Annotated in this window: 51 protein-coding genes and 1 pseudogene; 14 read left to right on the forward strand and 38 right to left on the reverse strand. The window is 71.7% G+C overall.

Going from position 1 to position 57,085, the window contains the following annotated elements:
* On the reverse strand, positions 1–218 hold a 218-nt coding region (locus AB0J66_RS13835), incomplete at its 3' end, for a hypothetical protein (RefSeq protein WP_364659634.1).
* Between the two features lie 9 nt (positions 219–227).
* On the reverse strand, positions 228–1,058 hold the full coding sequence (locus tag AB0J66_RS13840) for a DUF4397 domain-containing protein (RefSeq protein ID WP_364659636.1): 831 nt from the start codon (positions 1,056–1,058) through the stop codon (positions 228–230).
* A gap of 109 nt (positions 1,059–1,167) precedes the next feature.
* On the opposite strand from AB0J66_RS13840, the gene AB0J66_RS13845 reads away from it, so the two are divergent.
* The 4 genes from AB0J66_RS13845 (at position 1,168) to AB0J66_RS13860 (ending at position 9,520) form a co-directional block, all read left to right on the forward strand.
* Positions 1,168–5,703: an ATP-dependent helicase gene (locus tag AB0J66_RS13845; RefSeq protein WP_364660239.1), complete on the forward strand. Its 4,536-nt coding sequence runs from the start codon at positions 1,168–1,170 to the stop codon at positions 5,701–5,703.
* A 105-nt stretch (positions 5,704–5,808) separates the two neighbouring features.
* Positions 5,809–7,113, forward strand: a complete 1,305-nt coding sequence (locus AB0J66_RS13850) for a hypothetical protein (RefSeq protein WP_364659638.1) — start codon at positions 5,809–5,811, stop codon at positions 7,111–7,113.
* Between the two features lie 126 nt (positions 7,114–7,239).
* Positions 7,240–8,478, forward strand: a complete 1,239-nt coding sequence (locus tag AB0J66_RS13855; RefSeq protein WP_364659640.1) for a hypothetical protein — start codon at positions 7,240–7,242, stop codon at positions 8,476–8,478.
* 10 nt (positions 8,479–8,488) lie between these two features.
* Positions 8,489–9,520, forward strand: coding sequence for a hypothetical protein (locus AB0J66_RS13860; RefSeq protein ID WP_364659642.1), 1,032 nt, complete (start codon positions 8,489–8,491; stop codon positions 9,518–9,520).
* Positions 9,521–9,559: 39 nt separating this feature from the next.
* Here AB0J66_RS13860 and AB0J66_RS13865 read toward each other — a convergent pair whose 3' ends face one another.
* The gene (locus tag AB0J66_RS13865; protein WP_364659644.1) at positions 9,560–10,486 is read right to left on the reverse strand and encodes a TIGR03560 family F420-dependent LLM class oxidoreductase; all 927 of its coding nucleotides are present in this window, start codon (positions 10,484–10,486) and stop codon (positions 9,560–9,562) included.
* A gap of 58 nt (positions 10,487–10,544) precedes the next feature.
* Here AB0J66_RS13865 and AB0J66_RS13870 point away from each other — a divergent pair, with 58 nt between their 5' ends.
* Positions 10,545–11,333, forward strand: coding sequence for an SAM-dependent chlorinase/fluorinase (locus AB0J66_RS13870; protein WP_364659646.1), 789 nt, complete (start codon positions 10,545–10,547; stop codon positions 11,331–11,333).
* Positions 11,334–11,448: 115 nt separating this feature from the next.
* Positions 11,449–12,243, forward strand: coding sequence for a DNA-formamidopyrimidine glycosylase family protein (locus AB0J66_RS13875; protein ID WP_364659648.1), 795 nt, complete (start codon positions 11,449–11,451; stop codon positions 12,241–12,243).
* Here the strand turns inward: AB0J66_RS13875 and AB0J66_RS13880 are convergent.
* The 6 genes from AB0J66_RS13880 to rimO all read right to left on the reverse strand — a co-directional run bounded on the left by AB0J66_RS13880 (position 12,200) and on the right by rimO (position 17,241).
* Positions 12,200–12,979 (reverse strand): hypothetical protein, encoded by a 780-nt coding sequence (locus AB0J66_RS13880; RefSeq protein WP_364659650.1) that lies wholly within the window; start codon positions 12,977–12,979, stop codon positions 12,200–12,202. The two genes, AB0J66_RS13875 and AB0J66_RS13880, sit on opposite strands and share 44 nt — an antisense overlap.
* A gap of 25 nt (positions 12,980–13,004) precedes the next feature.
* The gene (locus tag AB0J66_RS13885) at positions 13,005–13,865 is read right to left on the reverse strand and encodes a PspA/IM30 family protein (protein ID WP_364659652.1); all 861 of its coding nucleotides are present in this window, start codon (positions 13,863–13,865) and stop codon (positions 13,005–13,007) included.
* 276 nt (positions 13,866–14,141) lie between these two features.
* Positions 14,142–14,513: a helix-turn-helix transcriptional regulator gene (locus AB0J66_RS13890; protein ID WP_097318554.1), complete on the reverse strand. Its 372-nt coding sequence runs from the start codon at positions 14,511–14,513 to the stop codon at positions 14,142–14,144.
* A 158-nt stretch (positions 14,514–14,671) separates the two neighbouring features.
* The gene (locus AB0J66_RS13895; protein ID WP_364659654.1) at positions 14,672–15,166 is read right to left on the reverse strand and encodes a CinA family protein; all 495 of its coding nucleotides are present in this window, start codon (positions 15,164–15,166) and stop codon (positions 14,672–14,674) included.
* A 9-nt stretch (positions 15,167–15,175) separates the two neighbouring features.
* Positions 15,176–15,775 carry a CDP-diacylglycerol--glycerol-3-phosphate 3-phosphatidyltransferase gene (gene pgsA, locus AB0J66_RS13900; protein WP_364659656.1) on the reverse strand — a complete coding sequence of 200 codons (600 nt, stop codon included), beginning with the start codon at positions 15,773–15,775 and terminating at the stop codon, positions 15,176–15,178.
* The gene (rimO, locus tag AB0J66_RS13905) at positions 15,772–17,241 is read right to left on the reverse strand and encodes a 30S ribosomal protein S12 methylthiotransferase RimO (protein WP_364659658.1); all 1,470 of its coding nucleotides are present in this window, start codon (positions 17,239–17,241) and stop codon (positions 15,772–15,774) included. Before rimO ends, pgsA begins: the two co-directional genes overlap by 4 nt.
* A gap of 210 nt (positions 17,242–17,451) precedes the next feature.
* Between rimO and AB0J66_RS13910 the strand changes: the two are divergent.
* A pseudogene (locus tag AB0J66_RS13910) lies at positions 17,452–18,222 on the forward strand (glycosyltransferase 87 family protein); the annotation flags it as partial.
* 272 nt (positions 18,223–18,494) lie between these two features.
* Here the strand turns inward: AB0J66_RS13910 and AB0J66_RS13915 are convergent.
* On the reverse strand, positions 18,495–21,038 hold the full coding sequence (locus AB0J66_RS13915; protein WP_364659660.1) for a DNA translocase FtsK 4TM domain-containing protein: 2,544 nt from the start codon (positions 21,036–21,038) through the stop codon (positions 18,495–18,497).
* 68 nt (positions 21,039–21,106) lie between these two features.
* On the opposite strand from AB0J66_RS13915, the gene AB0J66_RS13920 reads away from it, so the two are divergent.
* Complete coding sequence (locus AB0J66_RS13920) at positions 21,107–21,523, forward strand: YbjN domain-containing protein (RefSeq protein ID WP_364659662.1); 417 nt, start codon at positions 21,107–21,109, stop codon at positions 21,521–21,523.
* A gap of 79 nt (positions 21,524–21,602) precedes the next feature.
* Here AB0J66_RS13920 and AB0J66_RS13925 read toward each other — a convergent pair whose 3' ends face one another.
* The 5 genes from AB0J66_RS13925 to AB0J66_RS13945 form a co-directional block, all read right to left on the reverse strand.
* Positions 21,603–23,108, reverse strand: a complete 1,506-nt coding sequence (locus AB0J66_RS13925) for a S1 family peptidase (protein ID WP_364659664.1) — start codon at positions 23,106–23,108, stop codon at positions 21,603–21,605.
* A gap of 89 nt (positions 23,109–23,197) precedes the next feature.
* On the reverse strand, positions 23,198–24,886 hold the full coding sequence (locus tag AB0J66_RS13930; RefSeq protein WP_364659666.1) for a ribonuclease J: 1,689 nt from the start codon (positions 24,884–24,886) through the stop codon (positions 23,198–23,200).
* Positions 24,887–24,917: 31 nt separating this feature from the next.
* Positions 24,918–25,811 carry a 4-hydroxy-tetrahydrodipicolinate synthase gene (gene dapA, locus AB0J66_RS13935; RefSeq protein WP_364659668.1) on the reverse strand — a complete coding sequence of 298 codons (894 nt, stop codon included), beginning with the start codon at positions 25,809–25,811 and terminating at the stop codon, positions 24,918–24,920.
* A 25-nt stretch (positions 25,812–25,836) separates the two neighbouring features.
* Complete coding sequence (locus AB0J66_RS13940; RefSeq protein ID WP_364659670.1) at positions 25,837–26,361, reverse strand: DUF2752 domain-containing protein; 525 nt, start codon at positions 26,359–26,361, stop codon at positions 25,837–25,839.
* Complete coding sequence (locus AB0J66_RS13945) at positions 26,358–27,587, reverse strand: crosslink repair DNA glycosylase YcaQ family protein (RefSeq protein ID WP_364659672.1); 1,230 nt, start codon at positions 27,585–27,587, stop codon at positions 26,358–26,360. Before AB0J66_RS13945 ends, AB0J66_RS13940 begins: the two co-directional genes overlap by 4 nt.
* A gap of 56 nt (positions 27,588–27,643) precedes the next feature.
* On the opposite strand from AB0J66_RS13945, the gene AB0J66_RS13950 reads away from it, so the two are divergent.
* Both AB0J66_RS13950 and AB0J66_RS13955 read left to right on the forward strand, forming a co-directional pair.
* Positions 27,644–28,207 (forward strand): GNAT family N-acetyltransferase, encoded by a 564-nt coding sequence (locus AB0J66_RS13950; RefSeq protein ID WP_364659674.1) that lies wholly within the window; start codon positions 27,644–27,646, stop codon positions 28,205–28,207.
* Between the two features lie 4 nt (positions 28,208–28,211).
* Positions 28,212–28,619 carry a DUF393 domain-containing protein gene (locus tag AB0J66_RS13955; RefSeq protein ID WP_364659676.1) on the forward strand — a complete coding sequence of 136 codons (408 nt, stop codon included), beginning with the start codon at positions 28,212–28,214 and terminating at the stop codon, positions 28,617–28,619.
* A 142-nt stretch (positions 28,620–28,761) separates the two neighbouring features.
* Here AB0J66_RS13955 and AB0J66_RS13960 read toward each other — a convergent pair whose 3' ends face one another.
* Genes AB0J66_RS13960 through AB0J66_RS13985 form a run of 6 tightly spaced genes read right to left on the reverse strand, consistent with a single transcriptional unit; the run spans position 28,762 to position 34,146 of the window.
* Positions 28,762–29,619: an MFS transporter permease gene (locus tag AB0J66_RS13960; protein WP_364659678.1), complete on the reverse strand. Its 858-nt coding sequence runs from the start codon at positions 29,617–29,619 to the stop codon at positions 28,762–28,764.
* Positions 29,604–30,041 (reverse strand): hypothetical protein, encoded by a 438-nt coding sequence (locus AB0J66_RS13965; RefSeq protein ID WP_364659679.1) that lies wholly within the window; start codon positions 30,039–30,041, stop codon positions 29,604–29,606. The genes AB0J66_RS13960 and AB0J66_RS13965 overlap by 16 nt, the downstream gene beginning before the upstream one ends.
* Before the next feature lie 14 nt (positions 30,042–30,055).
* The gene (locus tag AB0J66_RS13970; protein WP_364659681.1) at positions 30,056–30,883 is read right to left on the reverse strand and encodes a carbohydrate ABC transporter permease; all 828 of its coding nucleotides are present in this window, start codon (positions 30,881–30,883) and stop codon (positions 30,056–30,058) included.
* A complete protein-coding gene (locus tag AB0J66_RS13975; protein WP_364659683.1) occupies positions 30,880–31,890 on the reverse strand; it encodes a sugar ABC transporter permease in 1,011 nt (336 codons plus the stop codon). The genes AB0J66_RS13970 and AB0J66_RS13975 overlap by 4 nt, the downstream gene beginning before the upstream one ends.
* A gap of 2 nt (positions 31,891–31,892) precedes the next feature.
* On the reverse strand, positions 31,893–33,128 hold the full coding sequence (locus AB0J66_RS13980; protein WP_364659685.1) for an extracellular solute-binding protein: 1,236 nt from the start codon (positions 33,126–33,128) through the stop codon (positions 31,893–31,895).
* Positions 33,129–33,180: 52 nt separating this feature from the next.
* Complete coding sequence (locus tag AB0J66_RS13985; protein WP_364659687.1) at positions 33,181–34,146, reverse strand: substrate-binding domain-containing protein; 966 nt, start codon at positions 34,144–34,146, stop codon at positions 33,181–33,183.
* A gap of 126 nt (positions 34,147–34,272) precedes the next feature.
* On the opposite strand from AB0J66_RS13985, the gene AB0J66_RS13990 reads away from it, so the two are divergent.
* On the forward strand, positions 34,273–36,195 hold the full coding sequence (locus AB0J66_RS13990) for a glycogen debranching N-terminal domain-containing protein (RefSeq protein WP_364659689.1): 1,923 nt from the start codon (positions 34,273–34,275) through the stop codon (positions 36,193–36,195).
* Here the strand turns inward: AB0J66_RS13990 and dapB are convergent.
* From dapB to rimP, 16 genes are all read right to left on the reverse strand, one after another.
* Positions 36,175–36,918, reverse strand: coding sequence for a 4-hydroxy-tetrahydrodipicolinate reductase (dapB, locus tag AB0J66_RS13995; protein WP_364659691.1), 744 nt, complete (start codon positions 36,916–36,918; stop codon positions 36,175–36,177). The genes AB0J66_RS13990 and dapB overlap by 21 nt on opposite strands.
* The gene (locus AB0J66_RS14000) at positions 36,915–37,802 is read right to left on the reverse strand and encodes a phosphatase PAP2 family protein (protein WP_364660241.1); all 888 of its coding nucleotides are present in this window, start codon (positions 37,800–37,802) and stop codon (positions 36,915–36,917) included. Before AB0J66_RS14000 ends, dapB begins: the two co-directional genes overlap by 4 nt.
* A 92-nt stretch (positions 37,803–37,894) precedes the next feature.
* Positions 37,895–39,190: a pitrilysin family protein gene (locus AB0J66_RS14005; protein ID WP_364659692.1), complete on the reverse strand. Its 1,296-nt coding sequence runs from the start codon at positions 39,188–39,190 to the stop codon at positions 37,895–37,897.
* An 87-nt stretch (positions 39,191–39,277) separates the two neighbouring features.
* A complete protein-coding gene (locus AB0J66_RS14010; protein WP_364659694.1) occupies positions 39,278–41,659 on the reverse strand; it encodes a polyribonucleotide nucleotidyltransferase in 2,382 nt (793 codons plus the stop codon).
* A 196-nt stretch (positions 41,660–41,855) separates the two neighbouring features.
* Positions 41,856–42,125 carry a 30S ribosomal protein S15 gene (rpsO, locus tag AB0J66_RS14015; protein WP_203724260.1) on the reverse strand — a complete coding sequence of 90 codons (270 nt, stop codon included), beginning with the start codon at positions 42,123–42,125 and terminating at the stop codon, positions 41,856–41,858.
* A gap of 113 nt (positions 42,126–42,238) precedes the next feature.
* Positions 42,239–43,165: a bifunctional riboflavin kinase/FAD synthetase gene (locus AB0J66_RS14020; protein ID WP_364659696.1), complete on the reverse strand. Its 927-nt coding sequence runs from the start codon at positions 43,163–43,165 to the stop codon at positions 42,239–42,241.
* A 94-nt stretch (positions 43,166–43,259) separates the two neighbouring features.
* Complete coding sequence (gene truB / locus AB0J66_RS14025) at positions 43,260–44,141, reverse strand: tRNA pseudouridine(55) synthase TruB (protein ID WP_364659698.1); 882 nt, start codon at positions 44,139–44,141, stop codon at positions 43,260–43,262.
* 47 nt (positions 44,142–44,188) lie between these two features.
* The gene (locus AB0J66_RS14030; RefSeq protein ID WP_364659700.1) at positions 44,189–45,523 is read right to left on the reverse strand and encodes an MATE family efflux transporter; all 1,335 of its coding nucleotides are present in this window, start codon (positions 45,521–45,523) and stop codon (positions 44,189–44,191) included.
* Positions 45,524–45,940: 417 nt separating this feature from the next.
* A complete protein-coding gene (locus tag AB0J66_RS14035) occupies positions 45,941–46,951 on the reverse strand; it encodes a bifunctional oligoribonuclease/PAP phosphatase NrnA (protein ID WP_364660243.1) in 1,011 nt (336 codons plus the stop codon).
* Positions 46,952–47,097: 146 nt separating this feature from the next.
* Positions 47,098–47,568, reverse strand: a complete 471-nt coding sequence (gene rbfA, locus AB0J66_RS14040) for a 30S ribosome-binding factor RbfA (protein WP_364659702.1) — start codon at positions 47,566–47,568, stop codon at positions 47,098–47,100.
* An 85-nt stretch (positions 47,569–47,653) separates the two neighbouring features.
* Positions 47,654–47,947 carry a DUF503 domain-containing protein gene (locus AB0J66_RS14045; protein WP_364659704.1) on the reverse strand — a complete coding sequence of 98 codons (294 nt, stop codon included), beginning with the start codon at positions 47,945–47,947 and terminating at the stop codon, positions 47,654–47,656.
* Between the two features lie 34 nt (positions 47,948–47,981).
* Positions 47,982–49,004, reverse strand: coding sequence for an SAM-dependent methyltransferase (locus AB0J66_RS14050; RefSeq protein ID WP_364659705.1), 1,023 nt, complete (start codon positions 49,002–49,004; stop codon positions 47,982–47,984).
* A 170-nt stretch (positions 49,005–49,174) separates the two neighbouring features.
* Positions 49,175–52,258, reverse strand: a complete 3,084-nt coding sequence (gene infB, locus AB0J66_RS14055; RefSeq protein ID WP_364659706.1) for a translation initiation factor IF-2 — start codon at positions 52,256–52,258, stop codon at positions 49,175–49,177.
* Between the two features lie 119 nt (positions 52,259–52,377).
* Positions 52,378–52,686 (reverse strand): YlxR family protein, encoded by a 309-nt coding sequence (locus AB0J66_RS14060; RefSeq protein ID WP_364659708.1) that lies wholly within the window; start codon positions 52,684–52,686, stop codon positions 52,378–52,380.
* A gap of 40 nt (positions 52,687–52,726) precedes the next feature.
* Complete coding sequence (gene nusA / locus AB0J66_RS14065) at positions 52,727–53,743, reverse strand: transcription termination factor NusA (RefSeq protein WP_364659710.1); 1,017 nt, start codon at positions 53,741–53,743, stop codon at positions 52,727–52,729.
* Positions 53,740–54,363, reverse strand: a complete 624-nt coding sequence (gene rimP / locus AB0J66_RS14070) for a ribosome maturation factor RimP (RefSeq protein ID WP_364659712.1) — start codon at positions 54,361–54,363, stop codon at positions 53,740–53,742. The genes nusA and rimP overlap by 4 nt, the downstream gene beginning before the upstream one ends.
* A gap of 152 nt (positions 54,364–54,515) precedes the next feature.
* Between rimP and AB0J66_RS14075 the strand changes: the two genes are divergently transcribed.
* The 3 genes from AB0J66_RS14075 to AB0J66_RS14085 all read left to right on the forward strand — a co-directional run bounded on the left by AB0J66_RS14075 (position 54,516) and on the right by AB0J66_RS14085 (position 56,193).
* The gene (locus tag AB0J66_RS14075) at positions 54,516–55,001 is read left to right on the forward strand and encodes a hypothetical protein (RefSeq protein WP_364659713.1); all 486 of its coding nucleotides are present in this window, start codon (positions 54,516–54,518) and stop codon (positions 54,999–55,001) included.
* Positions 54,998–55,423, forward strand: a complete 426-nt coding sequence (locus AB0J66_RS14080) for a ferritin-like domain-containing protein (protein WP_364659715.1) — start codon at positions 54,998–55,000, stop codon at positions 55,421–55,423. The genes AB0J66_RS14075 and AB0J66_RS14080 overlap by 4 nt, the downstream gene beginning before the upstream one ends.
* Positions 55,424–55,485: 62 nt before the next feature.
* On the forward strand, positions 55,486–56,193 hold the full coding sequence (locus AB0J66_RS14085; RefSeq protein ID WP_364659717.1) for a nucleotidyltransferase domain-containing protein: 708 nt from the start codon (positions 55,486–55,488) through the stop codon (positions 56,191–56,193).
* A gap of 6 nt (positions 56,194–56,199) precedes the next feature.
* Here the strand turns inward: AB0J66_RS14085 and map are convergent, their stop codons facing one another.
* The gene (gene map, locus AB0J66_RS14090; protein ID WP_364659719.1) at positions 56,200–57,057 is read right to left on the reverse strand and encodes a type I methionyl aminopeptidase; all 858 of its coding nucleotides are present in this window, start codon (positions 57,055–57,057) and stop codon (positions 56,200–56,202) included.
* Positions 57,058–57,085 lie beyond the last annotated feature (28 nt).

Genomic DNA, 57,085 nt, shown 5'->3' on the forward strand with positions numbered 1-57,085 from the left:
GGCGCGGCCAGCTCCGGCGCGGCCAGCTCCGGCGCGGCCAGCTCCGGCGCGGCCAGCTCCGGCGCGGCCAGCTCCGGCGCGGCCAGCTCCGGCGCGGCCAGCTCCGGCGCCGCCGGGTCGGGCGCCGCCGGGTCGGGCGCCGCCGGGTCGAGCGCGGCCGGGTCGAGCGCGGCCGGGTCGGGCGCCGCCGGGTCGGGCGCGGCCGGGTCGGGTGTCACCTCGTACCTCTAGTGGGCCCGGCGGCGGAGGACGGCCGTGACCGAGCCGATGAGCAAGGCGGCGAAGCCGGCGGCGAGCAGGGCGCCGGGCAGGGATGACCTCGGGGCGGTGCCGCCCTCACCGGTGGCGACGCCGCCCAGCGGGACGGTGCCCTGGCGTTCGGCGTCGACGTGGAGCTGGGGTTTCAGGCCGCCGGACTGGTCGTCGAGGACGATCAGCGAGTAGACGCTGCCGGCGCCGAGGGTGCAGGGCAGCTCGCTCGTGCGGCCGCCGCCGGCGGGGACCACGCGGACGCTCCAGCTGCCGGGATTGACCTCGCGGTAGGCCGTTGTGGTGGCGAACTGGACGTTGTCGGCGATCTTGGTGCCGTTCTTGCCGGCCACGTTGAGGACGGGGGCCTTCACCGAGGCCTGGATGATGCGAACCTTGGACTTGCCGGCGTCGGGCAGCTGGAGATCGTCCTTGATGATGCGCAGGCCCAGGTCGGCGAAGCGGCCCACGCCGGCCACCGTGTAGGCGCCGTTGCCGGCCACGCCGACCTCGGTCGTGATCACCGGGTCCTCGGTGGCGGGGGCGCCGGCCTTGCGCATGGCGACCTGGTACGTCCCGGTGGGCAGCCGCAGATATTGCGACATGTCCCCGTACGCGACGGCGCGGAACGTCTGCGGCTTGACGGCGTTGGTGTCCGATTTGAGGTAGACGTCGACCGCCGGAGTGTCCGGCGAGAGGTGGGCCAGGCGGACGTATCCGCTGGTGGGGGCGGCTTGGGCGGGGGTGGCGCCGAGCGCGGTCGTGGCCAGTACGGCCGCCGCGGCGGCGAGGCGCGCGAGTGGGGTCACGGGGCCTCCTCTTCGACTGGCGTCCATATATATCCCCCGCCGCGTGACCTACGCCATCGTCCGGCGCGTTTTTGTCGTACCCCCGAGGGAGCATGGTGCTGTGCAGAAAGTGCTGGAACAGTTCGGGCCGGCCACGCGAGAGTGGTTCACGGCGGCCTTCGCCGCGCCCACCACCGCCCAGGCCGGCGCGTGGCAGGCCGTCGGCGCCGGCCGCAACGCCCTCGTGGTCGCGCCCACCGGTTCCGGCAAGACGCTGGCCGCCTTCCTCTGGTCGCTCGACCGGCTCGCCCACGAGCCGGTGCCCGAGGATCCGCGCCGGCGCTGCCGCGTGCTCTACGTCAGCCCGCTCAAGGCGCTCGCGGTCGACGTCGAGCGCAACCTGCGGGCGCCGCTGACCGGCATCCGCCAGGCCTCGGGCCGGCTCGGCGTCCCGCCGCCCGACATCACCGTCGGCATGCGGACCGGCGACACCCCGGCCGACGAGCGGCGGCTCTTCCAGCGCACCCCGCCGGACATTCTGATCACCACCCCCGAGTCGTTGTTCCTGCTGCTCACCTCGGCCGCGCGCGACTCCCTGCGCGGTGTCGAGACGGTGATCATCGACGAGGTGCACGCGGTGGCCGCGACCAAGCGCGGCGCCCACCTCGCGCTCTCGCTCGAGCGGCTCGACGGGCTGCTCGATCGACCGGCCCAGCGCATCGGCCTGTCGGCCACCGTGCGGCCGATCGACGAGACCGCCCGTTTCCTGGGTGGCGCGCACGACGTCGAGATCGTCCAGCCCCCGGCCAGCAAGACCATCGAGGTCTCGGTCGAGGTCCCGGTCGAGGACATGACACGCCTCGACGAGGTGCCCGACACCGATCTCGACGATCCGGGCGCCGGGCGGCACACGCCGTCCATCTGGCCCGCCGTCGAGGAGCGGGTGCTCGACCTCATCGAGGCCCACCGCTCGACCATCGTCTTCACCAATTCGCGGCGCGGCGCCGAGCGCCTCTGCGCCCGCATCAACGAGCTGGCGGCCGAGCGCGCCGGCGTCGAGCCGGCCGAGCCCAAGCAGCCCCCGGCGCAGGTGATGGCCCAGGCCGGGCAGGCCGGCGGGGCGCCGCCGGTGGTGGCCCGGGCCCACCACGGCAGCGTCTCGCGCGAGGAGCGCAAGCAGATCGAGGAGGCGCTGAAATCCGGCGCGCTGCCCGCCGTGGTGGCGACCTCGAGCCTCGAGCTGGGCATCGACATGGGCGCGGTCGACCTGGTCGTGCAGATCGAGGCCCCGCCCTCGGTCGCGGCCGGCCTGCAGCGCATCGGCCGGGCCGGTCACCAGGTCGGCGCCGTCTCCCGCGGCGTGGTCTTCCCCAAGCACCGCGGCGACCTGGTCTCGTGCGCGGTCGTGGCCGACCGGATGAGCGCCGGCGCGATCGAGGAGCTGCGCTACCCGCGCAACCCGCTCGACGTGCTGGCCCAGCAGATCGTGGCCATGGTCGCGCTCGACGCGTGGCAGGTCGACGAGCTCGCGGCGCTGATCCGGCGGGCCGCGCCCTTCGCCGAGCTGCCCGATTCGGCGCTACACGCGGTGCTCGACATGCTTTCCGGGCGCTATCCCTCCACCGCCTTCGCCGAGCTGCGGCCCCGGCTCGTCTGGGACCGCGGCACCGACGAGCTGACCGGCCGCCCCGGCGCCCAGCGGCTCGCCGTGACCAGCGGCGGCACCATCCCCGACCGGGGCATGTTCGGCGTCTTCCTGGCCGGCTCGGAGCGCGCGTCGCGGGTCGGCGAGCTCGACGAGGAGATGGTGTACGAGTCGCGGGTGGGCGACGTCTTCCTGCTCGGCTCGACCTCGTGGCGCATCGAGGACATCACGCCCGACCGGGTGCTGGTCTCCCCCGCGCCCGGCGCGCCGGCCAAGATGCCGTTCTGGAAGGGCGACTCGCCGGGCCGGCCGATCGAGCTGGGCCGGGCCATCGGCGCCCAGCTGCGCACGCTGACCCGGGCCAGCGACGAGAAGGCGACCACGGCGCTACGCGAGACCGGCCTCGACGAGTGGGCCGCCAACAACCTGCTGGCCTATCTGCGCGAGCAGCGTGAGGCCACCCGCAACCTGCCGGACGACCGCACCATCGTGGTCGAGCGCTTCCGCGACGAGCTCGGCGACTGGCGGATGACGGTCCACTGTGTGCTCGGCGCCAAGGTCAACGCGCCCTGGGCGCTGGCCATCGGCCGCCGGCTGGCCGAGCGGTACGGGGTGGACGGCGCCGTCATGCCCTCCGACGACGGCATCGTGGTGCGGCTGCCCGACACCGCCGAGGAGCCGCCCGGGGCCGACCTGGTGGCCTTCGACCCCGAGGAGATCGCCCAGCTGGTCGAGGAGTCGGTCGGCACCTCGGCGCTGTTCGCCTCCCGTTTCCGCGAGTGCGCGGCCCGCTCGCTGCTGCTGCCGCGGCGCGACCCGCGACGGCGCCAACCTCTTTGGCAGCAGCGGCAGCGTTCGGCGCAGCTGCTCGACGTGGCCCGCGAGTTCGCCGACTTCCCGGTCACGCTGGAGGCGGCCCGCGAGTGCCTGCAGGACGTCTTCGACGTGCCCGGCCTGGTCGGCCTGATGCGCGAGGTGGCGGGCCGCAAGGTGCGACTGGTCGAGGTCGAGACCCCGCGCCCGTCGCCCTTCGCCCGGTCGCTGCTCTTCGGCTATGTCGGCGCCTTCCTTTATGAAGGGGACGCGCCCCTGGCCGAGCGGCGGGCGGCCGCGCTGGCCCTCGACTCGACGCTGCTGGGCGAGCTGCTGGGCCGGGTCGACCTGCGCGAGCTGCTCGACCCCGAGGTCGTCGGCGAGACCGAGGCCCAGCTCCAGTGGCTGACCACGCAGCGCCAGCCGCGCGACGCGGAGGACGCGGCCGAGCTGCTGCGGCTGCTGGGCGACCTGTCCCCGACCGAGCTCGCGGTGCGCGGCGTCGAGGAGGCATGGCTGTCCACCTTGGAGTCGGCGCGTCGGGCCATCCGGATCCGGGTCGCCGGCGAGGAGCGCTGGATCGGCATCGACGATGCCGGCCGCTTCCGCGACGCGCTCGGCGTGGCCCTGCCCGTCGGCCTGCCCGAGGCCTACCTGGCGTCGGTCGCCGACCCGCTGGGCGACCTGGTCGCGCGGTATGCGCGCACCCACGGCCCGTTCCTCGCGGCGACCTGCGCGGCCCGCTTCGGGCTGGGCGTCTTCGTGGTCGAGCAGGCGCTGAAAAGGCTGAGCGCCACCGGCCGGGTCACCTCGGGCGAGTTCTCCCCGGGCGGCGCCGGCACCGAGTGGTGCGACGCCGAGGTGCTGCGCATGCTGCGGCGCCGGTCGCTGGCCGCATTGCGCCGCGAGATCGAGCCGGTGCCGCCGCGGGTGCTGGCCGCGTTCCTGCCGCGCTGGCACCAGATCGGCGGCAACGCCCGCGGCATCGACGCCCTGGCCGCCTCGATCGAGCAGCTCCAGGGCATCGCGGTGCCGGCCTCGGCTTGGGAGAGGCTGGTGCTGCCGGCCCGGGTCGCCGACTACACCCCGCCGCAACTGGACGAGCTGTGCGCCAGCGGCGAGGTGCTGTGGGCCGGCTCCGGCTCGATCGGCAGCAACGACGGGTGGGTCTCGCTGGTCTACGCCGACAGCGCTCCCCTGCTGCTGCCCCCGGCCGACGACGAGCTCGCGCTGACGCCGCTGCATCAGGAGGTGCTGGAGGCGCTCGGCGACGGCCAGGCGCTGTTCTTCCGGTCGCTGTCCGACCGGGTGCGCTCGACCGACGACGCCGCCCTGGCCGGCGCGGTGTGGGATCTGGTGTGGGCCGGTCAGCTCACCAACGACACCCTCGCCCCGCTGCGCGCGCTGCTCGGCGGCAGCGGCGCCCACAAGGCCAAGGCCGCCGCCCCGGCCCGCTCCCGCTACCGCCGGCCCGGCCGGGTGGCCATGCCCGCCCGCGGTGGCCCGCCCAACATGGCTGGCCGCTGGTCCCGCCTGCCCGAGCGCGACCTCGACCCGACCCGGCGCGCGGCCGCCTTGGCCGACCTGCTGCTCGAGCGGCACGGCGTTGTCACCCGGGGCGCGGTCATGGCCGAGGGCGTGACCGGTGGCTTCGCGGCCGTCTACCCGGTGCTGGGCGCCCTGGAGGAGCGCGGCGCGGCCCGCCGTGGCTACTTCGTCGAGGGGCTGGGCGCGGCCCAGTTCGCGGTGCCGGGCGCGGTCGACCGGCTGCGCGCCCTGGCCGAGCCGGCCGAGCTGGCCAAACGCACCGGCCCGGCCGCCCTGGTGCTGGCCGCGACCGACCCGGCCAACCCGTACGGCGCGGCCCTGCCCTGGCCCGAGCGGGTCATCGACAGCGGCGACGGCGAGCCCGGCGTCAAGGCCGGCCACCGCCCCGGCCGCAAGGCGGGCGCCCTGACCGTGCTGGTCGGCGGCGAGCTGGTCCTCTACGTCGAGCGCGGCGGCCGCACCCTGCTGTCCTTCGTGGACGACCCCGAGCTGCTCATCGCGGCCGGCCAGTCCCTGGCGGCGTCGGTGCGCTCGGGCGCCCTCGGTGTCATGTCGGTCGAACGGGCCGACGGCGAGTCGGTTCACGCGTCGCCGCTGCGCGACGCCCTGACCGCGGCCGGCTTCCGGGCCACGCCGAGGGGGTTGCGCCTGCGAGGTTAAACGGCGCCTGCGAGGTTAGACGGCGCCTGACTGGGCCTGAGCCGCTTTGCGCGTTTTGCGCGGCGGGACAGCGGGCGGTGATGTTCCTGATTATCGTCTGCGGCCGTGTTGGGAAACCTTTTCGTGGCGCTGGCGCTGGCCGCGCCCGCTGCCGGTATGCCAGTGGCGCTGAAGGCGCCGACCGAGCCCGCTCCGACGAAAGTCACCGTGGCGTGGACCTCGCCCGCACACGACGAGTTCGCCGTCACCTGGGACGAGACCGGTGACACCCGGAACCAGGTCGCCGTGACCCAGGCGGGCGCCCCGGGCACCTTGCTGGCCAAGAAGATCGTCGAGCCGGGTCAGCCGAACCGGCTCGTGGTCAAGGCCCGGGACCCCTTCAACGGCCTCGAGGAAGGGCACGACTGGGCGTACGCGGTGTCGGTGGTCGACGCGGCCGGCGCGGTGATCAGCGAGGTCGCGTATTCGCCGGTGTTCGACACGGACGGGCCGCCGGCGCCGGTCATCACCACCGTGACTCCGCGCGAGGACGGGAAGGTCGAGCTCAAGTGGACGCCCGGCAAGACCGTGGCCGACCCCACACCGGGCGACCCGCTCGACGTGCCCGCCGAGGACCCGCCGCTGTTCGAGCCGCTCATCTTCGGCGGCGGCTCCCCCGAGTCGGTGGCCAAGGCGAGCACGGCGACCACCCATGTGTTCCCCGGGCCGATCACCTACTACGCCAGCGTGGGAGCGCACGCCGTGAACGAGTGGTCGTTCGCCGAGCAGCAGGCCGTGTTCCCGCCGAACTCGAGTTACGCCGAGGTGGCGGACTCGCGGGTCGCGGCGGCCTTCCCCGAGACCGTCGCCGTGGGCGGCAAGCTGACCGTCACCGGCACGGCTACGAGAATGCAGTTGGTCTGCGAGCGGCTGTCGATCTGCAGGGTCGACGAGTGGGGCGACGAGGGCCGCTCGCTTCGTCTCGAGTCGCGCACCGGCGCCGGGGCGGCGTGGCAGCCCGTGGCCACGACCCGCGCCGGGCAGGTCGGCAAGTTCACCTTCAGCGTGGCCTTCCCCGGCACCCGCGACTACCGCGTGGTCGCGCCGGTGATCGTCGGCAACAGCGGCAAAGCGGCGCAGGCCCCGTTCGCCACCGCGGCGACCACGGTGACCGGCCCAGCCACCGGCGGCGGCAACCCCGGCGGCGGCAACCCCGGTGACCAGCCCGGCGGCGGTGACCAACCCGGCGGTGACCAACCCGGCGGCGCCGAGCCCGGCACGGGCGGCACTGGTGGCGGAGACGGCGGCCTGCCGGTCACCGGCGCGCCGGTCGTCTGGATCTCGGTGGCCGGTGGGCTGCTGCTCGTCCTCGGGGCAGCGTTCTTCCTCAGCGGCCGGCTCCGCCGGAAGAAGACGACCTTCAGCGCCTGACGAACGGCGTGAAACGGGATCGGCCTCGCACGATGTGCGGGGCCGATTCGCGTACGGCACGGGTGTTTGTGCTGTCTGTGCAATGGGACAGCCGGACATGTCGACAGAGGTCTATCGTCTGCCGCCATGTTGGGGAACTTGGTCGCTGTGCTGGCGCTGGCCGGGCCGGTCGCCGGTGTGCCCTCGGCGCTGATTGCGCCTACCGAGCCCGCTCCCACCGAGGTGACCGTGGCGTGGACGTCGTCCGCGCACAACGAGATTGTGGTCACCTGGGACGAGACGGGGGACTTCCGTGACCGGGTCGACGTGGTCAAGCCCGACGGCACGGCGACCGCGATCGCCCCGTTCATCGTCGAGGCCGGTCAGCCCAATCGGAGCGCGCTGCCCGGCTATCCGGGGCTTTCCGAGGACGTGCGGGTCACGGTGACGGCGATCGGCTCCGACGATGCCCCGATCAGCGAGCCGGGGCGGTCGGTGGTGTTCGACTCGGCCCCGCTGCCCGGTCCGGTGATGGAGTCGGTGGTGCCGCGGGAGGACGGCTCGGTCCGGTTCAGCTGGCGGGCGGGGACGCCGGTCGAGGACACCACGCCCGACGATCCGCTCGACGTGCCGGCCGGGGATCCGCCGCGGTTCACGCCGGTGGCGTCGATCCTCTACTTCAACGACTACGAGGATCTGGCCGAGCCGAGCACGGCGACGTCGTTCGTGGTCCCAGCCGACCGCGAGAAGCCGTACTACGTGGGCGTGCGCTCCGAACCCAACGAATGGGGGCACGGGGGCTTCACCGCCGCCTTCGTCCGCGGCACCAGGGTCGGCGCCACGTTCCCGAAGAAGGTCGCGGCCGGCGGCAAGCTGACCGTCACCGGCAAGTCGATCAACACGACGCGCGCCTGCGATCCCGGCCCGTGCTGGGTTGTGGAGAACGACGACGCCGGGCGCCCGCTCCGACTCGAGTCACGCGCCGGCGACGACGGGGCCTGGCAGACCGTGGCGACCACCCGCGCCCGCCGGGACGGCAAGTTCACCTTCAGCCTGAAGTTCCCCGGCCCGGGCGACTATCGAGTGGTCGCCGCCGCGATCAACTGGGTCGACGCCGACCATCAGGCCTACGCGTACTTCGCCACGTCCCCGGCGGCGGTCAAGGCCGGCCCGTCCGCGACCGGTGGCGGGAGTCCGGGTGACGGCGGCAGCGGTGGCGGCAGCGGTGGCGGTGGCGGTGGCGGTGGCGGTGGCGGTGGCGGTCTCCCGATCACCGGCGCGCCGATCGCCGGCATCGCCGTCGCGGGCGCCGCGCTGGTCGCCCTGGGCGCGTTCCTCGCCCTGGCCGGCCGCCGCCGGCGGGGCCACAGGATGACCGGCGGCTAGGAGGACAGCCATGCTGGGAAATCTCGTTGCCGTGCTGGCTCTGGCCGGGCCGGGGGCGCTGTTCGCGCCGGTCGAGCCGGCCCCGGGCGACGTGACCGTGGCCTGGGCCTCCCCCGCGTACGAGGTGGTCGTGGTCACCTGGACCGAGATCGGGGACGTCCGCAACCGGGTCGACGTGGTGCGGGCGGATGATCCCACTGAGCTGGTGTCCACCTTGACCGTCGAGGCGGGCCGGCCGAACACGAGCGGATTGCCGGACCTCCGCCAGCTTCCCGCCGGCGATCTGCGGGTCGCGGTGTCGGTGATCGACGAGAACGGGGCCGTCGTCAGCGAGGCCGGCCTGTCGCCGGTCTTCGACGTCAGCGGGATGCCGGCGCCGGTGATCACGTCGGTGGTGCCCCGCGAGGACGGCACCCTGCTCTACAGCTGGCGGGCCGGCGAGGCCGCCGTGGACACCTCGCCCGGCGATCCGCTCGACGTGCCGGCCGCTGATCCACCGCGATACTGGCCGATGGCCACCTGGGCCACCTTCTCCCTGTATTTCGACCTGGTGACCGAGCCGATCGCCGAGACGTCGTTCGTCCTTCCGGCCGACCGGGCCAAACCGTACTGGATCGCGGTGCGAACCGTGCCCAACGAGTGGACGGCCACCGGATTCGTCGCGACGTTCGTTCACGGCACGAAGGTCACGGCCACCGTCCCGAAGACGGTCGCGGCCGGGGGCTACCTGACCGTCACCGGCAAGTCGGTCAACACGACGCGGGCCTGCGACCTCGGCCCCTGCGCAATCATCGAGAACGACGACACCGGCCGGCTGCTGCGTCTTCAGTCGTGGAACGGCACGGCGTGGCAGACCGTGGCCGCCACCTTCGCCCGCGGGGACGGCCGGTTCACCTTCCGGCCGCGGTTCCCCGGCCCCCGCCAGTACCGGGTGGTCGCGCCGGCGGTCGAATGGTCCGAGGGCCGCGATGCTATGGCCTACTTCGCCACCCCACCGGCCATGGTCAGAACCATGCTGCCCGTGGCGAGAGCGGGAGGCTGACTTCGTGGGCCGGCCCGGTGATGGGCCGGCCCGTGAAGGTCAGAGCTTCGGCGCCACCTCGGAGGCGACCAGTTCGACGTGGTCGAGGTCGCTGAGGTCCAGCACCTGCAGGAAGAGGCGGGTAGCGCCCGCGGCCCCGTACTGCTTGATGGTCTCGACGACCTCGGCCGGGGTGCCGACGATGCCGCCGTTCTCGCGCATCTCGTCGACCTCGCGGCCGATCGCGGCGGCCCGGCGGCGGACCTCGGCGTCGTCGCGGCCCACGCACAGGACCGCGGCGGCCGAGAACGCCGGTGGCGTCGACCGGCCGACTGCCTCGCTGGCCGCGCGCACACGGTCGTACAGCTCGGGAATGTCCTTGATCTTCGAGAAGGGGACGTTGAACTCGTCGGCGAAGCGGGCCGCCAGCGACGGGGTGCGCTTCTTGCCGTGACCGCCGATGATCACCGGCGGGCGGGGCGACTGCACCGGCTTGGGCAGACCGGGCGAATCGGAGACCTGGTAGTGCTTGCCGTCGAAGTCGAAGGTCTGGCCGAGCGGCGTGCCCCACAGACCGGTGATGATCTCGAGCTGCTCCTCGAGGCGGTCGAACCGCTCACCCACCGGCGGGAACGGGATGCCGTAGGCCTTGTGCTCGGCCTCGAACCAGCCGCCGCCCAGCCCGAACTCGACGCGGCCGCCGCTCATCGCGTCGATCTGGGCCACGGCGATGGCCAGCGGGCCCGGCAGCCGGAACGTGGCCGAGGTGACCAGCGTGCCCAGCCGGATGGTGGAGGTCTGCACGGCCAGCGCGCCCAGCGTCACCCAGGCGTCGGTCGGGCCGGGCCGCCCGTCGCCGCCCATGGTGAGGAAGTGGTCGGAGCGGAAGAAGCCGTCGAAACCGCTCGCCTCGGCGGTTTGCGCGACCTTCAACAGGTCGGTGTAGCTCGCCCCCTGCTGGGGCTCGGTGAAGATCACGAGACGCATGAATCCAACCCTGCCAGATCCACCTACGATCCGGGCCGGGGCAGTAACGTTTCCCACCATGGCCGGGTATGGATGGATCAGCTTCACCACCGATTACGGGACGTTCGACGGCTTCGTCGCGGCGTGCCACGGATCGATCGCGCGCATCGCCCCCGACGTGCGCGTCATCGACGTGACCCACCACGTGCCGCCGGCCGACGTGGCCCGCGGCGCGGCCGTGCTCGCGCAGACGGCGCCGCACCTGCCGCCCAGCGTCCATCTGGCCGTGGTCGACCCCGGCGTCGGCACGGCCCGCCGCGCAGTGGCGATCGGCACCCCCGACGGGGCCCTGGTCGGGCCGGACAACGGGCTGCTGATCTGGGCGGCCGAGGCGCTCGGTGGCGTGACCGAGGCCCACGAGCTGACCAACAAGGACTGGTTCCTCGGTGACGTCTCGCGCACCTTCCACGGCCGCGACCTGTTCTCGCCGGCCGCGGCCCGGATCGCGGCCGGGGCGCCGCTCGCCGAGGCCGGCCCGGCGGTCGAGCCGCGCAGCCTGGTCCGGCTGCCCGCCCCGGTCGTGTCGATCGGCGACGGCTGGCTCGAGGCCGAGGTGATGACGGTCGACCGCTTCGGCAACGTGCAGCTCGCGGCGGACGGCGAGGCCCTGCGCGGCCTCAGCGGTGACCTGGTCGTGAACGGGACGGTCAACGCGCGGCGAGGTGCCACTTTTGCCGATGTGGGCCAGGGCGAGCTCCTGGTCTTCGAGGACTCGGCCGGCCGGGCTTCGATCGCGGTGAACAACGGGCGGGCTGTGGTCGTGCTGTCGGTTCGGCCGGGAGACATCGTGCGGGTCGCAGCCCGCTAGCCGAGCGCTGCGCGCCTTCGACGAGGCTGGCCGGCGTCGACCCGGCCGAGGTACCCCGGTGCACGAGACGGCGATGATCGGTTTACTGGGGCCGCCGGCGAGGCAGGATTGAGGCATGCCCGAAGGCGACACCGTCTGGAACACTGCCCGCGTGATCGAGCGGGCCCTGGTCGGTGACGTGCTGACCGGCTCCGACTTTCGGGTGCCGCAGCTGGCCACCACCAACCTGAGCGGATGGACGGTGGCCGAGTCGGCCAGCCGCGGCAAGCATCTGCTGCTGCGGCTGACCCGGGAGGGCGAGAAGCCGCTGACACTGCATTCCCACCTGCGGATGGACGGCGCCTGGCGGGCGTACAAGCCGGGGGAAAGATGGACCGGCCGCCCGGCGCACCTGATCCGCGTGGTGTTGAAGACCGCGCGCGCGGTCGCCGTGGGCTATCACCTGCACGAGCTGGCGCTGCTGCCCACCGCCGATGAGGAGCGCATGCTCGGGCATCTCGGGCCCGATCTGCTGGGCGCCGACTGGGACGAGGCCGAGGCGGTCCGGCGCATCGCCGCCAAGCCGGACGTGACGATCGCCGAGGCGCTGCTCGACCAGCGCAACCTGGCCGGCGTCGGCAACCTCTACAAGGCCGAGACGCTGTTCCTGCGTGGAGTGTGGCCGTGGACGCCGGTGAGCCGGGTGAAGGATCTGGACGGGATGGTGCGGCTCGCGCAGAAGCTGGTCGCCTCCAACCGCGGCCGCTGGACCCAGACCACGACCGGGGCGTTACGGCGGGGCGAGACGAGCTACGTCTACGGGCGGCGGGCGCAGCCCTGCCGCAAGTGCGGCGCCGCGATCCAGAAGGACGAGAAGGGCGAGCGGATCACCTATTGGTGCCCGCGCTGCCAGACGAGGACGGACGCTTGAGCTCGGAGAGCCCCTCGGCCAGGCCCCGCAGCCGGTCGGTGGCGTCGATCAGCGAGTTGAAGGCCGGGTGGGCGCCCTCGGTGACCGGGTGGCCGTCCTCGGCCACGTAGGCCGCGGCGGCCGCGACCATCCGCTCGTACGCGTCGACGCCCTCGGCGAACTGCTGGGCCAGCGACGCGTGTGACTCCTCCAGGCTCGCCCGCTGCCCGGCCGGGCTCAGCGGAAGCGCCCGCTCGACGCTGGCCACCCGCTGGCCGAGGTCGCGCAGCCACTGCTCGGAGACCGCGGCCTCCAGCAGCGCGCCCTCGCCGGGGCCGGTGAGCCGTCCGGCCAGACCGGTCAAAGTGGACGACGCCCGGTCGAGCCTGTCCCAGGCCTGGGTGATCGCCGAGCCGCGCAGGGCGTACCTGTTCTTCTGCCGGCGGACCTCGTGCAGGACCGTCCGGCCGGCCGGGAAGCGCTCGATCGCGGCCGTGAGTTTCGTGCCGGCCAGCGCCGGGTCGGGCGCGGGCGGGGCGGGGGTGGCGGCCAGCGCGCGGTGATCGCTCCACCGCCACCAGGCCAGGGCGACCGAGCCACCGGCCGCGCCGGCCCAGACGGCGTCGACGACGCCGATGCCTGAGTACGGGGTGAGGACGGCGGTGGCCGCGGCGAGGCCACCACCGAGCACGCTCCAGCGGCGTGCCGAGTTACGAAGTCGCTTGAGCCGGCGGAAGTACTTGCTCCGCTCGTCCACCGTCGTCCTCCCCTTGACGCACTTGTCAGCCGGCGGCGCTCGAGTCCCCGCGCTTCTGGTTCATGCTGGCCCGGATCTCGTCGAGCCGGGCCACGCTGGCCGGGTCGGACGCGGGCTGGGCGGCCTGCTCGACCGCCGGCTGCGCGGCCGGGCCGGCGAGCTTGTCGCCCGCCATGCTGGCCCGGATCTGCTCGAGCCGGGACGAGCCGGCCATGTCGAGGCTGCTCTTCTGCACCTCGAGCATGCGGCCCTCGACCGAGTTGGACGCGAGCTCGGCGCGGCCCATGGCATCCGCGTACCGCCGCTCGATCTTGTCGCGGACCTCGTCCAGCGACGGCGTGTTGCCGGGCGCGGCGAGCGACGACATGGACTCGAGCGACTTGGCCACCGTCTCCTGCATCTTGGCCTGCTCGAGCTGGCTGAGCAGCCGGGAACGCTCGCCGATGCGCTGCTGGAGCACCATCGCGTTGTTCTCGACCGCCTTGCGGGCCTGACCGGCCGCCGAGAGCGCCTGGTCGTGCAGGGTCTTCAGGTCCTCCATCGACTGCTCGCCGGAGACCAGCTGGGTGGCGAGCGTCTGGGCGGTGGACTCGTATTTCTGGGCCTCGGCCTCGTCACCGCCGGCCCGGGCCCGGTCGGCCAGCACCAGCGCCTGCCGCGCCATGCCTTGAAGCTTCTCGACTTCGGACATCTGGCGGGACAGCTTCATCTCCAGCTGACGCTGGTTGCCGATCACCGCCGCGGCCTGCTGCACAAGGGCCTGGTGTTGGCGCTGCGCGTCCTCGATGGCCTGCTGGATCTGGACCTTCGGATCGGCGTACTCGTCAATTTTCGCGCCGAAGAGCGCCATCATGTAACGCCAGCCCTTGACGAACGGATTCGCCATCTCGCGGTATCCCCTCAATGTCGCTCAATCGGTCCGCCACCGACGCAGATCGAGGAGCTGTCGCGATGGCGTTGAATGCCATCGTGACAGCTCGACGCCACCGGCGTCACGTGACCTCGGGGGGATCTCAGGGTCTCCCCCACGCTTGAAGGCTACGCGCACCGGCACGTCAGGGTCGATCCCGGAGGGGGGCCGGAAAAACGGGCACGCGCGGTGGAGAACAGGAAAAGCCGGACCACCCGCATGGGCAGCCCGGCTCGTTTATTTTCGAAGGGATCAGGCGGCGTACACGACGTCGCGCTTGGGCTTTCTGGTCGTCCGCAGAGTCGCCTTGAGGGGCGTCTCGTGGCGGACCGACACCGACAGCGCCTTCTGCTTCTCTTCATCGACCGGCACCAGCACGCCCTCCATGCCCTCGGCGAGCGACAGCGTGCCGCTGACCTCGCTCAGAAGCTCGGAGAGACGAGCGCCGAGCGCATCGCAGATGGCGGCGAGCAGCTCGCTGGAGGCTTCCTTCTGACCGCGCTCGATCTCGGAGAGATAACCGAGACTGACGTTCGCGGCGGTGGAGACCTCGCGCAGCGTGCGGTGCTGCCCCTGCCGGCGCGCCCTCAGTGCGTCGCCGATAACCCGGCGTAGCAGGACCATGGCACCTCCTCCTGCGGCGAGGCCGCCGGCATACGCCGGAGGCTTCCCGCAACCGTACCCGCTGCCGACCAGGCCGACATACCGCCCCGCCGAATTCTGGGGCAGCCCCGCAGCGGGACTCTCGTGCAACTATCGGTATCGAAGAAACATTCCCCAGCTCAGGACGGTGCTGAGGCTTCCTGGAGACAGTCTGCGAGCAGTTGTAGTGCGCTCGTCACACTTTCCGTCCGGATGGCGGCCCGGTTTCCCTCGAGTTTCAGCTCGCGCACCGTCGCCCCGTCCGGCCCGGCGACCGCCACGTAGACGAGGCCGACCGGCTTGCCGTCCTGCGGCTCGGGGCCGGCCACTCCGGTGGTCGCCACGCCCCAGTCGGCCGAGCAGCGCTCGCGCACGCCCCGGGCCAGCTCGAGCGCCACGTCCGGGTCGACCGGGCCGCGCTCGTCGAGCAGCTCCTGCGGCACGCCGGCCAGCGCGTGCTTGAGGTCGGTGGCGTAGACGACCACGCCGCCGCGGTAGACCGCGCTGACCCCCGGAATCTCGACCACGGTGGAGGCGATCAGGCCCCCGGTGAGGGACTCGGCCGTGGCCAGCGTCTGGTGCCGATCGACCAGCCGGTGCACCGCCGCCGCGGCCGCTACGTCAGGAGTAACCACACATACAGTCTAAGAGCCCTTTTTCCGGGCGTCCCGGCGCAGCCGGAGAGCGGCGATCACATAATCCGCACCGGTCACCACGGTCACCACCAGCGCCGCGCCCATCAGCCAGACGCCGACCACGTCGAACGGCTCGGGCACCGGCCACAGGTACCAGGCGATCGCGGCGATCTGCAGGACCGTCTTGAGCTTGCCGCCGCGGCTGGCCGGGATGATGCCGTACCGGATCACCCAGAACCGCAGGGCCGTGATGCCCCACTCCCGGGCCAGGATGAGCACGGTGACCCAGCACGGCAGCCGGTCGTAGGCGGAGAGCAGGACCAGCGCCGTGCCGGTCAGGGCCTTGTCGGCGATCGGATCGGCGATCTTGCCGAACGAGGTGACCAGCGACCAGCGCCGGGCGATCCACCCGTCCACGAAGTCGGTCGCCGAGGCCACGCAGAACACGAGGCAGGCGGCGATCCGCTGGCCCGTCCCGGTCAGGTCGGAGGCGACCACGATGGCCACGAAGACCGGCACGAGCACGATCCGGACGGCCGTGAGGATGTTCGCCGGGTTGTAGAGCGACACCACCCGCGGCGCGGCCGCCGGAACCGGCTCGTCGGTCACCGCTGGGACACCGGCGCCGCGGAGATCATCTGAACCGGCACGGCCACCAGGTCGACGCCCTCGGTGCCGGTCACCCGGGCCCGCACCAGATCGCCCGGCTTGAGCGCGGCCAGGTCGACGCCCTCGGGGCCGGCCACCAGCGTGGTCGAGCCGTCGACCTCGGGCGCCTGGTGCTCGGCCCGGCCCTCGATCTCGCCGTCGGCCACCGAGTCGACCAGCACCTCCACCGTCGAGCCCAGGCGCTCCTCGGCCCTCTGGTTGCACAGCTCGTCGGCCAGGGTGACGAGACGGTCGTACCGCCGCTTGATGGTGTCTTCCTTGACCTTGATCTTGTCGTCGAAGCCGGCCGCCTCGGTGCCGTCCTCGTCGCTGTAGTCGAAGACGCCGATCGCGTCGAGCCGGGCCTCGGACAGGAACCGGACCAGCTCGTCGACATCCTGCTTGGTCTCGCCCGGGAAGCCGACGATGAAGTTGCTGCGAGCCCCGGTCTCGGGCGCGAGCTTGCGGGCCGAGGCGAGCAGGTCGAGGAATTTCTCGGTGGAGCCGAAGCGGCGCATGCGGCGCAGCACGGGCTCGCTGGAGTGCTGGAAGGACAGGTCGTAGTAGGGCGCGACGCCCGGGGTGGTGGCGATCACCTCGACCAGGCCGGGGCGGGTCTCGGCCGGCTGCAGGTAGCTCGCGCGGACCCGGACGATGCCGTCGACCGCGGCCAGCTGGGGCAGCAGCTTCTCCAGCGCGCGGGGGTCGCCCAGATCCTTGCCGTACGACGTGCTGTTCTCACTGACCAGCACCAGCTCACGCACGCCCGACTTGGCCAGCCACTCGGCCTCGGCCAGCAGCTCCTGCGGGTCACGGGAGACGAAGGCGCCGCGGAAGGCCGGGATCGCGCAGAACGCGCACCGGCGGTCACAGCCGCTGGCCAGCTTGAGGCTGGCCACCGGGCCGCTGTCGAGCCGGCGGCGCAGCACCGTGCGCAGGTGGGCCGGGGTGTGCTCGTCGACCGTGGCGTGGCCGGGGACGACCACCTTGCTGGCCTGGCGCTGCACGGGTGTGATCGGCAGCAGCTCACGGCGGTCGCGCGGGGTGTGCGCGTCGAAGCGCTCCCCGGCCAGCACGCCGTCGAGCCGGGCCGCGATGTCGGTGTAGTCGTCGAAGCCGAGCACCGCCTGGGCCTCGGGCAGGCTCTCGGCCAGCTCGCGCCCGTACCGCTCGGCCATGCAGCCGGCGGCGACCACCTTGGCCCCGGTGTCGGCCGCCGCGAGCAGGGTCTCGATCGAGTCCTGCTTGGCCTTTTCGACGAAGCCGCACGTGTTGACGAGCACCACGTCGGCGCCGTCGGCGTCCGTGCTGATCTCCCAGCCGCCGGCGTCGAGGCGCGCGGCGAGCTCTTCCGAGTCGACCTCGTTACGGGCGCATCCGAGGGTGAGCAGGGCGACACGGCGGGAGGAGGAAGGGGTTACCGACACGCGACAAGGTTACCGGGCGGCCGGGCGCTGCGGCCGCCCGCACTTTCGTTCACCCTTAGTTCACCTTCCGTTAACCCGGCGACCGTACCCCCGAGCACCATGCCTAAAGCTCAGAAGCCCTCGCCGCAGGCGGAAGCGCTGCTCCTGGCGGCCCTCGTCGTGCTCGCCATCCTGATCCGCTGGGTGTCGCTGCCCGAAATGACCAACGACATGAACATCTTCCGTCAGTGGCACAACCAGCTCGGCCGGGCCGGCGGCTGGCGGGGCATCGGCACCGAGATCGGCAATTACAACGCGCCGTTCGTCTACCTACTGGCGGTCGCCCTCTACCTGCCGGGGCCGCTGATCTTCAAGGTCAAGGCGCTGTGGATCGTCTTCGACGTCATCCTCGCCTTCTTCACCTACAAGACGGTCGCCCTGCGGTGGCCGGGCAGCCGGATCCCGATCGCGGCGGCGCTGGTCATGGTGCTGCTGCCGACCGTGGCGATCAACTCGTCGTTCTACGGCCAGATGGACGCGGCGTGGGCCGGGGCGGCGCTCGCCGGTGTCTACTTCCTGTTGCGGGACAAGCCGTGGTGGGGTGTCGCCCTGTGCGGGGTCGCGGTCGCGATCAAACCCCAGGGCCTGTTCATCCTTCCGGTGGTCGCGCTGCTCGCGCTCTCCGGGCACATCAAGTGGCGTACGCTCCTGGCCGCGCCCGCCGCCTTCCTCGTGCTCGACCTGCCGGCCATCGCGTTCGGGCGCAACCCGCTCGAGCTGCTCACGATCTACGACATGAGCCGCCAGGCCCGCAACGTGCCCGAGCTCAGCCTGCGGGCCCCGAACGTCTTCGCCTTCATCCCGGCCACGACGCGCGAGGACACCGTACGGATGCTCGGCTATCTGTTCTGTGCGGCGCTGGTCGTCGGCGTGCTCTACGTCCTGGTCGCCCGGGCCTGCAAGATGACCCCGGAGCGGATGGTCACCGCGGCCGCGCTCTTCTCGATCCTGGTGCCGTTCGCGCTGCCGGGCATGCACGAGCGCTATTTCTACCTGGCCGACGTGATGACGCTGATCCTGGTCGTCTACCGCCCGCGCCTCTGGTACGTGGTGCTGCTGGTGCAGGCGAGCTCGCTGCTGTCGTACGAGCCCTATCTCTTCGGCTGGAACTCGCTGATGCTGCCCACCGTCGTCCCGGCCACCTTCATGCTGGCCGCCCTGATCATCGTCGGCTACCGCCTGCTCAGCGAGGCCTTCGTTCCGGAGCCGGTCGTTCAGTCGTCGAGACGGAGGGACGCGAGGGCTTCCTCGAGCTCGTCCGGCTTGATCAGGACGTCGCGGGCCTTGCTGCCCTCGGACGGCCCGACGATGCCGCGGGTCTCCATGAGGTCCATGAGGCGCCCGGCCTTGGCGAAGCCGACCCGCAACTTGCGCTGAAGCATCGAGGTCGAGCCGAACTGGCTGGTCACGACCAGCTCGATGGCCTGGATCAGCAGCTCCAGGTCGTCGCCGATCTCCTCGTCGATCTGCTTCTTCTTGCTCTGCGGGACCTCGGTGACGTCCTCGCGGAACTCGGGCTCGCGCTGGTCCTTGCAGAACTTGACGACGTCGTGGATCTCCTTCTCGTCGACCCACGCGCCCTGGATGCGGACCGGCTTGGACGCGCCCATCGGCAGGAACAGGCCGTCGCCCCGGCCGAGCAGCTTCTCCGCGCCCGGCTGGTCGAGGATGACCCGGCTGTCGGCCAGCGACGAGGTCGCGAAGGCGAGCCGGGACGGGACGTTGGCCTTGATCAGGCCGGTGACCACGTCGACCGACGGCCGCTGGGTGGCCAGCACCAGGTGGATGCCGGCCGCGCGGGCCAGCTGGGTGATGCGGACGACCGAGTCCTCCACGTCGCGCGGGGCGACCATCATGAGGTCGGCCAGCTCGTCGATGATCACCAGAAGGTAGGGGTACGGCTTCATCACGCGCTCGCTGCCGGGCGGCGCGGTGATCTCGCCGTTGCGCACCTTGCGGTTGAAGTCGTCGATGTGGCGTACGCCGTTGGCCGCGAGGTCGTCGTAGCGCATGTCCATCTCGCGCACGACCCACTCGAGCGCGTCGGCCGCCTTCTTGGGGTTGGTGATGATCGGCGTGACGAGGTGCGGGATGCCCTCGTAGGCGGTCATCTCCACCCGCTTGGGGTCGACCAGCAGCAGCCGTACCTCGTCCGGGGTCGAGCGGGTCAGCAACGACACCAGCAGCGAGTTGAGGCAGGAGCTCTTGCCGGCGCCGGTCGCGCCGGCGATCAGGATGTGCGGCATCTTGGCCAGGTTGGCCACCACGAAGCCGCCCTCGATGTCCTTGCCCAGGGCGACCAGCATCGGGTGGTGGTCGGCGGTGGCGGCCCGCGAGCGCAGCACGTCACCCAGCGACACGTTCTCCGGGTCGGTGTTCGGGATCTCGACGCCGACCGCGCTCTTGCCCGGGATCGGGCTCAGGATGCGCACGTCGGGCGACTTCACCGCGTAGGCGATGTTGCGCGACAGCTGGGTGATCCGCTCGACCTTGACGCCCGGGCCGACCTCGACCTCGTAGCGGGTGACGGTCGGGCCGCGGGTGAAGCCGGTGACCACCGCGTCGACGTTGAACTGCTCGAAGACGCCGGTGAGGGCGGCCATGATCTCGTCGTTGGCCCGGCTGCGGGACTTGGCCGGGGCGCCCTTGCCGAGCAGCGTCGGCGGCGGCAGCCGGTAGTCGCCCTCGACCGAGGTGATCTCGAGCTGCTCGGCCCGGGTCGGCGGGTCCGGGGTGTGCTCCGGTGGCTCCGGCTTCTTCCGCGACGCCGGCACCTTGGGCACCACGATCGTGTCGTGCAGGAGGAAGTCGTCCTCCTCGGCGACCGGCTCCTCCGCGGGATCGGCCAGGCCGATGTCGGCCAGCGAGCCCTGCCGGCGGCGCGAGGGGCGGCGCTTCTTCGGTGGCTCCTCCGCGTCGAGATCCTCGTCGTCCAGCTCGGGCAGGTCGGGCATGGGTAGCGGGTCGCGCTCGGTCGACCGCCCGGTGAGGGTGTCGACGAGCAGCATGATCCGCTCGGGGATCTTGTTGATCGGTGTCGCCGTGATGACCAGCAGGCCGAAGACGAAGAGCAGGACCAGCAGCGGTACGGCGACCCAGGCCGTCACCGCCCGTTCGAGCAGCGCGCCGAACCCGTAGCCGAGCAGGCCCCCGGCCCGGGAGATCTCGTCGTTGCCCGGGTGCGAGGAGATGTGCAGCAGGGCGGCGGTGGCGATGATGATCGCGCTCCAGCCGACCAGCGAGCGGCCGCGGTGCTCGGGATCGGCCGGCTTGCGCATGAGCCGGACCGCCCCGTAGAGCAGCAGCAACGGCAGCAGCACGGCCAGCCCGCCGAAGAACAGGTGCACCGAGTCGGCCAGCCAGCGGCCGACCGGGCCGGCCCCGTTGGCCCAGACGGCCACGCTGATCAGGATGGCCAGGCCGAGCATGAGCAGGCCGGCGCCGTCGCGGCGGTGCTCCGGGTCGATCTCCTTGGCCGTGGCGGCCTGCCGGCCGACGCCGCGGGCGGCCCAGCCGACGCCGTGCGCGGCCCCCATCCACAGCGCGCCGAGACCCCGGCCGAGACCGGTGGCGATCGCCGCCCCCAGGGTGGGGCGGGCGCGGCTGGCCGTACGGGCGCGGGCCGCGGGCCGGGTGGACTTGCGGGCCGGCTGCCGGGCGGGCTGGCGCGCGGCCGGTTGACGGGCACGACTGGTCGCGGCGCCGCGCGACGTGGACGCGGCGCGACCCCGGCTCGCCGGAGAGGAGCGGCCCGCCATGGTCACACCGTAACGCCGCGACGCTCATGAATCCCGGAGGCGCACCGGAGCCGACCTAAGATCGACAGGTGCAGCCGCTGACTCAGGAACTCATCACCGCCGCGCTCGACGCGCGCGGCTTCACCTACTTCACCGACGCCGACGGCGACATCGGCGGGAACTTCCAGGGCAACCTGATCTATTTCTTCCGGATCGGCGAGCAGCAGGAGATGCTCCAGATCCGGGCCATGGTCCAGCACGTCTTCGGCATGGAGGACGTGGTCCGCCTCTACGAGTTCTGCAACGCCTGGAACCACGATCAGCTCTGGCCGAAGGCGTACGTGCACGTCTCGGACGACGGCACCGTGAACGTGGTGGGCGAGGTCATCGCCGACTGGGAGCGTGGGGTCACCCCGGAGCAGCTCGACCAGGTCGTGATCTGCGGCATCGCCACCGGGTGCCAGCTCTCCGACGCGGTCGGCGCCCTCCGCGAGAACAAGGACTGAAAAAGAGCCGGAGGAGCCGTACGGCTCCTCCGGCATCAAGTGCGGTCGCCACCCCGGCAGGGTGGGGTGGCGCCGCGCGTCACGGGGTGCTGAAGCCCAGCGTGTACTCGCCGCTGCCCGCGGTGGCCGCCACGACGTACCGGTAGGTGCCGGACCGCCCGTTGAAGCTCAGCGTCTTGTCACCCTCACCGGTGGCGCTGGCCACCGTGCGGAAGCCGCGGTTGGTGAGCCGCTGCAGCACCAGGTCGAAGTCGGCGCCGTCGGGCGCGCTCAGGCAGGCCGTCTGCTGCCCGGCGTTGGCCCGGAAGGCCCCGCCGTTCGGCTGGGCCTGCGCTGTCCGGGACTGCAACGAGCCGCTGCGCTGCACAGCCTGGTCGTCGCAGGCGCCCGCGGCCTCGGCGGGCGGCGCCTCGGCCGCGCCGCCGCTGGTCACCAGCGTGAGGTCGTCGGCCGCGAGGATCTCGTTGACCGGCTGGAAGAACGTCTCGCCGCCGACGGTGCAGTCGCCCGACCCGCCCGAGGTGACACCCTGGGCCTGGTCGCCGGAGAGCCACGGGCCACCGGAGTCGCCGCCCTCGGCGCAGACGTTGGTCCGGGTCAGGCCGGTGACCGCGCCCTCCGGGTAGACCACGGTCTGGTTCTTGGCCAGGATCGTGCCGCAGCGGGTGCCGGTGGTGGAGCCGGAGCGGCAGACCGCCGCGCCGACCGGGGCCTCGGCGTTACCGGCGACCGGCAGCTCGTTGCCCTCGAAGTCGTTGACCACCGCGCGCGGCGTCCAGTCCCCGTTCACCTCGACGAAGCCCATGTCGGCGTCGCCCGGGAAGGTGGACGCGCGGACCGTGCCCTGCGCCTGCTGGTTGAAGCCGGTCGTGGTGTCGCCGACCGTGCCGCAGTGCCCGGCGGTCACGAAGCCGCCCTCGACCGAGAAGCCGATCGAGCAGCGGGCGGTGCCGCCGTCGACCGCGATGAAGTACGGGTCGGCGCCCCGGACGTCGAACAGCGGCTTCGGCTGGGCCGAGCTGGTGATCACCTTGTAGGTGCCGGCCCCGACGCCGGCCGCCTTGGCCAGCTTCTTGGCCGCGGCCTGCCGGCCCGGCTTGGCCACCACGACGAGCTTGTTCGTCGCGACATCCACGTACCAGCCGGTCAGGCCGTTGCTGCTGGCGTCGGCGTTGTCCAGCTTCTCCTTGGCCGTGACCAGGGTCTGCTCGCTGCGCTCGACCCGCACCGGCTCGGCCCCGGCCGCACGCACCGCGGCCTCGGCGGCCTTGGTGGTCACCGCCACCTTCAGCGTGTTGCCGTCGGTGGCCAGCCAGGCGCCACCGAAGCTGGAGCCGGTCGCCGCGGACAGCCGCGCGGTCACCCCGCTCGCCCACTTCGACCGCTGCAGGCGAGCCGCCGCCTGATCACCGTCCAGCCCGAGGTCACGCTGCATGGCCGCGACGATCCGCGACTTCGCGTCACCACTGGCCTTCGGCTTGTCGCCGGACGGCGTGGTATCGGCCATGGAAGGCAGGGTGAAGGCCACCGCTGCCCCGGCCGCTACCACGACCGCCGCCGCCACGGCGATCCGTCTGCGCTGCATCTTGAGGAACTCCCCTCGCCACGGGTGCCGTGGGGGCGGCACCGGTGACCAGAGGTACGGACGAGCGCAGCGAAAGGTTTAAAAACGTCTCAGACTTCGACGACCGTCGGCACGATCATCGGCCGGCGACGGTACGCGTCGTTGACCCACCGGCCCACCGTGCGCCGCACGACCTGCTGCAACTGGTGGGTGTCGGTGATGCCGTCCTCGGCCGAGCGGTGCAGGGCCGCGGTCAGCAACGGGATGACCGGGCTGAACGCCTCCGGGTCCTCGGAGAAGCCCTTGGCCGAGATGTTCGGCTCGCCGACGACCTTGCCGGTCACCGAGTCGATCACCACGGTGGCCGAGATGAAGCCGCCGTCGCCCAGGATGCGCCGCTCGGTCAGCAGCGACTCGCTGACGTCGCCGACCGCGAGGCCGTCCACGTACACGTACCTGTTCTTGACCCGGCCCACGTGCCGGGCGTGGCCCTCGACGAGGTCGACGACGTCGCCGTCCTCGCAGAGCACGACCCGGTCCGGCGCCACGCCGGTCTCGACGCCGAGCTGGGCGTGCGCGCGCAGGTGGCGCCACTCCCCGTGCACCGGCATGAGGTTGCTCGGGCGCACCACGTTGAGCAGGTAGCGCAGCTCGCCGGCCGGGGCGTGGCCGGAGACGTGCACCTTGGCCGTCTCCTTGTGCACGACGGTGGCGCCGGCCCGGGACAGCTGGTTGATCACCCGGTAGACCGAGGTCTCGTTGCCCGGCACCAGCGAGCTGGCCAGCACCACGGTGTCGCCGGGGGCGATCGTGATGTGCCGGTGGTCGCCGGTCGACATGCGGCCGAGGGCGCTCATCGGCTCGCCCTGCGACCCGGTCGACATGAAGACGATCTCGTCGGCGGGCAGGTGGGTCGCCTCGTCCAGGCTGACCAGCAGGCCGTCCGGGATGTGCAGCAGCCCGAGGTCACGGGCGATGCCCATGTTGCGGACCATGGAGCGGCCGATCAGGGCGACCTTGCGCTCGTACTCCCAGGCGGCGTCCATGACCTGCTGGACCCGGTGCACGTGGGAGGCGAAGCTGGCCACGATGATCCGGCCCTTGGCCTTGCCGAAGATGGCGCTGAGCACCGGGCCGATGTCGCGCTCGGGGGCCACGAAGCCGGGCACCTCGGCGTTGGTCGAGTCGGAGAGCAGCAGGTCGACGCCCTCGGCCCCGAGGCGGGCGAAGCCGGCCAGATCGGTGATGCGGCCGTCGAGCGGCACCTGGTCCATCTTGAAGTCGCCGGTGTGCAGGATCAGCCCGGCCGGGGTGCGCACGGCCACGGCCAGCGCGTCGGGGATGGAGTGGTTGACCGCGAAGAACTCGCAGTCGAACGGCCCGAGCCGCTCGGTCTGGCCCTCGCGCACGGTCAGCGTGTACGGGTCCAGGCGGCGCTCGGCCAGCTTGGCCTCGACCAGGGCCAGCGTGAACTCCGAGCCGACGAGCGGGATGTCCGCCTTGTGAGCCAGCAGGTAGGGCACGGCGCCGATGTGATCCTCGTGGCCGTGGGTCAGCACGATCGCCTGGACGTCGTCGAGCCGGTCCAGGATCGGCGTGAAGTCGGGCAGGATGAGGTCGACGCCCGGCTGCTCCACGTCGGGGAAGAGCACGCCGCAGTCGATGACCAGCAGCTTGCCGTCGAACTCGAGGACCGTCATGTTGCGGCCGATCGCGCCGAGCCCGCCGAGCGGGATGACGCGCAGGGCGCCCTCCGGCAGCGGCGGGGGCGTGTCCAGCTCCTCGTGCGCTTGACTCATTCGCTTGTATCTATCTCTCTTCTACAGGCTTCTACAGGTCGATGCCGGCAGCGGCGGCATCCGTACGCAACTGGGCCAGCTCCTCGGCGCTCGCGTCGACCAGCGGCGAGCGGACCGGACCGGCCGGGCGGCCCTGCGCCGTCAGGCCCGCTTTGACCAGCATGGTCCCCGGGGCCCGGAAGATGCCGGTGAACAGTGGCATCGCCCGGCGGTGCAGGGCCAGAGCGGCGGCATTGTCACCCCGCTCGAACGCCTCGATCATGTCTTTGGCCAGGACGCCGGTGAAGTGGGTGGACGTGCCGACCAGGCCCACCCCGCCGATCGCGAGCAGCGGCAGCGTCGCGGCGTCGTCGCCGGAGTAGTACGCCAGGCCGGTGCGGCTCAGCACTTCGGACGAAGCGGTCAGATCGCCCTTGGCGTCCTTGACCGCCACGATCCGGTCGTGCTCGGCGATGCGGCACATCGTCTCGGTGGCGATGGCCGTGCCGGCCCGGTGCGGGATGTCGTAGACCATCACCGGCAGGCCGACCGCGTCGGCCACGGTCAGGAAGTGCCGGGCGACGCCGGCCTGCGGGGGCTTGTTGTAGTACGGCGTGACGACCAGCAGGCCGTGGGCGCCCGCTTTCTCGGCGGCGCGGGCCAGCTCGATCGTGTGGGCCGTGTTGTTGGTGCCCACCCCGGCCACCACGCGGGCCCGGTCGCCGACCGCGTCGACGACGGCGCGCAGCAGCGTCTCCTTCTCGGCGTCGGTGGTCGTCGGGGACTCACCGGTGGTGCCGCTGACGACCAGGGCGTCGTTGTGCTGCTCGTCGACGAGGTAGCCGGCCAGTTTCGCCGCGCCCTCGACGTCGAGGGAGCCGTCCGGGGCGAACGGGGTGACCATGGCGGTCAGCAGCCGTCCGAAGGGTCGCGGGTCGTGCGTCATACACCTAACCTATCGGACGGCCCGCTCAGACGTAGAGCGCGGTGAACGGGGCCCAGGGCAGGTTGCGCAGCACGCTCCAGACGGCCCACACCGCGACAAAAGTGATCAAGACGGCCGGGCTCAGCGTGAGCTGCGGCAGCTTCCAGTTGAACAGCCTCTTCCCGGCCCAGGCCACATACATGTAGATGAGGAAGGGCACGGCGAAGGTGAAGATCGCGTGGTGGCGGGCGGCGGCCGGCAGGTCGCCGTGCAGCAGGTACCAAGCGGCGCGGGTGCCGCCGCAGCCCGGGCAGACGAAGCCGGTCGTGTATTTGAGCAGGCAGGTCGGCGGCTCACCGGCGGCGGCGTCGGCCGGGTGGGCGGCCAGCGTGTACCCCACGGCGCCCCCCATGCAGGCCAGCAGGGCGACCGGGGCGGCCCAGACCGGCGACCTGGTCCACACCCGCTGCACGAAGCGGGTGACCCGGTCCTGCTTGGGCTGGGCGTAATAGGCGAGCCACTCCGGCGGAACCGGTGGGCCCTGCACCGGCTGATCCTCCAGGGTGCTCATGGCAGCGACGGTACACCTTCGAGGGCAACCGCCAGCGGGCCCGCGAAGTCGCCCCGCTCCGGCGCCGCGACGCGCGAAAGACCCAGCCAGCCGGCCAGCCGGTGCAGCTCGGCGGCGAGGGCGACGGCCGTCTCCTCCGGCTCGGCCCCGGGCTCGAGCCAGGCCGCCGGGACGAGCAGCTCACCCGTCTTGCGGTCGGCCTTGAGGTCGACCCGGGCCGCGAGCTGATCGCCCAGCAGGAACGGCAGCACGTAGTAGCCGTACAGCCGCTGGGCGGCCGGGACGTAGATCTCGATCCGGTAGTTCATGCCGAACAGCCGCTCCGTGCGGTTGCGCTCCCACACCAGCGGGTCGAACGGGCTGATCAGCGTGGCCGCCGCGACCCGGCGCGGCAGCTTGGCCTCATGATGGAGATAGGTCGGCTGCCTCCAGCCCTTGACCTGCACGGGGAGCAGGACCTTGTCCTCGATCAGCTCGGCCACGGCCCGCTTGAAGCCGTCGACCGGCAGGCGGAAGTAATCCCGCAGCTCGGGCTCGGCGGCGACCCCGATGGCCCGGGCCGACAGCTCGACGAGGGCCCGGAACGCGTCCTGCGGGTGCGGGGTCGGGGTGTTGAGCACCGCAGGGGGCAGCACCCGCTCGGGCAGGTCGTAGCGCCGGGCGAACGAGGTCGTCCGCTCCGAGGCGGTGACCTGGCCGGTGTAGAAGAGCCACTCCAGCGCCTGCTTGACCGACGACCAGTTCCATCCCCAGTGGTCGGTGCGTCTCGGCTCGTCGTGCTCGATCTGGGCCGCAGTGATCGGCCCGCGCTCGCGCACGATCTCGAGCACCTTCGCGATCAGCTCGGGCTGCTCCCGGGCGATGCGGACCATGCCGCCCCACGCGTAATCGGCGGCGCCCTCCATGCGCCAGCGGAACAGCGGCTGCAGGTCGGCGGTGATCAGCGAGGCCTCGTGGCCCCAGAACTCGAAGAGCTCACGCGGTTTGCGGTAGGCGGCCCGCTCCAGCAGCTCCACCGGATAGGGGCCCAGACGGCTGTAGAGCGGCATGAAATGGGCCCGCTGCAACACGTTCACCGAATCCATCTGGATCAGATGGACCCGGCGCAGCACGCGGCGCAGATGACGCATGTCGGTGGCGCCGCCGGGCCGGGGATCGGTGAAGCCCTGCGCGGCCAGCGTGATGCGCCGGGCCTGCGCCACGGAGAGAGTCTCGGGAACTGCCACGCCGCGAACGGTAGACGACGGGTGTGACAAAAATCCGCCTCGGTAGGCTGCCCGGCATGGCAATCGGCTTCGTCCGTCCCGCTCGTCCCGAGGACGCCCCTGAGATCGCCCGGGTCCAGCTGACCACGTGGCGCTCCGCGTACCGGCGGATGTTCCCGGCCCATGTGCTGGCCAACCTGGACCTCGACTACCTGACCCGGGGTTGGGCGGCGGCCGTCGAGGAGCCCCCGTCGGCCCGGCATCACGTGCTGATCGCCGTCGAGCAGAGCGAGACGGCCAACTCGGTGGTCGGTTTCGCCGCCATCGGGCCGGCCGACGAGCAGGCCCTCGCCCCCGAGGAGCCGCCCCTGCCCTCGTCGGTGGCCGCCGTCACCGACCTGCTGGTCGAGCCGAGGTGGGGCCGCCGCGGCCACGGCAGCCGCCTGCTCAGCGCGGCTGTCGCCCACTGGCGGGAGGAGAGCTTCGACCGGGCCGTGGCCTGGGCCTACGAGCAGGACCAGGCGATGCGGAAGTTCCTGACCTCGGCCGGCTGGGAGCCCGACGGGGCCGGCCGCGCCCTCGACGTGGACGACATGCTCGTCCCCCAGGTGCGTCTGCACGTCGCCGTCGCGGAAGAATAGAAAGGTGACCGCCACCTTCGTCTACGACGGCGACTGCTCCTTCTGCACCAGCTGCGCCGAGTTCATCGAGCGCCGCATCCCCACCCACGCCCGGGTGATCCCGTGGCAGTTCGCCGACCTGGACGCGCTCGGCCTCACCACCGAGGAGTGCGAGGAGGCCGTCCAGTGGGTCGGCCCCCACGGGGAGCGCGCCTCCGGCCCCGACGCCATCGCCCTCATGCTCCGCGACGCCGGCCGCCTCTGGCACCTCGCCGGCGGCGCCTTGCAGATCGGCCCGGTGCGGTCGGCGGCCTGGCCGGCCTACCGATGGGTCGCCGGTCACCGGCATCTTCTGCCCGGCGGGACCGCGGCTTGCTCGCTACCTCAGGCCCAGCGGGACCTTCTTTACGGCGAAGGTACGCAATCACGGTGAGCACCCGCTTCGACGCGCCACGCTGACGGGGTGGTCACCCTCTCTGCCGCGGCTGCCGGGCTGTCCTGCCACTCGATCTTCTCGCTGCCCGTGGCCTGACCGACTCGGCGCGCCCGGCTCGACGCTTCGCCGGGCCGGGCGCTCAGGTGCTTTCCGGCACTGCCGCCGGGCGCGGCGAGCGGCGGCGCACCCACTCGATCGGGCGGACCCTCTCCAGCGGCAGGAAACTGGCCATGGCGGCCAGGTGGGGGGCGAACGAGATGGTGATCATCGAGAACGTCATGACGTGGAACGAGTAGAAGAAGGCGACGCCCCAGCCCCGCCACTTCTGCGGGATCACGAAGATCAGCGGGCTCAGCAGCTCGAACAGGATGATGCCGAACTGGGCGGCGATCAGCAGGCCGGGCACGACCGCGATGTGGTCGGCCAGCCAGGTGCCGCGCCGGATGATCGCCTGGGCCAGGACGGCGCTGGTCAGCCAGTCGATGCCCCCGAAGCGCAGCTTGGCCAGGGCGGCCAGGAAGTACGTGCAGATCACGGCGATCTGAGTGACCCGCAGCGCCCAGCCTGCCTTGGCCGACAACGAAAGGTCGCCGTGCCGGGCCCGGCCCACGGTGGGCAGCACGGCCAGCGCCACGAGCAGGCCGACCCGGTCGTGGTCGACCTTGCCGTAGCTCATCGCGATGATCATCCACTCGAAGTAGAGCGCGAAGACCGCCCAGCCCAGCGCCCGCGGCGCGCGCCCGGTGGCGGCGGCCAAAGACAGGACGAGCAGCGCCCAGAAGACGGTCCAGACCAGCACCGGTCCGGGAGTCGGCAGGTGCAGCAGACGGCCGACGAGCAGCGGCTGATAAAGATCGCCCGGAGTGTTGGCGTGCGAGCGCACCCACGGCGTGAAAACGGTGAGGTCGAGCGCCACGAAGACGTAGACGACCGTGCGGAAGGCGGCGACCCGGCCCAGCGGCACCGGCGAGAAGAGCCACTTCACGGGCGCGTCCATTCGGCGACGACCTCGTCGCGGTAGTCACCGGTCGGCCGGGCGTGCTCGATCCCGTGCCAGCGGATCACGATCTTGACCGTACGCAGTGGCGCCGCCCCCGGCGAATGGGCCGCGTAGGCGTCGGCGATCTGGCTCAGGCGGCCGGGCTCCGACTCGTACGCCTGCTGTTGCCCCTCGATCTCGGCCCGCCGGATGCCGCTGTTGCCCTCGGTGATCGCCACCGTGCGCCCGGCCTCGTCGACCCCCTCGACCCGCGTGTCCTTGGCGTCCCCGTTCGGATCCGGCGCCGTCGAGTACATCCGAAACGGCCCGAACGGGAAGTCATCGTCCACACCCCAAAAGGTGCCGGCGAGAAGCAGCGCCCCCACGACCAGGGTGGCGACCACCCGAAGCCGCCGCCCCCGCACAGTTAGCTCGTTCACAGGGGCACAAACTACTACCCCTTGTCCGCTCCCTCGGTGGCGTCTCGGACGAAGTAGCGCTGGAAGACGATGAAGATGACGGCGACGGGGATGGTGGCGAGCAGGGCGGCGCCCAGCTTGAGGGGGTACTGGGTGCCGGCGCCGAGGGAGCCGCTGACCAGGTCGGCCAGGCCGCGGGGCAGGGTGAACAGGCCCGGGTCCTGCACGGCGACGAGGGTGTGCGGGAATTCGTTCCAGACGCCGGTGAACATCAGGATGGTGACGGCGATCAGCGCGGGCCGGGCCATCGGCAGCACCACCGACCAGAAGGTGCGGAAGACGCCGGCGCCGTCCACGCGGGCGGCCTCCTCGACGCTGACCGGCACCGAGTCGAAGAACTGTTTCATGATGAAGACGCCGGCCGCGTCGGCCATCAGCGGGACGATCAGGGCGGCGTAACTGTCGTACATCCCGAGCTGGTTGAGGACCAGGAACTTGGGGATGAGCAGCACGACCGGGGGCACGGCCATCAGGGCCAGGAGCAGGGCGAAGAGGAACTTGCGACCGCGGAACTGCAGACGCGACAGGGCGTAGCCGGCCATCGAGCCGAGCAGCACCCGGGACAGCGTCACGACCACGGCCACCAGGACCGAGTTGCCGAGCCAGGTGGGGAAGCCGGTGCCTTCGAAGATCCGTACGACCGAATCTGTGGTGAAGGGTGACGGGACCGGCGAGAGGGGGTTGGCCGCCGCGTCGGCCTCGGTCTTGAAGGAGTTGGCGATCTGGATGACGAACGGGTAGAGGAAGACGACCGCCACGAAGGCCAGGATGGTCGTGCCGAGGTAGCGGCTCAGACGCCTCATGCGCGCTCCCGGGTGAGGCGGCGCTGCAGCAGCGTCAGCAGCACGATGATCAGGAACAGGACGAACGAGATGGCGGCGCCCGAGCCGTAGTCGAAGTCGCGGAACGCCGTCCGGTAGGAGAGGTAGGCCGGGGTCAGGGTGGTCTTGGCGGGGTTGCCCTGGCTCATCACGTAGATCTGGTCGAAGACCTGCCAGGTGCCGATCAGCCCGAGCGTGACCACCAGAAACGTCGTCGGCCGCAGGGACGGCAGGGTGATGTGCCGGAACCGCTGCCAGCGGGAGGCGCCGTCGATCATCCCGGCCTCCTCGAGCTGGACCGGCACGTTCTGCAGGGCGGCCAAATACATCAGCATGAAGGTGCCCGAGGTGGTCCAGACGACCAGCGAGATGATCGCGCACATGGCCACGCTGGGCCCGGCGGTCCACTCCCACCAGCTCAGGCCGAACAAGCCGTGGCCGGTCAGCACCGACGGCGGCGCGTTGACGTCGACCAGCCCGATCCAGTCGAGGAACAGGTGGATCAGGCCGCGCGGGTCGGAGAACCACTGCGGGCCGCTGATCCCGAAGACGCCCAGGATCGCGTTGATCGCCCCGCTGTTGGCGAACATGAACAGGAAGACCACGCTGATCGCGACCGAGCTGGTGACCGACGGGAAGTAGAACGCGGACCGGAAGAACGCCTTGCGCTTGTTGACCACCACGGCCAGCCCGAGCGCGAGCACGGTCTGGATCGGCACCACGAAGAACACGTAGTACGCGTTGTTGCGGATGCTGGTCATGAAGTCCTGGCGGGTGAGGCCCTCGTCGGTGAACAACCGCGTGTAGTTGCCGGCGCCGGCGAACGGCACGTCGCCGGTGAACGGGCTGCCCTGGCCGTTCCAGCGGGTGAGGCTGACCCACAGGGCCATCAGGATCGGCAACAGCATGAACAGCCCGAGGATGATCACCACCGGGGCGACGAAGAGCCAGCCCGCGGCCCGCTCGTTGCCCCGGATGCCACGAGCCACGATCAGCCGCCCAGGGCCGTCTTGGCGTTCTTGTCGAAGCGCTGCAGGACCGCCTTCGGGTTGCCGTTCTGCAGACCCTGCAGACCGGCGTCGAGGTCGGCCAGGACGCTGTCCATCTTGGGGGCGTTCACCGGCCCCTGGGCGTACTGGGCGCCGGCCACGAAGGCCGCGTCGTCCGGGTACTGCTGCTGGTAGGTGGCCTGCGCGTCCTGCCGCGAGGGCATCACGCCGAACGCCTTGGCAAAACTCAGCTGCTCGTCGGCCGTGGTCATGGCCTGCACGAAGGCGACCGCCTGCTGCTTGAACTTGCTCTTGGCGGCGACGCCCCAGCACTGGGTGAACGACAGCGTGCCCTTGCCCTTGGGGCCGGCCGGCAGCTCCTTGACCGTGTACTTGATGGCCGGGAAGTCGGCGCTGAGCGCCCCCTTGATCCAGTTGCCCTCGATGGTCATGGCGACCTTGCCCTGGCCGAACGCCTCGCCGGCCCAGCCCGCGTCGAGCGCCTTCGGGTACTTGGCCAGGCCGTCCTTCAGAAGGCCCTGGACGTACGTCAGTGCCTGCTCGTTCTGCGGGGTGTCGGCCGTGGCCTGCTTGCCGTCGGGGCTGACCCACCAGCCGCCGCCCTGCACGAGGAAGGCGCCGAGCCGGTCCCGGGTGTCGCCGACCGCCAGCGGCGTGATGCCCTTCGCCTTGATCTTCTGGGCCGTGGTGCGCAGCTGGTCCCAGGTGGTGGGGATGTCGGCGTCGGTCAGGCCGGCCTTCTGCCACAGACCGGTGTTGATCTGCAGGGCCAGCGTCGAGGTGTCCTTGGGCAGGCAGTAGAGCTTGCCCTCGTAGGTGAAGCTCTGCCGGAGGTTCGGCAGGAAGGCCTGAGAATCGGACAGGCCCTGGGCGTACGGCTCCAGGGCGCCCACGCTCGCGTAATCGGCGAACCGGGCCGCGTCGACGTAGAACACGTCCGGCGGGTTGCTCCCGGCCAGCCCCTGCCCCAGCTGCTGGACGATGTCCTGGGCCGGGACGATGGTGGCCTTGTTGCCGCTGCCGGTGGCCCACTTGGCCGCCGCCGCCTGTACGGCCTTGGTCTCGGCGTCACCGGACGAGGCGATCATGATCTGCAGGTCGGCCGGTCCGGCGCTCTGCTGGGAGGTGGTCGATTTGTCGTCGAAGCCGCTGCCGCAGGCGCTCATCGCGGCGAGCGACCCGGCGAGGACCGCGGCGAGCAGTTTTCGGCTGGTCATCGCTTTCTCCTCAGGGGGTCTTCTCTTCTCGGGGGTCTTTTCGTTCGGGGGTTCAAGCCGTCTGGCGGAGCACCAGGGACGGCGGGAGCAGGACTTGGGTGGGCGTCGAGGGGGCGCGGCCGTCGAGCAGCTCGCGCAGCAGGTCCATGCAGCGGCCGGCGGCCTGGGCCAGGGGCTGGCTGACGCTGGTCAGGCCGATCGCGCGGGCCACCGCGGTGTCGTCGAAGCCGATCACCGCGGTGTCCTGACCGAGTTCCCGCGCTGCTTGCAGCGCGCCCAGGGCGAGGGAGTCGCTCGCGCAGACCAGGGCGGTCGGCCCGGCGGTGATCAACTCGTGGGCGGCCGCGGCGCCGGTGTCGACACCGTCCTCGACCGCGGCCGAGGGCCCGTCGGTCAACGAGGCCCAGCCGTCGCGGCGGGCGTCACCGACACCGGAGCCGGCGGGCCAGCCGAGGAAGCCGATCTTCGTATGGCCCCGCTCGATCAGGTGGGCGGTGGCGGCGGCGGTCCCGGCGGCGTTGTCGACGTCGACCCAGGAGTGGGTGTCGGGGGCGCCCCAGGGCCGGCCGAAGGTCACGAACGGCAGGTCGCGCGTGGCCAGCCAGTCCGTCCGCGGGTCGCCGTGGTGGGTGCTGGTCAGGACGAAGGCGTCCAGGTCGTACGAGCTGAGCAGCTCCTCGTAGGTGGCGATCTCGGCGGCGTCGTCGCCGGCGGTGTAGAGCATCACGCGGTAGCCCGCGCTCTCGGCGGCGTCGGTCAGGCCGTGCAGGAAGCGGTCGAGCACCGAGCCGTTGATCCCGTCGTTGGCCGGCTCGATGCGCACGGCGATCAGCCGCGACCGGCCGGTGCGCATCTGGCGGGCGGCCTGGTTGACCCGGTAGCCGAGCTCGGCGATCGCCTCGCGGACCCGCTCGCGGGTCTCCTCCCGCACCACGTCCGGCGTGTTGAGCACGTTGGACACGGTCTGACGGGAGACGCCGGCGTGCCGGGCCACCGTAGCGATCGTTACCTTTTCCACCGATAAATTGCCTTCCTAGGACTTGAACGATCAAATTCGCGTACGGCAGGATTGGATCGTTCAAGTTGCGGGATTGTTTCGAGCTTCGTGGTTCGCCCGCATGAATGTCAACCCCCGGGAGATCGCGTGGCCCTCCAGCCCCTTCTGCACGACCTGGTCCCGACGCTGGCCGCTCCCACCTCGGCGCTCTCCGGGCCGGACGGGCAGATTCGGGCCTCCGGCGTGCAGGGCGTCTTCCACGCCGACCGGCGGATCGTGTCGCTGGCGCTCCTCCGGCTCGACGGCCGCGAGCCGACCCCGATCGGCTGGTCCACCGTCGACGGCGGGACGCGGTTCGTGTCGCTGGCCCGGTGGCTCGGTGATCCCGGCCCGGATCCGACCGTCCGCGTCGATCGTCTCCGCCGGGTCCGCCCGGGCGTCCTGTCGGAGGAGATCCATATTTCGTCGACGGCTTCCGTCCCGGTCACGACGACCGTGACGATCGAGGTGGAGAGCGACCTGGCACCGATCGAAATGGTCAAGTCAGGCGAGATCGGCGCCGTGGCGGCGTCCGATCTGTCGGTTCGAGTCGGCGGCGATCTCGACTGCAAGGTCAGCCTGGCGCCGGGGCAGAGCGTCATCCTGCGCTGGTCGGCCACGGTGGACGATCCCGGTGCGGTGATGCTGCCGGGCCCACGCGGCGACTTCGCCCGGCCGGTGGCCCGTGCCCACGACAGCCGGCTGGCGCGCCTCGTCACCCGATCGCTCGACGATCTGGCAGCCCTCCGGTTGACCACCCCGGACGACGACGGCGACACGTTCCTCGGCGCCGGCGTCCCGTGGTACCTGACGCTTTTCGGCCGCGACAGCCTGTGGGCGGCCCGGATGATGCTGCCGCTCGGCACCGACCTGGCGATGGGCACGCTACGGGTGCTCGGCCGCCGGCAGGGCGTCCGCCTCGACCCCGCCACCGGTGAGGCCCCTGGCAAGATCATGCACGAGCTGCGGCGGGCCGACACCGCGGGCTCGCTGCCGGCGGCGTACTACGGCACGATCGACGCCACCCCGCTCTGGATCAGCCTGCTGCACGACGCGTGGCGCTGGGGCCACCCGGCCGCCGAGATCGCCGAGCTCCTGCCCCGGCTCGAGGCCGCCCTGGGATGGCTCGCCGACCACGCCGACCCCGACGGCGACGGCTTCCTCGAGTACATCGACGCCACCGGCCGCGGCCTGGCCAACCAGGGCTGGAAGGACTCCCACGACGCCGTACGCTTCCACGACGGCCGCCTCGCGGAGGCGCCGATCGCCCTGGCCGAGGTGCAGGGTTACGCGTACAAGGCCGCCCTCGACGGCGCCGCGCTGCTGTCGTCCTTCGGCCGGCCGTCCGATCGGTGGATCTCCTACGCCGAGCGGCTGTCGGAGCGGTTCCGCGCGGCGTTCTGGGTCGACGGCGGCCGCTACCCCGCGCTGGCCCTCGACCGCGACAAACGCCCGGTCGACTCCCTGACCAGCAACATCGGTCATCTGCTGGGCACCGGGCTGCTCAACGCCGACGAGGAACGCCGGATCGCCGCCGCGTTGGCGTCTTCCGACATGTCCGGCGGTTACGGCCTGCGCACCATGTCGTCCGCCGACCGCGGGTTCGCGCCGTTGTCGTACCACTGCGGCTCGATCTGGGCCCACGACACCGCCATCGTCGCCGCCGGTCTCGCCTCCGGCGGCTTCGCCACCGAATCGGCCCAGCTCATCGACGGCTTGCTGACGGCCGCGGAGGCCTTCGGCTTCCGGCTGCCCGAGCTGTACGGGGGTGACGACCGTTCCGCCCTGAGCCGCCCGGTGCCGTACCCGGCCAGCTGTCACCCGCAAGCCTGGTCAGCCGCCTCCGCCGTCCTCATCCTGCAGGCGTCGCTGGGCCTGTCCCCCGACGTCCCTCACGGCGTGGTCCGGGTGCGGCCGATGCCGGGCGCCCCCGACGTGCGCGGCCTGCGGATCGCCGGCCACCCGGTCGACTTCGTCGACGGCGAGCTGACCGGCCTGCCCGCGGGTCTCTCAGTCGAGGAAGCTGTCTAGGCCGATCGTCAGGCCCGGGCGGGTGCGGACCTTGCGGATGCCCAGGAGCACGCCGGGCATGAAGGACACCCGGTCGAGGGAGTCGTGGCGGATGGTCAGGGTCTCGCCCAGGCTGCCGAAAAGGACCTCCTGATGGGCCACCAGCCCGGCCGCGCGGATCGCGTGGACCCGGACCCCGTCCAGGTCGGCGCCGCGGGCGCCCGCGACCTCCTCCTTCGTCGCGTCCGGCATCGGGCCGAGACCGGCCTCGGACCGGGCCGCGGCGATCAGCTGGGCCGTGTGGGTGGCGGTGCCGCTGGGGGCGTCCAGCTTGCGGGGGTGGTGCTGCTCGATGATCTCGGCCGAGTCGAAGTAGCGGGCCGCCTTGGCCGCGAACTGCATCATCAGGACGGCGCCGATGCCGAAGTTGGGGGCGATCAGCACGCCCGCCTCGGGCTGGGCGGCGAGCTGGTCGCGCAGGGCCGCGTGCCGCTGCTCGGTGAAGCCGCTGGTGCCGACGACCGCGCTGATGCCGCGCGAGATGGCCCACTCCAGGTTGCCCATCACCGCGCCGGGGTTGGTCAGGTCGACGATCACGTGGGCGGTCGCGGCCTGCTCGAGGGAGTCGCCGCGGCCGAGGGCGGCCACCAGCTCGAGGTCGCCGGCCGCTTCCACGGCCTTGACCGCCTCGGAACCCATGCGGCCCCTGGCCCCGAGAACGGCTACGCGGATCGGATCAGTCACTGCGACAACTTAGCCCGGTTGCTCCACCATCGTTCCGCCAGGCCCACGACCACGAAGGTCATGGCGACGTAGAGCCAGCCGACCAGCACGTCGATCACGTAGTGCTCGCCGGTGTAGACCAGCGTGAAGGTCATCGCCAGCGGGTAGGCCAGCAGCAGCGGCCACCACCGCTTGCGCACCATCGGCAGGAAGAAGGCGACGGCCAGCATCGCGTACGCGGTGTGCAGCGACGGCATGGCCGCGACCGGGTTGGACTGCTCCACCTGCAGCGCGTTGAGGGTGTTGCCGGCGCCGTGCAGGCCCAGCACGTCCAGGCCGCGCGAGGAGAAGCGCTCGACGTGGTCGGGGAGGTAGCCGTACTGCGAGGCCCACCAGGGCGGGGCCGCCGGGTAGAGGAAGTACGTGATCAGGCCGGCCATGCTCAGGAAGATCCAGCGGCGCATGAAGCGGTACGAGAGCCGGCGGCTGCGCACCCAGAGGACCACCGCGACCGTCGGCACGGCCAGGAAGTGCGAGATGTAGACCAGCGTGGTCACCACCTCCCACCAGGGCACGTGGAGGCGGTCGTAGAGGTGCTCCTGGAGCCAGACGGTCGGGATGTGGCCGCCGGTCAGCCAGCCGAACAGGTCCTCGTCCGCGTCGATCATGAAGTGGACGTGCGGGTCGAAGAGCTTGTCGGCCGAGCCGCGGGAGACGTTGTAGAAGACGAGCAGCAGCACCACCGGCAGCCAGTCGCGCAGGAACAGCAGGTGCTCGCGCCACGGCCGGTAGTTGCGCCAGGCGATGGTGGCCAGCCAGAGCCAGCCGAACGCGGTGAGCGGGTCGCTGGTCGGCACGCCGACCAGCGACACGAACACCACGAAGGCCACCGCCCAGACCACCATGCCGATGATCCGGCGGCGCCGGTCACCCGGGGTGATCTCGGGCGTCGGCGGCTCGGCTCTCGGTGTCTCCAGCGTCGTCACGGGGTCCAAGGTTAACGAGGCGTGAAAGCGGCCTCGTCGAACGGTCCCACGACGGCCAGCGACATCGATTGAGCCAGCAGGTCGGCCGCGATCGCGTTGACCTCGTCGGCGGTGACCGCGTCGACCCGCCCGAGCAGCTCGTCGACCGACATCAGATCGCCGTAGAGCAGCTCCGACTTGGCCACCCGGCTCATCCGCGAGCCGGTGTCCTCCAGGCCGAGCACGTACGAGCCCTTGACCATGCCCTTGCCCCGGGCGATCTCCTCGTCGGTGACGCCCTTGGCCGCCACCCGGTCGAGCTCGGCCCGGGTCAGGTCGAGGACCTCGTCAATCTTCCCGGGGGCGCAGCCGGCGTAGACGCCGAACAGGCCGGCGTCGGCGTACTGGCTGGCGTACGAGTAGACCGAGTAGGCGAGGCCGCGCTTCTCGCGGATCTCCTGGAACAGCCGGCTCGACATGCCGCCGCCGAGGATGTTGTTGAGCACGCCCAGGGCGAAGCGGCGCTCGTCGCGCCGGCCGATGCCGACGCCGCCCACCACCACGTGGGCCTGCTCGGTGTCCCGGTTGCGGACCACGACGTGTGGACGCTGGGTGGGCACGCGCTTCGAGCCCGTACGCGGGGGTGCGGGCTCGGCGAAGCCGCTGTCCAGGGCCGTGCCGGCCACGGCCTTGCGCACGAGCCGGACGACCGTGGCGTGGTCGAGGTTGCCCGCGGCCGCGATCACGATGTTCGGCGCCGTGTAGCGCCGCTTGTAGAAGCTGTTGATCTGGTTCCGGGTCATCGGGGTGATCGATTCCTCGGTCCCCGAGATCAGCCGGCCCAGCGGGTGCGAGCCGAAGATCGCCTCGGTGAAGACGTCGTGCACCTCGTCACCGGGCTCGTCCTCGTGCATGGCGATCTCTTCGAGGATGACGCCGCGCTCGGTCTCCACGTCGGGCGGCGCGATGATCGAGTCGGCCACCGCGTCGCACATCACGTCCACCGCGAGCGCCAGGTCGGCGTCGAGCACCCGTGCGTAGTAGCACGTGTACTCCTTCGTGGTGAAGGCGTTGGTCTCCCCGCCGACCGCCTCGATCTCGGCCGAGATCTCCAGCGCCGTCCGCTTGTGGGTGCCCTTGAACAGCAGGTGCTCGAGGAAGTGGGAGGCGCCGGACATGCCCGGCGTCTCGTCCCGGGAGCCGATCCCGACCCAGATGCCCAGCGAGGCGCTCCGGGTCGTGGGGATGGCTTCCGTGACGATGCGCAGACCACTCGGCAGGACGGTCCGTTTTACGCCGTCCTGCAGGGTCTTAGTAGAGGTTTTCATCCGTTTTAGGGCGGCGGCGGGGTGGTCGGATGGGACGCGGGCCGGCCTTCCGGCCGGCCCGCGGTTGTTGCTCGATGTCACTGGTGATTACTCGCGGGGCTCGCCGCCACCGGAGCGCTCGCCACCCGAGCGCTCACCACCGGAACGCTCGCTGCTGGACCGCTGACGGCGACGACGGGGCTCGCCGCCACCCTCGCCACGGTCGCCGCTGCGGTCGCCACGGGGCTCGCGGGCCGGACGGCCCTCGCCACCGGACGCGGCGGGAGCGGCCGCGGGGGCCGCCTCGCCCTCGGGGCGGACCTTGTCGAGGTAGATCTTGCCGCGGGCGTCGATGTCAGCGATGGACACCTCGACCTTGTCGCCGACGTTGAGGAAGTCCTCGACCTTCTCGACGCGCTTGCCGTCGCCCACCTTGGAGATGTGCAGCAGGCCGTCGCGGCCGGGCAGCAGCGAGATGAACGCGCCGAACGCGGCCGTCTTCACCACCGTGCCGAGGAACTTGTCGCCGACCTTGGGCAGCGTCGGGTTGGCGATCGCGTTGATCCGCTCGACCGCCGCCTCGGCCGACGGGCCGTTGGTGGCGCCGACGTAGATCGTGCCGTCGTCCTCGATCGAGATGTCGGCGCCGGTCTCGTCCTGGATCGCGTTGATCGTCTGGCCCTTGGGGCCGATGACCATGCCGATCTTGTCGACCGGGATCTTCACCGAGGTGACCCGCGGCGCGTACTCCGACATCTCGGCCGGGGCGTTGATCGCCTGCTCCATGACCCCGAGGATCGTGGCGCGGGCCTCGTGGGCCTGCTGCAGAGCCCCGGCCAGCACGTCCGACGGGATGCCGTCGAGCTTGGTGTCCAGCTGCAGGGCGGTCACGAACTCACTCGTACCGGCGACCTTGAAGTCCATGTCACCGAACGCGTCCTCGGCGCCCAGGATGTCGGTCAGCGCGACGTACTGCGTCTTGCCGTCGACCTCGTCCGAGATCAGGCCCATGGCGATGCCGGCCACCGGCGCCTTCAGCGGCACACCGGCGCTGAGCAGCGACAGCGTCGAGGCGCAGACCGAGCCCATCGAGGTCGAGCCGTTGGAGCCGAGGGCCTCGGAGACCTGGCGGATCGCGTACGGGAACTCCTCGCGCGTGGGCAGCACGGGCACGAGGGCCCGCTCGGCCAGCGCGCCGTGGCCGATCTCGCGGCGCTTCGGCGAGCCCACCCGGCCGGTCTCACCGGTCGAGTAGGGCGGGAAGTTGTAGTTGTGCATGTAGCGCTTGGACTTCTCCGGCGCCAGGGTGTCGAGCGCCTGCTCCATGCGCAGCATGTTCAGGGTGCTGACGCCGAGGATCTGGGTCTCGCCGCGCTCGAACAGCGCCGAGCCGTGGACCCGGGGCAGCACGCCGACCTGGGCCGAGAGCGGGCGGATGTCCCGCGGGCCGCGGCCGTCGATGCGGACCTGGTCGCGCAGGACGCGCTGGCGCACCTCGGACTTGGTGACCGAGCGGAAGGCCGCGCTGATCTCCTTCTCGCGACCCTCGAAGCGCTCGTCGAGCAGCTCGTGCGCCTTGGCCTTGACCAGGTCGAGGGCCTCCTCGCGCTCCTGCTTGGCCGCGATCTTGAGGGCCTCGGCGGTCTCCTCGCGGACGGCCTCGGTCACCGCGGTGTAGACGTCGTCCTGGTAGTCCAGGAAGACCGGGAACTCCACGGCCGGCTTGGAGGCGATCTCGGCCAGCTCGCTCTGCGCGCGGCAGAGCTCGCGGATGGCCGGCTTGGCCGCCTCGAGGCCGCTGGCCACGACCTCCTCGGTCGGGGCGGTGGCGCCACCGGCGATCAGCTTGACCGCGTTCGGCGTGGCCTCGGCCTCGACCATCATGATGGCGACATCGCCGTCGGCCAGGACGCGCCCGGCGACCACCATGTCGAAGGTGGCCCGCTCGAGCTCCTCGATGGTCGGGAAGGCGACCCACTGGCCGTCGATGTGCGCGACCCGGGTCGAGCCGATCGGGCCGCTGAAGGGCAGGCCGGAGAGCTTGGTCGACAGCGAGGCGCCGTTCATGGCGACCACGTCGTACGGGTGCGACGGGTCGAGCGCGAGAACGGTCTCGACGACCTGGACCTCGTTGCGCAGGCCCTTGGTGAACGACGGGCGCAGCGGGCGGTCGATCAGGCGGCAGGTGAGGATCGCGTCCTCGCTGGGCCGGCCCTCGCGGCGGAAGAACGAGCCGGGGATGCGGCCCGCGGCGTACATCCGCTCCTCGACGTCGACGGTCAGCGGGAAGAAGTCGAAGTGCTCCTTCGGCTGCTTGCTGGCCGTGGTCGCGGAGAGGACGGTGGTGTCGCCCAGCTGGACGATGACCGAGCCGGCGGCCTGCTTGGCCAGCCGGCCGGTGGAGAAGATCACCTCGCGGGTGCCGAAAGACCCGTTGTCGATGACGGCGGTGCGAGATTCGGTGCCTAGAGCGTTGTTCTGCTCTGTCATGTGGTGCGGTACTCCTTCGTCGAGGACCCGGCGGTCTACACAGCGCGGTTGATTTCAGGCTGCCGGTCTTCGATCGAAGTGCCCAGGAATGATGCCTGGGAACCACTACCGAGGACCGGTGGCTTGCCTGCGTACCGCGCGGGTCCGTGGGTTGTGCGGTACGGGGGAGCGGCCCGGTGGCCACTCCCCCGTCAGATCAGCGGCGCAGGCCGAGACGCTCGATGAGCGTCCGGTAGCGCGCGATGTCCTTCTTCTGAACGTAGTTGAGCAGGCGGCGGCGACGGCCGACCAGCAGCAGCAGACCACGACGGCTGTGGTGGTCGTGCTTGTGTACCTTGAGGTGCTCGGTGAGGTCGGCGATCCGCTTGGTCAGCATCGCGACCTGGACCTCGGGGGATCCGGTGTCGCCGTCCTGCGCCTTGTACTCGTCGATGATCTTGTTCTTGGTCTCTTGATCGAGCGCCATGTTCTCCGAACTTCTGTGTTGCCGGTGATCTCGGGATCCGCACCCGCGGCGTCGGGCAGGCACGCGGAACCGTTGGCTGGATAAGCCAGCCGCGCCTCAACCCTACCAGGCAGTCACCGAAGCAACACTCGGGTCTGTTCCACGTCGGCCCGGATCTGATCGATCAAGGGCTCGATCGCCGTGTAGGTGACCTGTCCGCGCAGGTGGGCGACGAAATCGATGCTGACCAGCTCGCCGTAGAGATCACCGTCGAAGTCCAGCACGTACGCCTCGACCCGGCGCTCGGTGCCCTCGAAGGTCGGGTTGGTGCCGACCGAGACGCTGGCCGGCATCGGCTTGCCGTCCTGCCGCAGGAAGTACGCCGCGTAGACGCCGTCGGCCGGGATGGCCGCGTAGCGGTGCGTCGCCAGGTTGGCCGTCGGGAAGCCGAGCTCGCGCCCGCGCTGATCACCCCGGACCACCACGCCGGTGACCTGATGCGGCCGGCCCAGGGCGTCGGCCGCGGCCCGCACGTCACCCTTCTCGACACAACCCCGGATGTACGTCGAGGAGAAGACCAGCCCATGGTCGGTGACCAAGGGGGCGTCCTCGACCGTGAACCCCGAGGAGGCGCCGAGCCGCTCCAGCAAAGCGGCGTCGCCGGCCGCCTTGTGCCCGAACCGGAAGTTGTCGCCGATCACCACGGCCGCCGCGTGCAGCGACTCGACCAGCACGTCACGCACAAACGCCTCGGGCGTGAGCTGCGAGAACTCCGGGGTGAAGGGGACCACGCAGAGCGCGTCGGCGCCCAGCTGCTCGATCAGCTCGGCCTTGCGGGCCGGCTCGGTCAGCACGGCCGGGTGCGAACCGGGCCGCACCACCTCGGCCGGATGCGGGTCGAAGGTCACCACCACCGACGGCAGCCCCATGTCGTGGGCCCGCTTCACCGCATGCCCGATGATCATCTGGTGGCCGCGGTGCACACCGTCGAAGACGCCGATCGTGACGACCGACCGGCCCCAGCCCTCCGGCACCGATTCGAAGCCTCGCCACCGCTGCATGTCCGCGCACCCCTTCGGTGTTCGCCCGTCTAGCGGTTCTCAGCGTATCGGGCGTGATGCCCGAACCCGGGCCGGGCACATCACAGGTGACGGGTCACGCAGGCGCGAGGACGATCTCGGCCCGGGCCCGGCCCGCACGCTCGGAGACGATGGCCAGGAGCTCGCCGGCCGGCGAGAAGACGGCATACGGCCCGGTAAGGCCGACCGGGGTCAGCGGACCGCCGTGGCTGAGCACGCGAGCCTCGTCGGCCGTGGCCTCACGCTGCGGAAACGCCTGACGTGCGGCTTCGGCCATCGGGAGCGTCACCACGTCGGGCTCGCGCTCGGCCAGCTGCTCCAGCGTGAGCGCCTCGGTCAAGGTCAGGCCGCCCACCGCCGTACGCCGGAGAACCGTGAGATGACCGCCGACCTCGAGCCCGGCGCCGAGATCGCGCGCGATCGAGCGGATGTAGGTGCCCGAGGAGCAGGTGACGTCGACGTCCACGTCGACGAAGTCGCCCTCGCGCCGGATGGCGAGCACGTCGAGCCGGGAGATCGTCACCCGCCGGGCCGGGATCTCGACCGCCTCGCCGTCGCGGACCCGCTTGTAGGCCCGCTGACCGTTGATCTTGATGGCGCTCACGGCGCTGGGCACCTGGTCGATCTCGCCCCGCTGCCTGGCCAGCCCGTCGCGGATCGCCTCGTCGGTCACGTGACCGGCCGGCGCGGTCGCGGTGATCTCCCCCTCGGCGTCGTCGGTGATCGTCGACTGCCCGAGCCGGATCGTCGCCGAGTAGCTCTTCTCCGACCCGATCACGTAGGTGAGCAGCCGCGTCGCCTTGTTGACGCCGACGATCAGCACGCCGGTGGCCATCGGGTCGAGCGTGCCGCCGTGTCCCACGCGCCGGGTCTTGGCCAGCCGCCGGATCCGCGCCACCACGTCGTGCGAGGTCATCCCCGCCGGCTTGTCCACCACGATCAGTCCGTCCGCGCTCACCCGACCACCTTAGGGTCCGGCGGTTCGGCTTCCGGCGCGGGTCACGGTCAGGGCGCGGCCGTCCGCAGCTCCGCGCCGACCACGGCCCAGCGGGACGAGCGCCAGCGCCACACCGTGCCGGCGAAGCGGATGCCGATGAGCAGGGCGAGGCCGGCCCAGACGCCGCCCAGGCCGAGGTCGAGCCAGTAGGCGAGCCAGATCGCGGGCAGGAAGCCCAGCAACGTCGCGGCCAGCGTGATGTTGCGCAGGAAGCGGACGTCGCCGGCCCCGATCAGCACGCCGTCGAGGGCGTAGACGATGCCGGCGAACGGCATCAGCCCGATGAACCAGGGCCAGACCACCGCCGCCTGGTCGTGCACGGCCGGGTCGGGCGTGAACCAGCCCGGGATGACGCCGGCGCCGGCCGCGGCCAGCGCGGCGAAGACCACCCCGGCGAGACCGCCGGCGATCGTGACGCGCCGGGCGATGTCCTGGGCCACGGCCGCGTCGCCGGCGCCGAGGGCGGCCCCGACCAGCGACTGGGCGGCGATGGCGACGGCGTCGAGGGCGAGCGCGCTGAAGAACCAGAGCTGCAGCGCGATCTGGTGGGCGCCGACCGCGGCCACCCCGAAACGGCTGGCCACGGCGGTGGCCGACAGGAAGCAGACCTGGAACGAGGCGCCCCGGATCAGCAGGTCCCGGCCGAGCACGATCTGCTGCCCGATCACGCGCGGGACGGGTCGCAGGGCGCGCGTCTCCCGGACGAGCGCGGCCAGGAAGAGCCCACCGGAGACGCTCTGGGCCACCACGTTCGCCACCGCGGAGCCGTTGAGGCCCCAGCCGGCCGGGTAGACCAGCACCGGGCAGAGGATCGCCGAGAGCACGTTCGCCCCGAGCACGAAGAACAGCGGCCGCCGGGTGTCCTGGACGCCGCGCATCCAGCCGTTGCCGGCCGCGGCGAGCAGCAACCCCGGGATGCCGAAGGAAGCGATCCGCAGCCAGTGGGCGGCCGCGTCGGCGGTCTCCTCGTTGCCGGCCAGCGCGTGGACCAGCGGCCCGGCGCCGGCCTGGGCCAGCACGATCAGCAGGACGCTCAGCCCCAGCGCGAGCCAGGAGGCCTGGACGCCCTCGGCGACGGCGGCGGCCCGGTCCCCCGCCCCGAATCGGCGGGCGGCCCGCCCGGTGGTGCCGTAGGCCATGAGGGCGCCGAACCACGCGGCGACCGACATGACCGTCCCGCTGACGGCCACCGCCGCGAGCGGCACGGCCCCGAGGTGGCCGACGACCGCGGTGTCGACCAGCACGTAGAGCGGCTCCGCGGCGAGCACGACCAGCGCGGGCAGGGCCAGCGCCGCGATCCGCCGGGCCGAGGCGGGTGAGTCAGACCGGGCAGGCGGGCTCATGGAAAGTCATGATGCCCGCCCGGCCGTAAGGAGTGCAACCTAGCCAGGTGCTTACTGACGAGTGTCCATCGACGTCTGCAGGGCGCGGCGCAGGGCCTCGCGGGCTTCGTCGGCGGCGGTGGGCTTCGACTTGGCAGCCATGATCGTGGTCCTTCCACGGTGGGTTAAGACACGGAGCGGCATCGCGGGGCCGGTCCGGGATCGCCGGACGTCTGGCGAGGGCGACGCGGCCCGGGCGGGTGGGCCCGGGTGGCTCGAGGTCTCGCGGCGGGCAGTGGTCACGACCGCGCGGAACCTAATCACCGTTCAGGACCCAAACTAACGTTCAGTCAGGCCGGCGGCCGCCCGGTTCCCACGCATCGGGACACGAAAAAGGCCGGTGTCGCCACAGCGACACCGGCCGACAGACCAGACGGACTACTCCGTGAGATTGGCGTCCAGGAGATCCTTGACTTGCTGGACGACCTCCTCGGGCGTCCCATGACCGGTGAACCCGGCGGCCAGGCGATGACCGCCCCCACCGAGCGCCACCGCCACCGCGCTGACGTCGACCGCGCCCTTGGAGCGCAGCGACACCGCCCACTCCCCGGCCGTCATCTCCTTGACCACCACGGCCACGTCGGCCTCGGCCACGCTGCGGACCGGATCGATCAGCGACTCCAGCACGTACGGCTTCTGGTCGTACCGCTCCAGGTCGGCCTTGGTGGCGTACGTCCAGACGAGGCCGCGGCCACCGGCCGCCGCGACATCCAGAACGGCCCGGCCCAGCACCTCGCCGGAGAGCTTCATCGCCCCGAACGGGCGGGTGTCGAAGATCCGCCGCGAGATCTCGGCCGGACGGATGCCGGTGGCGATCAGCCGGGCCGCCAGCTCGTGCACCTCGGGCGTGGTCAGGTCGAACTTGAAGGAGCCGGTGTCGGTCGACAACGCCACGTACAGACACTCGGCGATCTCGGCGTCGAGCGGCACCCCGAGCCGGCTCAGCAGGCTCTCGGCCACCACCGAGGTCGCGGCGGCCCGCGGGGCGACCAGGTTGATGCCGCCGAAGCCCGTGTTCGACGCGTGGTGGTCGAGCACGATCACCGCCGGCGCCGCGGGCAGCAGGGTCACCAGGTCACCCAGGCGCGACTCGGCGGCCACGTCAAAGATCAAGATCAAGGCCGGGGTGCGGTACGCGTCGTGCTCGGCCACCAGCAGGTCGCCGCCGGGCAGATCACGGTACGGAACCGGCACCTCGAACTCACCCGGGAAGGTGGCCCGCAACCGGGTGAGACCGAGCCGGCGCAGGCCCAACGCGAAGCCGAGCATGCTGCCGAGCGCGTCCCCGTCCGGGTTCACGTGACAGATGAGCTGAACCTCGTCGTCCGGGGCGAGCGCGCGGATCGCGTCCACGGCGGCCGTCCACTCGAGGTCGGCCACGCCCCCGATCACCGCCGGCGCCCCGCCGGAACCGCCCGCCACGGCCGCGGCGCCGGCCCCGCCGAAGCTCCAAGCCGACGTCGGCCCGAAGGCGCCGTCGGCCGGCCGGGGAACGGCCCCGGGGGCGAGACCCCCGGGGGCGCTGGGTGAGGACGTCACCCCTGGTCCTCGCGGGCGCCCACCCGCTCGGTGACCTCGTCGTCGTCCTCGTCGTCCTCGGACTTGTACGGGTCGGGGTCGCCGGCGTACTGCTTGCCGGCGGCCAGCCGCTGGACCTCCTCGTCGCGCAGGCGCGCCTCGGCCAGCAGGTGGTCGATCTCCTTGGCCTGGTCCTGCACGTTGTCCTGGCTGAAGGCCAGGCTCGGCGAGTGCCGCAGCCCCAGGGCGTGGCCGACGCGGGTGCGCAGCATGCCCTTGGCACTCTCCAGCGCGGCCTTGGTCGCCGCCTGCTCGGTCGGGTCGCCGAGCACCGTGTAGAACACGGTCGCCTCGCGCAGATCGCCCGTGATCCGCGCGTCCGTGATGGTCACCATGCCGAGCCGGGGATCTTTGATCTCTCGTACCAGCGATGCCACCAGCTCCCGCACGCGCTCCGCATGACGGCGCGTCTTGGCCGGGTCCGACATATCGCCCACCTCCGACTGTGATCCCGCGGGTCTCACCTACCCCCGCCCAACTGCTGAAGAGTACCCACCCCGCGGGGAGGGCGAACTAGTCGTCCTCCCCGTAGAGGCGGCGCTTGACCGAGAGCAACTCGATCTCGGGGCGGCCAGCCACCTGGTTCTCACAGGTGTCGATGACGGCGCGGGCCTGAGCGGGCTCGGCGGCGACCACGGCCACCCCCAGCTGGGCCCGGCCGTGCAGGTCGTGCATGCCCACCTCGGCCGCGCTGACCTCGAATTTCTTCAGCATGGCGAGAATCGGGCGGACGTAGGAACGCTTCTGCTTGAGCGAGCGGGAGTCGCCGGGCAGGAGCAGGTCGAACACTGCGGTCTCCGTATACATCAGCGGGAAGGTTACCGCTGGGGTACGACAGTTTTCAGGTGGTTTTCCGGGCGATCAGCACGTCGCGCTCGATGCCCTGGTCGACGCGGTGCTCCAGGGGCGCCTGGGGGACCAGGGTGAGCCCGTTGGCCAGCAGGATGTCCTCGGCCAGCTCCCGCTTGGCGACCTTGGTGTTCCAGGACAGGCCGATCGCGGCGCCGGGGCGCAGCAGCGGCAGCCAGCCCGGCACCGCGCGCTCCAGCAGGTCGAGCGGGCGCCGCGTGATGCCGCCCTCGTCGTCGTAGCTGCCGTGCGCGACCCCGTACGGCAGGTCGGCCACCAGGACGTCGGCCACCCCGCCGCGCAGCAGGCCCTCGAGCTGGGTGGTGTCGGCCTGCAGGACGGTGATCTTCTGCACCGCGCCCGCCTTGTGGTCGTCCTTGCTGGCGGCCAGGGTGACCTCGAGCCGGCGGGCGGCCCGCTTGCCCTGGCGCCGCACCGGCACCAGCTCGGCCGTGTGCTTGAGGCGCTTGCGCTTGAGCCAGGTCTGGAGGAACAGCTTGTACGCCTCGACGTCCTTCCCGTCGATCTCCACCCCGACGCCGTCGTAGCCGTACATCAGCGCCTGGTTGAGCGTCGTTCCGCGGCCACAGAGCGGGTCGAGGACGGTGAGGTGCCCGTCGAGCATCTTCCCGGCCGAGGCGGAAGCGAGCAGTGTCAGATTGAGCACGAGCTTGGTGAACTGCTCGTTGGTCTTCCCGGCGTACTTCGGAATCGTGATCAGGTCGCTGTCGTACCGCGCCAGGGGCGTCATCCCGATCGGCCGCAACAGCTCGTCCATCCGCTCGAACAGCGCATACGCCGACGACAAGTTCGACAAGTACGAAATATCCCGAGCGGTCAGCTCTCCGGCGAAGGTCAGGTAGTCCACTCCGCCGAGCTCAGTGACTCCGGTATCGGAAATGTCGGATGAGAGCACCGGCCCGAAGGCAGACAGCTCAGCCAGAGCGAGGCGCGAAGCCTGATCGGCATAGACACGGTTGGCGGAGGGCGCGAGGAGCAGGGCGTACCGGGACATGGGCTACATCTTCGCAGGCACCGCGAGATCTTCGCAGGCACCGCGAGCGGCCCGCCAGGCGCAACCACCGCACCGTGGGGGTTTGGGGGCTCGGCCCCCATCGCAGGCACAGGTAGCGAAAGCCCCCCGTCCGCGCTTTCCGCGGACAGGGGGCTCCCACAATGCTTTCGCTACGCGCGCGGCTTCTCGCGCATCTCGAAGGTCTCGATCACGTCGCCGACCTGCGGGGTGCCGAAGCCGCTCAGGGTCAGACCACACTCGAAGCCCTCGCGGACCTCGGTCGCGTCGTCCTTGAAGCGGCGCAGGGAGCTGATCGTGACGTTCTCGGCCACCACGACGCCCTCCCGCAGGATGCGGGCCTTGGCGTTGCGGCGGATGAGACCGCTGCGGACCAGACAGCCGGCGATGAGACCGATCTTGGACGAGCGGAAGACCTCGCGGATCTCCGCCGTGCCCTGCTCGACCTCTTCGTACTCCGGCTTGAGCAGACCCTTGAGCGCGGCCTCGATCTCCTCGATGGCCTGGTAGATCACGCTGTAGTAGCGGATCTCCACGTTCGCCCGGTCGGCCATCTCCTTGACCTTGTTCGAGGCCCGGACGTTGAAGCCGATGATCGTGGCGGTCGCGTCCGAGGAGGCGCTCGCCAGGTTCACGTCGCTCTCGGTGATCGCACCGACGCCGCGGTGGATGACCTTGAGCTGGATCTCGTCCGGAATCTCGATCTTGAACAGCGCGTCCTCGAGGGCCTCGACCGAACCGGACGAGTCGCCCTTGATGACCAGGGTGAGCGAGGTCTTCTCGCCCTCCTTGAGCTGCTCCATGAGCGTCTCGAGAGTCGCCTTGGTGCGCGAGTTGGCGAAGCTCGCCGCGCGACGGCGGGCCTGCCGCTGCTCGGCGATCTGGCGCACCGTGCGGTCGTCCTCGCCGGCCAGGAACGTGTCACCCGCGCCCGGCACCGAGGTCAGACCGAGGACCAGGACCGGACGGGCCGGCAGAGCCTCGGCGACCACGTTGCCGTTCTCGTCGAGCATGGCGCGGACGCGGCCGTGCGCGCCGCCCGCCACGATCGAGTCGCCGGCCCGCAGCGTGCCCTTCTGGACCAGGACGGTCGCGACCGCACCACGGCCCTTGTCGAGGTGCGACTCGACGATCGCGCCCTGCGCCGACCCGTCGACCGGAGCGGTCAGCTCCAGCGAGGCGTCGGCGGTCAGCAGGACCGCCTCGAGCAGATCGTCGATGCCGGTGCCGGGCTTGGCCGCGACGTTGACGAACATCGTGTCGCCGCCGTACTCCTCGGCCAGCAGGCCGTAGTCGGCCAGCTGCTGCCGCACCTTCTCGGGGTTGGCGTCCGGCTTGTCGACCTTGTTGACCGCGACCACGATCGGCACCTCGGCCGCCTTGGCGTGGTTGAGCGCCTCGACCGTCTGCGGCATGACGCCGTCGTCGGCCGCCACGACCAGGATGACGATGTCGGTGACCTGGGCGCCACGGGCACGCATGGCGGTGAACGCCTCGTGACCCGGGGTGTCCAGGAACGTGATCGCCCGGTCCTCGCCGTTGTGCTCGTAGGAGACCTGGTAGGCGCCGATGTGCTGGGTGATGCCACCCGCCTCGCCGGCGACCACGTTGGTCTTGCGGATCGCGTCCAGCAGCTTCGTCTTACCGTGGTCGACGTGACCCATGACGGTCACGACGGGCGGGCGGACGACCAGCCGGTCCTCGGCCACCTCGGCGTCGAGGTCGATGTTGAACTGCGCGAGCAGCTCACGGTCCTCGTCCTCGGGGCTGACGATCTGCACGTTGAAGCCCAGGTGCTCACCGAGCAGCAGCAACGTGTCGTCGGAGCACGACTGCGTCGCCGTCACCATCTCGCCCAGGTTGAACATCTCCTGGACCAGCGAGCCGGGGTTCGCGTTGATCTTGTCGGCGAAGTCGGAGAGCGACGCGCCGCGGGAGAGCCGGATCTCCTGACCCTGACCCCGCGGAGCGCCGGAGCTCATCTGCGGGGCGGACAGGTTGTCGAACTCTTGACGCCGCTGCTTCTTCGACTTGCGGCCACGGGTCGGCCGGCCACCCGGACGCCCGAAGGCACCCGCGGCACCGCCGCCACGACCGCGACCGCCGCCACCGGGACGACCCGGAGCACCGGCACCGGCCGGAGCGCCGCCACCACCACCGGGGCCGCCACGGTAGCCACCGCCACCGCCGCCACCACCGGGGCCACCGCGGTAGCCGCCACCACCGGCGCCGCCACCGCCACCGGGACGGAAGCCGCCACCGGCGCCGCCGCCACCACCGGGACGGAAGCCGCCGCCACCGGCGCCGCCACGGCCACCGCCGCCACCACCGGGGCCGCCACGGCCACCGGCGCCGCCACCCGGGCGGCCGGGACCGGCCGGGCGCTGGGCGGGCATGGAGGCGGGACTGGGCCGCGGGGGCATCGACGCGGGACTGGGCCGCGGGGGCATGCCCGGCTGGTTGGGCCGGGGCATGGAAGCCGGCGAGGGACGGGCGGCGTTGCCACCCGAGACGCCGAACGGGTTGTTACCCGGGCCACGCGACGGCGGGCGCGGGGTGTTGCCACCGGCCGGGCCGGGGCGGGGACCGGACGGGGTGCCGCCCTGCGGGGCCGGACGGGCCGCGGGCGAACCCGGGCGCGGCGGGACCGAGCCGGGACCCGGGCGCGGGCCCGGACCACGGGGCGCGCCGCTGTCGGCCGGGGGCTGCTGCGCCCGGCGCTCGGCGTCGCGGGTGCGGGCGGCCTGAGCGGCCTTGACCGCGGCCTCCTGCTCGGCCTTGAGCGCCGAGGCACGGGCCTCGGCCGCCGCGACCTCGATGTCGTGGGCGCTGGCCGGCTTGGTGACCGGGCCGGGCGTGGGGCCCGGGCGGACGGGAGCCGGCGGCTTGGGACGCGGGAACGCGCCGGGCGTCGGGGCCGGCGACGACGGGGCGCTGGGCGCTCCGGCGGCGGGGCCGGGCCGGCGCGGCGGCTGGGGCCGCACTGACGGCGGAGCCGGGCGCGCCGCGGACGGCGCGCTGGGCGCAGCACTGCTGGCCGCGGGCGCGGCCGGGGCGGGGGCCGCCGGAGCGGAACCTGCCTCGAGGGCGCCACGCAGCCGCCGGGCCACGGGGGCCTCGACCGTGCTGGATGCGGATTTGACGAACTCGCCCATCTCCTTGAGCTTGGCGAGAACGGTCTTGCTGTCGACCCCGAGCTCCTTGGCGAGCTCGTGTACGCGGGCCTTTCCTGGCACTGCACTCCTCACTTCGAGGTCGTGCGAGCGCACCCGCAACGACCTCACTCGTGCACTAGAAGCCTGTTCATTTCAGGGACTTCATCGTGTGCTCATCTGGGTCGTCCTACCTTGCTGGGTCATGACGCGGCCACGTCGGCCACATCATCGGTCGTTCCGCACGACAAGGCCGTACGGATGTGCTCGGCCAGCAATCCGGTGTCAGCAACACCGGTGAGACGCAGCGCGCGCCCGAAGGCGCGACGCCGCTCCGCCAGCGCGAAGCAAGCCGGATCGGGATGCAGATGCGCTCCCCGGCCCGGCAGTCGGCGGCCCGGATCGGGCTGGAGCCGGAGATCATCCCCGGAACCGGCCGCGACGAACCGAATCAATTCACTGGCCGGCGCGCGTTTGCGGCAACCGACACAGGTACGTGTCGGACCGACCATGAGAAAGTCTACTCCTCGCACCTGCCGAACGCGTATCCGGTCAGCTTCCCGCCTCGGCCGCATCGCGGTCGGAGGCGCCGGCCGGCTCGTTGTCCGGCCGGATGTCGATGCGCCACCCGGTGAGCCGGGCCGCGAGCCGGGCGTTCTGCCCCTCCCGGCCGATCGCCAGCGAGAGCTGGAAATCGGGCACGGTGACCCGGGCCGTCCGGCTGGCCGCGTCCACCACCTCGACCCGCAGGGCCTTGGCCGGTGAGAGCGCGTTGCCGACGAACTGCGCCGGATCCTCCGAGAAGTCGATGATATCGATCTTCTCGCCGTGCAGCTCGCTCATCACGGCCCGGACCCGCTGGCCCATGGGACCGATGCAGGCGCCCTTGGCGTTCACGCCCGGCACGGTCGAATGCACCGCGATCTTCGTACGGTGACCTGCCTCACGGGCGATCGCGGCGATCTCGACGACGCCGTCGGCGATCTCCGGCACCTCGAGCGCGAACAGCTTCTTGACCAGGGCCGGGTGGGAGCGGGAGAGGGTCACCTGGGGGCCGCGGAAGCCCTTGGCGACGTGCACCACGATGGCCCGGATGCGCGACCCGTGCTCGTACGGCTCGCCGGGGACCTGCTCGGACTGCGGCAGCACGGCCTCGATCTTGCCGAGGTCGACGATGACGATGCCCTTCTCGGCCCGGGCGGCGTCGGCCTGCACGATGCCGGTGACCAGGTCGCCGTCGCGTCCCGCGTACTCACCGAAGTGCTGCTCGTCGGTGGCCTCGCGCAGCCGCTGCAGGATGACCTGCTTGGCCGTCATGGCCGCGATGCGGCCGAAGTCGTGCGGGGTGTCGTCCCACTCGCGCACCACCGTGCCGTCGGCGTCCAGCTCCTGCGCCAGCACCGACGCGACGCCGGTCTTCCGGTCGATCTCCACCCGGGCGTGGCTCTGCGCGCCGTCCGTGTGCCGGTACGCCGTCAGAAGAGCGGTCTCGATGGCCGCCAGAATCGTCTCGAACGGGATCTCCCGCTCGCGCTCCAGGGCGCGCAGCGCCGCGAGGTCGATGTTCACTCCTCGCCCTCCCTATCGTCGGTGTCGATGTCGTCGTCGTCCTCGTCGCCGAAGTCGGCCTCGTCGAGCCGCTTGAACTCGATCTGCACCTTGCCGGCGCCGAGCTCGGGGTAGCGCAGCTCGTGCGGTGTGCCGTCGACGTCGAGCACGATGCCCTCGTCGCCGGCCTCGGTCACCCGGCCGGTCATGCCGTTCACGGCGACCAGCCGGCCCCGGTTGCGCCGCCAGTGGCGCGGCTCGGTCAGCGGCCGGTCCACGCCCGGGGAGCCGACCTCCAGTTGGTACTCCCCCGCGAGGACCTCGTCACCGCGCTCCTCGGCGGCGTCGAGCGCCTCCGAGATCGCGCGGGAGACGACGGCCACGTCGTCCAGGCTGATGCCGCCGTCGGTGTCGACCAGGACGCGGACCACGTGCCGGCGCCCGGCCCGGGCGACGGCGACGTCCTCCAGGTCGTAACCGGCCTCGGCGACCACCGGCTCGATCACGGCGCGAACCCGGGCGCGGGCCGCGGCCAGGTCGACGCGGGGCGCCGCGGGAACCCGCTGCTCCGCCTCGTCCCGCCTTTTCTGCCCGCCGGGGCGCCCTCCAGGCCGGGCACCGGCGCGACCACGCTGCGTCATCGGGCTCGACCCTTCTTCCCAAAAAATCAGAAACGACTCTATGCCGCCGGGCGATGGGCCCCGCGGCTGACGCAGAGCGTAACGCGCCGGTCGCATCGACCGTTCGCCGCCGCACCGATTCGGCGCCATCCGCAGGTCACCACGCGTACCGCATGGTGTTGACTGGCGCCGTGCGGGAGAAATGGGAGATCGGACACAGCCGCCGGTGGGTGCTCGCCGCCGCCGGCCTGAGCGCCGCCGCCCTGACCGGGTGCGGCCTGCTCGACGACGACGAGCCGGAGCCGCCGAAGGCCCCCGATCCGCTCGAACCCCTGCTGGCCGAGGCACTGGCCCTCGCCGCCGCGTACGACCAGGCCGTCGTCAGCCAGCCGGGCCTGCGCACGCGCCTCGCGCCGCTGGCCGAGGACCACCGCACGCACGCCGCCGAGATGTCCCGGCTGATCGGTGAACCGCCGGCGTCCGCTCCCGCGCCGAGCGCCGGTGCCGGCCCGGCGACCACGGTGGCCGCGCTGCGCCAGGCCGAGCAGGCGGCGCAGAAGACCGCGGTGGCGGCCTGCCAGGTGGCCACCCCCGACCGGGCCGGGCTGGTCGGGTCGATCGCCGCGTGCCGGGCCACCCACGCCGAGGCCCTGCGATGAACGAGCAGCTCGGGGCGGCTCTGGCCGCCGAGGAGGCCGCCATCTACGCGTACGGGGTGATCGGGGTCCACCTCAACAGCACCGGCGACGTGACCGAGGCGCGGGCCGCCGAGCAGGCCCACCGGCAGCGGCGCGACTACCTGGTCGGCCGGTTGTCGCAGCTCAAGGCCAGCTCGGCGCCGTCGCCGGCCGGCTATCAGCTGCCGTGGGCGGTGACCGACCGGGCCACCGCGCTCAAGCTGGCCATCCAGGTCGAGGACGGGGTGGCGCAGGGCTGGCGCCCGGTCCTGCCGGTGACCGAGGCCGCCGACCGGAGCACCGCGCTGGCCGCGATGACCGAGGCCGCGGTGCGGGCCACCCGCTGGCGGCGGCTGGCCGAGGTCAGCCCGGCCACAGTGGCCTGGCCGGGACGCCCCGATTAGTCCGTTCTACCGCTACGCGCTGTAGACCTTTCGCGCACACATTCATCCCACAGAATGACGGGGTGCTGGAGGAGATCGATCTCACCTCGCCCCGCGGACGGCTGGCCGTGCGTCTCCGGGACGTCATCGAGGCCCGCTGGACGGCCGAGGTCCAGGCGATCGGGGTGCACGGCTCGCTCGCGCACGGTGACGACCACGACGGCAGCGACGTCAACCTGCAGGTGATCACGTACCGCCCCGGGGCCGGGCCGAAGCCGGCCCTGCGCCGGGTCGACGGCATCCTGGTCGACCTGCGGGTGACCACCGGCGACGAGGGCATGCGCCGGGCCCTCGATCTGACTCCGCAGTGGCCGCTGACCACCGACTGCCTGGTCAGCACCCGCGCGCTGCACGATCCGCGGGGCTGGTTCGGCGCCCGGCGCGACGCCCACCTGGCCCGGCTGGCCGAGGCCCGGCCGCCGGAGTTCACCGGGGCGGCCCGGCACGACTGGGAGGTGGCGGCGTCCGCGCACGACCGGGCCGTGCGGCTCGCCGAGTGGTACGAGACCGACGCCGCCCTCGTCATGATCGCCGAGGCCCGCCTGCACGCCGCCCTGGTCGCCGGCCTGCTCAGCCGCACGTACTTCCGCAACAAGGCGGACGCGGTCAAGCGCACCGGGCTGGCCTCGGCCGACGTCCAGGAGCTGGCCTCGGTCCTGAAGTCACAGGCCGAGGAGCTGACCGCCCGTGGGCGACCGGTCGACGGAAGCCTGGGCGAGCTCTTCGGCTAGGACGAACTAAGGCAGCGTCAGGATCTCCGAGCCGTCCTCGGTGACCACGAGGGTGTGCTCGAACTGGGCCGTCCACTTGCGGTCCTTGGTGACGACCGTCCAGCCGTCCTTCCAGACCTCGTACTCGTGGGTGCCGAGGGTGATCATCGGCTCGATGGTGAAGGTCATCCCGACCTCCATCACCGCGTCCAGCCGCGGATTGTCGTAATGCGGGATGTAGAGCCCGGAATGGAACGTCTCACCGATGCCGTGACCGGTGAAGTCGCGTACCACCCCGTAGCCGAAGCGCCGGGCGTAGGCCTCGATGACCCGGCCGATCGCGTTGATCGGCCGCCCCGGGGCGACCGCGCGGATGCCCCGCATCATCGCCTCGTGCGTGCGCTCGACCAGCAGCCGCGCCTGCTCGCTGACCTCGCCCACGCAGAACGTGGCGTCGGTGTCGCCGTGCACCCCGTCGAGGTAGGCCGTGACGTCGACGTTGATGATGTCGCCGTCCTCGATCACGGTCGAGTCGGGGATGCCGTGGCAGATCACCTCGTTCAGCGAGGTGCAGCAGGATTTCGGAAAACCCTTGTAACCCAGGGTCGAGGGGTACGCCCCGTGATCGCACAGGAACTCGTGGACCACCCGGTCGATCTCGTCGGTGGTCACCCCGGGCTTGCAGTGCTCGCCGGCGAGCTGGGTCGCCTGCGCCGCTATCCGCCCGGCGATCCGCATCTTCTCGATGGTCTCGGCGGTCTGCACATGGGATCCACGCCACTCTTTCGGGCGCTTCTTGCCCACGTACTCGGGGCGGGCGATCGGGGCCGGGACCGCCCGCCAGGGCGATTGCTTTCCCGGCATCAATGGGGCACGAACGGTCATAGCCCCAGCCTATCGCCGGGGCGGATGC

This window comes from Actinoplanes sp. NPDC049598, from assembly GCF_040675435.1.
In the GTDB taxonomy this organism is placed as follows: domain Bacteria; phylum Actinomycetota; class Actinomycetes; order Mycobacteriales; family Micromonosporaceae; genus Actinoplanes.

Excerpts from the sequence above, each read along its gene's own strand:
- AB0J66_RS13855 (WP_364659640.1), top strand. The coding sequence starts at position 7,240 with ATGTTGGGGAACTTGGTCGCTGTGCTGGCGCTGGCCGGGCCGGTCGCC.
- AB0J66_RS13860 (WP_364659642.1), top strand. The coding sequence starts at position 8,489 with ATGCTGGGAAATCTCGTTGCCGTGCTGGCTCTGGCCGGGCCGGGGGCG.
- AB0J66_RS13865 (WP_364659644.1), bottom strand. The coding sequence starts at position 10,486 with ATGCGTCTCGTGATCTTCACCGAGCCCCAGCAGGGGGCGAGCTACACC.
- AB0J66_RS13870 (WP_364659646.1), top strand. The coding sequence starts at position 10,545 with ATGGCCGGGTATGGATGGATCAGCTTCACCACCGATTACGGGACGTTC.
- AB0J66_RS13875 (WP_364659648.1), top strand. The coding sequence starts at position 11,449 with ATGCCCGAAGGCGACACCGTCTGGAACACTGCCCGCGTGATCGAGCGG.
- AB0J66_RS13885 (WP_364659652.1), bottom strand. The coding sequence starts at position 13,865 with ATGGCGAATCCGTTCGTCAAGGGCTGGCGTTACATGATGGCGCTCTTC.
- AB0J66_RS13890 (WP_097318554.1), bottom strand. The coding sequence starts at position 14,513 with ATGGTCCTGCTACGCCGGGTTATCGGCGACGCACTGAGGGCGCGCCGG.
- AB0J66_RS13915 (WP_364659660.1), bottom strand. The coding sequence starts at position 21,038 with ATGGCGGGCCGCTCCTCTCCGGCGAGCCGGGGTCGCGCCGCGTCCACG.
- AB0J66_RS13925 (WP_364659664.1), bottom strand. The coding sequence starts at position 23,108 with ATGCAGCGCAGACGGATCGCCGTGGCGGCGGCGGTCGTGGTAGCGGCC.
- AB0J66_RS13930 (WP_364659666.1), bottom strand. The coding sequence starts at position 24,886 with ATGAGTCAAGCGCACGAGGAGCTGGACACGCCCCCGCCGCTGCCGGAG.
- dapA (WP_364659668.1), bottom strand. The coding sequence starts at position 25,811 with ATGACGCACGACCCGCGACCCTTCGGACGGCTGCTGACCGCCATGGTC.
- AB0J66_RS13940 (WP_364659670.1), bottom strand. The coding sequence starts at position 26,361 with ATGAGCACCCTGGAGGATCAGCCGGTGCAGGGCCCACCGGTTCCGCCG.
- AB0J66_RS13950 (WP_364659674.1), top strand. The coding sequence starts at position 27,644 with ATGGCAATCGGCTTCGTCCGTCCCGCTCGTCCCGAGGACGCCCCTGAG.
- AB0J66_RS13960 (WP_364659678.1), bottom strand. The coding sequence starts at position 29,619 with ATGGACGCGCCCGTGAAGTGGCTCTTCTCGCCGGTGCCGCTGGGCCGG.
- AB0J66_RS13970 (WP_364659681.1), bottom strand. The coding sequence starts at position 30,883 with ATGAGGCGTCTGAGCCGCTACCTCGGCACGACCATCCTGGCCTTCGTG.
- AB0J66_RS13980 (WP_364659685.1), bottom strand. The coding sequence starts at position 33,128 with ATGACCAGCCGAAAACTGCTCGCCGCGGTCCTCGCCGGGTCGCTCGCC.
- AB0J66_RS14000 (WP_364660241.1), bottom strand. The coding sequence starts at position 37,802 with ATGGTGGTCTGGGCGGTGGCCTTCGTGGTGTTCGTGTCGCTGGTCGGC.
- AB0J66_RS14005 (WP_364659692.1), bottom strand. The coding sequence starts at position 39,190 with ATGAAAACCTCTACTAAGACCCTGCAGGACGGCGTAAAACGGACCGTC.
- AB0J66_RS14010 (WP_364659694.1), bottom strand. The coding sequence starts at position 41,659 with ATGACAGAGCAGAACAACGCTCTAGGCACCGAATCTCGCACCGCCGTC.
- rpsO (WP_203724260.1), bottom strand. The coding sequence starts at position 42,125 with ATGGCGCTCGATCAAGAGACCAAGAACAAGATCATCGACGAGTACAAG.
- AB0J66_RS14020 (WP_364659696.1), bottom strand. The coding sequence starts at position 43,165 with ATGCAGCGGTGGCGAGGCTTCGAATCGGTGCCGGAGGGCTGGGGCCGG.
- AB0J66_RS14030 (WP_364659700.1), bottom strand. The coding sequence starts at position 45,523 with ATGAGCCCGCCTGCCCGGTCTGACTCACCCGCCTCGGCCCGGCGGATC.
- rbfA (WP_364659702.1), bottom strand. The coding sequence starts at position 47,568 with ATGTCGGACCCGGCCAAGACGCGCCGTCATGCGGAGCGCGTGCGGGAG.
- AB0J66_RS14045 (WP_364659704.1), bottom strand. The coding sequence starts at position 47,947 with ATGTATACGGAGACCGCAGTGTTCGACCTGCTCCTGCCCGGCGACTCC.
- AB0J66_RS14050 (WP_364659705.1), bottom strand. The coding sequence starts at position 49,004 with ATGTCCCGGTACGCCCTGCTCCTCGCGCCCTCCGCCAACCGTGTCTAT.
- AB0J66_RS14060 (WP_364659708.1), bottom strand. The coding sequence starts at position 52,686 with ATGGTCGGTCCGACACGTACCTGTGTCGGTTGCCGCAAACGCGCGCCG.
- rimP (WP_364659712.1), bottom strand. The coding sequence starts at position 54,363 with ATGACGCAGCGTGGTCGCGCCGGTGCCCGGCCTGGAGGGCGCCCCGGC.
- AB0J66_RS14075 (WP_364659713.1), top strand. The coding sequence starts at position 54,516 with ATGGTGTTGACTGGCGCCGTGCGGGAGAAATGGGAGATCGGACACAGC.
- AB0J66_RS14080 (WP_364659715.1), top strand. The coding sequence starts at position 54,998 with ATGAACGAGCAGCTCGGGGCGGCTCTGGCCGCCGAGGAGGCCGCCATC.
- map (WP_364659719.1), bottom strand. The coding sequence starts at position 57,057 with ATGACCGTTCGTGCCCCATTGATGCCGGGAAAGCAATCGCCCTGGCGG.